The sequence below is a fragment of the Microbulbifer echini genome (assembly GCF_041447225.1).
Lineage (GTDB): Bacteria > Pseudomonadota > Gammaproteobacteria > Pseudomonadales > Cellvibrionaceae > Microbulbifer > Microbulbifer echini.
In genome coordinates, this window is sequence record NZ_JBGMEL010000005.1 from 115,344 (window position 1) to 172,637 (window position 57,294).

Consider the following 57,294-nt stretch of genomic DNA (forward strand, 5'->3'; position numbering starts at 1 on the left):
CTGGTCGGTCGCCACGATAAAGCGTTTCTCGGGGCGGGTCTTGGCCGCATTAATAATCTGTGAGGTAGAACCCACCACATCGGCCAGAGCCACAACGGCAGCGGGAGACTCCGGATGCACCAGCACCACGGCATCCGGGTAGAGGGCCTTCAGATCCTCAACCCCTTTTGCCTTGAACTCCTCATGTACGATACAGGAGCCATCCCACAGCAGGACGTCCGCACCGGTTTCACGCTGCACATAGCCCCCCAGGTGTTTATCTGGAGCCCAAAGGATTTTTTCACCCTGGGCATCCAGGTGATCCACCACGTCCAGAGCGATACTCGAAGTTACCACCCAATCGGCACGGGCCTTCACCGCCGCTGAGGTGTTTGCATAGACAACCACCGTGCGATCGGAATGCTGGTCGCAAAACTCGGAAAATTCATCCGGGGGGCACCCCAGGTCCAGAGAGCAAGTCGCCTCCAGGGTTGGCATCAAAACACGCTTGTTCGGCGTTAGAATCTTGGCGGTTTCGCCCATAAACTTCACCCCGGCCACCACCAGGGTATCGGCGCTGTGCTCAGCGCCGAAGCGGGCCATTTCCAGCGAGTCAGAAACACAGCCACCAGTCTCTTCGGCCAGCGCCTGAATCAATGGATCAGTGTAATAGTGAGCCACTAGCACGGCATTCTGCTCGTTTAGCAGGCGCTTGATTCGATCGCGCCAGGCCTGCAGCTCCTCTTCACTGTACTGGGGCACAACCGGCTCCGCAAAGTGCGCCTGCACCAAAGAGCGGGAATCAACCGTTTCTGCAACAATGGACTTTTGGGTCATGGCTAACTACCACTAGCGAAAAAACGCGCAGTATAACGCATTGTTGCGCCATATCAGCGCACCTGAAATATCAACCACTACCTGTTTGACCCCGTCACTGGATGAGTCGCTCAGCAAACCCCACTCCGGCAAACCAGTACACTTAAAGAGTCTCTTTCTTGCAGCCGAATGGCCCCTCTATGGAAATGGTAGAGAGTATTGTAATTGGCGCCGGAGCTATCGGTCTCGCCAGCGCCTATGCCCTGGCCACCAGAGGCCATCGAGTGCTGGTTTTAGAGCAACACACTGCCATAGGCACCGAAATCAGCGCCCGCAGCAGCGAGGTAATCCACGCTGGCATCTATTACCCGACCAACAGCCTAAAAGCCCGGGCTTGTGTTGCGGGAAAAGCCAGCCTGTACCGCTTCTGCCGTGAACACGGTGTGCCACACAAACCCATCGGCAAACTGATCCTGGCCACCGATAAAGCCCAGTTACCCCAACTAAAAGCCCTAAAGGCACAGGGCGATGCTAATGGCGCGGGCAGCCTAATGCTACTGAACGGACAAGAAGCCAGGGCGATGGAACCAGAGCTGCAATGTCACGGTGCCATTTATTCACCAAGCACAGGCATTTTCGACAGCCATTCCCTACTACTGGCGCTGCAGGGCGCTCTTGAGGCCCTGGGCGGCCAGGTTGTACCAAACACAAAAGTAATCGCATTATTGCGGGGTAGTGACAACTACCAGCTGACCATGGAGGATGGATACTCCCTCGGTACGCCGCACTTAGTGGTAGCTGCCGGGCTCCACAGCCATGGATTGCTCAGCAATATCAACGACGTGAGCATACGCAAGGCAGTTCCGACTCAATACCTGGCAAAGGGCAATTACTTCTCCCTCGACCACAAACCGCCCTTCTCACACTTAATTTACCCACTTCCGGAGCCGGGTGGCCTGGGCATTCATCTCACGCTGGATCTGCAGGGGTATGCCCGTTTCGGGCCCGACGTGGAGTGGGTAAACGCGATTGATTACAGGGTGGATAGCCGTCGCAGGCATAAATTCTACCGCAGTATTCAACGTTACTGGCCCGCCCTTCCAGAGAGATCTCTGCGTACAGATTATGCCGGTATTCGCCCAAAGCTCGCTCCCATGGGGGCCCCACCACAGGACTTTAAGCTATTCCGAAGCGGCGGTGACGGGAAACCACAGTTAGTCGCTTTTTTTGGGATTGAATCCCCCGGCCTGACCAGCTGCCTTTCCCTGGGGGAAATAGCGGCGAATTTCATTAGCGGCCAATCCCACACTTAAGCCAACCTGAAGAAATCCAGACATTGCTCTAGGAGAAACGCATTAAATATAAGAGACCGCTCACACGAAGAAGCGACAAGAAATAAGAGTGGGAAATTAAGAAGAAGTGGTGGGTCGTGCTGGATTCGAACCAGCGACCAATTGGTTAAAAGCCAACTGCTCTACCAACTGAGCTAACGACCCTATGGTGACTGGGAAAACTTGGTATGTCCCAGCTTAGGATGCCTTCACCCTCACGCAGAGGTGTAAAAGCTGTGGGTTTGCTGTGAGCATTCCCGGTGGAAAATGGTGGGTCGTGCTGGATTCGAACCAGCGACCAATTGGTTAAAAGCCAACTGCTCTACCAACTGAGCTAACGACCCTTTTCCGTGCCTCGATGTGAGGAGCTGCGTATCTTACGGATCTATTATGAAAAAACAATACCTAACTCGAAAAAAAATCTAACGAATTTAAGGAGTTAGGTATTTCCCTCAAAATTGACGCCAACTGACAATCACCTGGCATAAACCGTTGGGTCCGCAAGGCCTGCATCGGCGAATCCCGCAGCGCGCAGTCTACAGCTATCGCAGCGACCGCAGGCCGCACCATCTGGGCGCGCCTGATAACAGGATACCGTCAAGCTGTAATCAACCCCAAGGCGCGTCCCTTCAATCACGATATCGGCCTTGCTCATTTGCATCAACGGTGCCCGCACGGAGAGCTTGTGGCCCTCAACTCCGGCGCGAGTAGCCAGATTGGCCATTGTCTCATAGGCCTCGACATATTCCGGCCGGCAATCCGGGTAGCCGGAATAGTCCACCGCATTGACACCGACAAAAATATCCTGTGCTCCGAGGACCTCGGCCCATCCCAGGGCAATGGAGAGAAAAACCGTGTTGCGTGCCGGTACATAAGTCACCGGGATACCGCTGGTTTCCTCTTCCGGAACCTCAATCGTGTCATCGGTCAGGGCCGAACCGCCGATAGAGCGCAGGTCGAGCTTCACCACCTTGTGCTCTACCGCCCCAAGATCACTCGCCACACGTTTCGCCGCCAACAGTTCCGCTTCGTGACGCTGGCCATAATCGAAACCCAGAGCGTAACACTCGTACCCGTCTGCACGCGCCATGGCGAGCACTGTGGCCGAGTCGAGGCCACCGGACAGCAAAATTACCGCTTTCTTTGCAGTCATCTCTTCCTCAATTCATCAATACACAATCACCGGGCCAATCAGACACCCGGGATATCTCCCCACAGCAATTTATGCAGCTGCATCTGCATGCGGACCGGCAGACCATCCTGCAAGATCCACTCCGCCAGTTGCCGCGCCGGCAACTGCTCATAGCTGGGCGAGAAAAGCACCTCTCCCACTCGCTCCGGCAAGCGGTACTGGTCCAAGGTAAATCTGGCCCAGTCGTAATCACTGCGATCACAAATTACGAACTTGATCTGGTCCCGGCGAGTCAGCACCTGCATATTTTCCATGCGATTGCGGTGCTGCTCCCCGGAAGCCGGCGTCTTCAGGTCGACAACCCGTGAGACACGCGGATCCACATTTTCCACCGGCATGGCACCGCTGGTCTCCAGGGATACTGAATAGCCCGCATTGCACAGAGCCTCCAACAGCGGCAGACAATTGGGCTGGGCCAATGGCTCACCACCGGTCACACAGACATGGCGCGCCGGATGACTTTGCACCTGCTGCAATATCTGCTCCAGGGTCATGCGCTCGCCGCCATAAAAAGCGTACTCCGAGTCGCAATAAGTACAGCGCAGCGGGCACCCCGTTAGGCGCACGAACACCGTTGGTAGGCCGCATTCCCGCGCCTCCCCTTGGAGAGAGTAGAAAATTTCACTAATTCTGAGCGATTCTTTAGACAGACTGGTCATAAACACCCGACACAAAAACGCCCGGATGGCACATGCCATTCGGGCGCGGGATCATAGGCTTTTTCTGGTTAAAAAACCAGCGACGCAACTGGCTCAGCAGCGCCTATACGCGACTAGAAGTTATCCTGGAGATACTTCTTAGCCAGGTTGGATGCCCTGGCATCACTGCTCGCCACCTGCTCTAACAGGTTGCGAGCTTTCTGCTGGTCGCCCAGCTGGTGGTAAACGGTTCCCAGCTTGTAGCGGCCATCCCAAACCTTATTGGAGTTGGGGTAGCCATCGAGTAGCGCCACAAACCACCCTCGAGCCTCTTCAAGATTTCCTTGAACCAGGGCTATCTCTCCCAGCCAGTAGTTGGCATTGGGAGCATACTGGCCGTTGGGAAAGTCTTGCAGCAGACTCTTAAACTGAGCACTGGCACCGCCGTAATCACCGTTGCGAGCCAAGCCAAAACTGGCCTGGTAACGATCGCGCTCGCTCTTGCCGTCTTTCGGCCCCTGCGGCTTGGGTGGCATCGCAGATCCGCTCTGGACAGCGGCACCGCCTCCCCCTTTAACCGGCGGCTGGGCGGAGGGTTGTGCCGAGGGCTCAGTGCCGCTTAGGCGGGCAATCCGCCGATCCAGATCCATATAATCCTCAGTGCGCTGCTGCTTGAGACGCTTGATCTCGTGGCGCAGCTCTTCAACCGATCCACGCAATTCGCGCACTTCCTGCTGCAGCACCTGCATCTGGTAGTAGGCTTCGGCCTGGGGGTTGGTCTGAGCTCTGGGGCTGCGACTTGCGGCGCGGGCGAGGTGAATTTCCTCGACACCACGGCCACTCGTGGGGAGCGACTGCTCCTGACTGCTGGCAGACAGGTCGACAATCGGGGCCTGGGAGAATACGGGCGATGCCGCAGCCATCATTGCTGCAGCGATCGCCAGTTTTCTAATCGTAAAAGCCATTGGCATCCATTTTGACGATTAGTTAATAACAACGCGACGGTTCATCGCACGGGCAGCTTCGTTAGAGCCCATCTGAGCCGGACGCTCTTCACCGTAGCTGATCACTTCCAGATTAGCTGCGTCTACGCCTTGCAGTACCAAAAAGTCGCGTACGGCATTTGCGCGGCGCTCACCCAGAGCCAGGTTGTACTCGCGAGTGCCCAGCTCATCGGCGTGACCTTCGAGGCGAACAGCAGAGGCTGCACCGCGCATGCGATCGGCGTGACGGATCAGCAGCTCACGGGTTTCCGGGTTCAGCAGGGACTGGTCGAAGTCGAAGTACACTACGTTTTCCAGAGGAGCCAGGGTTTCACTCTCCTCTACAACGCTGGTTTCAACCTGGGTATCCACCTCAGGCTGAGTGTATTCCTCACCGCTGGTATTGTCGCTGCTGGTGTTGCTACAACCGGCCATTACTGCCAAAACACAGGCCAGGCCCAGTCCCGTTTTTACTGATTTCAACATAAGCTACTCCGCTTTTAGTGTTATCGAAAATCCTGAAAGATTTTTTTTAAATTGGTCTTATAAATACCCTACGCTTCTGAGCGTTGGGCCCCGCCTCAATCAAAGTATGGCGACCATGCCGGTTCACGGACATCGCCCCTCTGTGAGGGCAGGTTGTACTTCACCCCAGCATCTAGCGATACCGCAGCCAGAATGCCCTTGTCTCCGCGCTTGGTTGCGTACATCAGCATGGCCCCATTCGGCGCAATGCTGGGGGATTCGTCCAGGGTGGTCTCCGTGAGGACACGCATTCTGCCCGAATTAATATCCATCGTAGCGATGGTAAAAGTTCCCCGGTTGCGATGTACCATGACCAGCGTCTTCCCGTCAGGAGAAACACGCGGCCGCGCATTGTAGTCGCCATCGAAGGTTAAGCGGTCGACTTGACCAGTGGCAAGAGTCAATTGATAAATTTGTGGCTTCCCTCCCCTATCTGAGGTGAAAACCAGCGATTTACCATCCGGCATCCAGTTCGGCTCGGTATCAATAGAGAAGTGTCTGGTCATACGAGTGAACTTGCCGCTCGCTAAATCCAGGACATAGATCTCCGGGTTGCCGTCCTTGGAGAGCACCATAGCCAACTTGGTTCCATCGGGAGACCAGGTCGGTGAGCTGTTGATGCCCTTGAAGTTAGTCAGCTGCTTGCGCTCGCCGCTGCGCAGATTCTCGCGGAAAATCGCCGGGCGCCCGGTCTCAAAGGAAACGTAGGCCAGCTCCTGACCATTCGGCGACCACATAGGTGACATTACCGGCGCACTGAAGCGGCGCACCTGCTTAGCGCGCGCACCGTCGATATCCGAGCGCATCAACACATAGCTGGGTTTACCTGCGCGTTTTTCCTCTTGCACATACACCATCTCGGTGGAGAAGGCGCCGCGTATACCGGTGATGGACTGGAAGATTTCGTCGGCGGCGCGGTGGGCGATATCCCGCAGCTGGGTCTGGCCACCTCGCACCTGCTTGGTAAACATCTTGTGCTGGCCGAAAACATTGACCAGATCAAAGGTCAGCAGATAACCGGGGGCTTGGGGCTCAATACGACCAGTCACTATGTACTCGGTACCGAGGATACGCCAATCGCGGAAAACCACGTCTTCTGGGGTCTTGGGGAAGGACAGCATGTCCTCCTTAGGCACTGGCGAAAACAGGCCGCTGCGGCGCAAGTCCGCGGAGATAATCCCGGAAACATCTTCCGCTAGCACCCCACCACCAGACCAACTGAATGGAGATACAGCAATCGGCGTAGGGTCATCAATACCGCTGGTGATATCCACCACCAGTTGGGCACGTACCCCTAAACTCACCGAGGTAATTGCAATAATGACGACGGTCTTCAGTAAACTTTTGATCATTGGCGCAAATCTTCGACTATAAAGTTCAAAATGGTTGTGCGGACTTCCCGCTCGAATATCGTCGGCTCTTCCCTCGCCAGCTCGGCCACTTCGGGGAAGACTTCCACCCGGCGAATCGCGGTGAGTACCGAACGATCGAGTGCTGTGTTGCCACTGCCCTCGACGATATTAGTTGCCACCACCCGGCCAGTGGGGACAAAGTTAATTTTCACCTTGATGGTCATACCATTGCGGGCGCTGGGCGGACGACTCCAGACCGCTTCAATTTGCTGTCGAATCGCCTGGCCTACTGAGGCCATCGCCTGCTGCGCCTCATTGGCATCCAGCAAATCCTCTTCGTCTTCTAGTGCCTCGTCAAAGGAGCTCTGCCGCTCTTTCTCCAACTGCTCCTGAAGCTCTTTTTTCTTGCGTTCTTTCTCTTTTCGCTCGTTCTCGCGCTGCGCTTTCGCCTCCCGCGCCTTGCGCTCGGCCTCGACTTTGGCCTTGCGCTTTTTTTCGGCTTCGAGCTTTTTCTTGCGTTCCAGGGCGGCTCGACGCTTGCGCTCAACTTCCGCCTGGCGCTTTTGCTCGGCTTCGCGCTGGGCACGCTGTTGTACTTTATCCACCTTCTTGGGCAGTTTCTTTTGAGGAGTCGCAGCCTCAATGGTCACCAGTTTGGCCTGCACAAACTTCGGCATCGGTTTGCGCTCGGGCATGCTGCTGGCTTCCCAACCATAGGTAATAGCGGTGATCAGCGCTCCGTGCAACAGGAGGCTGACTACAATTGCCAGTGCGTAAAAGCCTTTATTCACCGGCGCCCTACCCCTGTGGAGGCTCTGTCACCAGGCCGACACTCGGTGCCCCCGCCTGCTGCAGTTCGGTCATGGCATTAACGATCAGGCCGTAGCGGGCCTCAGTATCGCCCCAGACCAGCACCGGGGTTTTCGGCTTCTGCCGCAATACCTTGGCCACCGTCTCCTTGATCTCAGCAAGGGACTTAGCCACCTGCTCATCGGTGCCCAGGTTCAGGTAATAAGTGCCGTCGGCACGCACCGAGATGATTAGCGGCTCCTCGTCGGTATCCTCCATCGGCGCCGAGGGCGCGTTTGGCAGGTCGACTTTGACCCCTTGCATCAATAATGGTGCCGTGACCATAAAGACAATTAGCAGCACCAGCATCACATCGATGTAGGGCACCACATTGATCTCGGAAACCAGCTTCTTTTTGTTTCCCTTGCGAAACACACTCATAGGGTTCGCCTACTCACTACTCAGCCGGAATGCACTTTGCGGTGCAAAATAGAGGAAAACTCCTCGGCGAAAGTCTCGTAACTGGATAGCAGCGACTCCGCCTTGGCCGAGTAGCGGTTGTAGGCCATCACCGCGGGAATTGCCGCGAACAGCCCCATCGCGGTAGCTACCAGCGCCTCACTAATACCGGGAGCCACCGTGGCGATCGTAGCCTGGTGCATGGTGGCGAGACCGCGGAAGGAATTCATAATGCCCCAGACCGTACCGAAGAGGCCTATATATGGACTCACAGAGCCAACCGTTGCCAGGAATGGCAGGTTCATTTCCACCTTTTCCTGCTCCCGCGACATAGCGACACGCATCGCGCGCTCGGTGCCCTCCATAACCGCTTCGGGGCCACTGCTACCCTGCTGACGCAGGCGGGTAAATTCGGTAAAGCCGGCGCGAAACAGGGATTCAACGCCATCGGTCTTACCTTTCTCGGCGCGCTCATTGCCCTCGCGGAACAGCTTATTGAGGTCCGCCCCGGACCAGAAACGGCGCTCGAAATTATTGAGGGAGCGCTTGGCCTGGGACAGGTAAAGCCCGCGCTGAATAATCATGACCCAGGAGACCACCGAGGCCAATAGCAGCAACAGCATAACCAGCTGTACCAGCAGGCTGGCGTTCTGGATTAGCCCCCAAAGAGAAAGTTGTTCACCGGCGTTCATCTTATTAAGTAACTGCCTTTAATGCTGAATGAATGGGTTCCGGCAGGGCACAGGGCCTGCGACTGTCGTCAGCGACGCAGGCCACTTTGACCACGCCTTCGCAAATTAGCTCATTGCCGCGCCAAATTTTTTGTTCAAAGGTCACCGCGGCCCGCCCCAGTTTGCCAACCACCGCAGTAGCGCGCAATGCGTCATCGAGCCAGGCGGAACGGCGGTACTGGACGTCGGCGGAATGCACCACCAGCAGTATCCCTTTCTGCGGCATCGCCGGCTTATCATACCCGAGGGAGCGCAACAGTTCTGTGCGCGCCCGCTCCATATACTTCAAATAATTCACGTAATACACGATGCCGGCTGCATCGGTATCCTCGATATAGACCCGCACAGGGATACCGAACTCTTCCCTCATCTATTCTCCCTCGTATCCACAGTTACACAGACCCGGCAGTGCCGGGCAAAAGGTTCTCAGCCAGTTCTATCCGGCTTGGCTAGGCCGAAGTGTTCGTAAGCGAGCCCAGTGGCCACCCGCCCGCGGGGCGTTCGGGCAATATAGCCCTGCTGGATGAGGTAGGGCTCCAGCACATCCTCCAGGGTGTCGCGCTCTTCGCTCACCGCGGCGGCGAGGCTATCTATCCCCACGGGACCGCCATCAAACTTCTCTATCATCGCCAGCAACATACGCCGATCGAGGGAATCAAACCCTTTTTCATCCACATTAAGCATATTCAGGGCGGCATCGGCGATAACCGGATCTACTGTGCCATCGCCTTTAACCTCCGCGTAATCACGCACACGGCGCAACAGACGATTGGCGATTCGGGGCGTACCACGGGCACGACGCGCCACTTGCAGAGCGCCGCCCTCATCCATTTCCACCCCCATCAAACCGGCTGAGCGGCACACGATACTGGTCAGGTCTTTTACGCTGTAGAACTCCAGGCGCTGCACAATGCCAAAGCGATCGCGCAGGGGGGAAGTCAGCAGCCCAGCCCTGGTTGTGGCACCGACCAAGGTAAAAGGCGGTAAGTCCAACTTGATCGAGCGCGCCGCCGGCCCTTCGCCGATCATGATATCCAGCTGGTAGTCCTCCATGGCCGGATACAGGACCTCCTCCACATGGGGGCTGAGGCGATGAATTTCATCGATAAACAGCACATCCCCCGGTTCCAGGTTGGTCATCAATGCAGCCAGATCACCGGCCTTCTCCAGCACAGGCCCCGAGGTGGTCTTAATCGCCACCCCCATCTCCGCGGCAATAATATTTGCCAGAGTGGTTTTGCCCAAGCCTGGTGGGCCGAATACCAGGGTATGGTCCAGGGCCTCTTTGCGCAGTTTGGCGGCCTGGATAAAGATTTCCATCTGCTCGCGCACCACCGGCTGGCCCACATAATCAGCCAGACTTTTGGGGCGCACGGCGCGGTCGTACTGCTCTTCCTGCCCAGAGGGCCCGGCGGGTTCTGGGGCCACCAAACGATCGGCTTCAATCATCACAACTACTCCAGGGCACTCGATTTAGGCGGGTGCCATGCCTTTCAGGGCCAGGCGAATCAGGGTTGCACTATCGGCATCAGCCTGCTCCTTGCCGGCGCGGGCCACCATTTTACTGGCCTCGGTAGGCTTATAGCCCAGAGCCACCAAGGCGCTCTCCGCCTCACCGGTATGGTCCACCTTGGGTACCGCGGCCGCGGCCATCAGCGGGATATCGTTGACGTCGCCAAAATCCGGGGTCAACTTATCGCGCAACTCGACAATCAGACGCTCTGCGGTTTTCTTGCCGACACCGGGTACTTTTACCAGGGCCGCCACATTATCCTCGGCCACGCAACGCGCCAAAGCGGCGCCGTCGAGGCCGGATAAAATAGCTAGCGCCATTTTTGGCCCCACACCACTAACTTTGATCAAGGTGCGAAACAGTTTGCGGTCAGAGTCGCGAACAAAGCCATAGAGCTGCTGGGCGGTTTCGGAAACCGCCAGGTGCGTGTGCAGCTGCACAGGCTGGCCCAGGGCGGGCAACTCAAAAATCGTGGTCATGGGCGCGAGTACTTCGTAGCCTACCCCCTGCACATCTATCAGCAATAAAGGGGGCTGTACCGCAGCCAAAGTGCCACTCAGTCTTCCAATCATGTGTTGTTCCAGGTTTGTCTATCGCTGCCCGTGTGAGGGGCTAACTTTTTAAGCGTGCGCTATACGCTGAGGCGGCCACGGCGGAAGCGACTGCGCGCACCGCCCGCGGTAAAGACCAGGGTCTGCTCCGTGTGCATATGGCACAGCGCCACAGCGAGGGCATCGGCAGCATCCTCCTGAGGTGTGCCCGGCAGAGACAGCAAGGTCTTGACCATATGCTGTACCTGTAGTTTGTCGGCAGCGCCGCTGCCCACCACCGCCTGTTTGACCTTGCGGGCCTCGTACTCAGCTACAGCGAGGCCACTATTGGCCCCGGCCACAATGGCCGCACCGCGCGCCTGTCCCAACTTCAAGGCGGAGCCCGCACTCTTCGACATAAATACGTTTTCAATTGCCATCTGCGCCGGCTGGTATTGCTGGGCAATCTGGCTTACCGCATCGAAAATCAATTTCAGGCGCTCCGGTAGGGGCCCCTCGGGGATACGAATCACACCACTGGCCACATAGCGCGCTTTACCCCGCTCTACATCAATAATTCCATAGCCCGTCTTGCGCGAGCCGGGGTCAATCCCCAGGATGCGGGTCAAGTGGCAACTCTCCAAATATCTGTATGTTTATATAGTGGCGGGAGTGTCCCAAGGTGGAAGCAGGGCGTCAAGGGAGAGGGTAAGCAGGATGCTCAAAGATTGCTGGCCGACAGTTTAATTAAAGCTATCCGTCTTCCCCTCCGTCACGGCCCTCGCCTTGTTAGCAGAGAAGCTTTTCGCGGCCAGTGCTCTGGCCCCCAGGCGATAAACCTCTTCGCATCCGGTTACCTCGCCAAACTCCGCCCTCACTGTCATACCTTCCAAGAAGGTCAAAATAACTTCTGTCTTAGCCTCTACCCCCGGCTCACCCGGCTCGAAAATTGAGTGCAGCAGCGACTTCAGCCAAGCCTTATGCACCATCGCCTGTTGTACCAGGATTTCATCGTGCCCCCGAAATTCAGCCAGGGCATGCATGAACATACAGCCTTTGAAGTCGGCGGCCCTAAACCAGGAAAAATGCCAATCCAGTATTGCCTCCAGCCGTTTATCCGGGTTTGCTGCTGCCGATATCACAGCGGTTAACTCCGCCTCTAAACATTGGTGCCGCCGGATCAGTACCGCCTCAATTAACTTATTTTTCGAGCCAAAATGTCGATACATCGATGTCTTGGAAACTTTCGCCTTATCCCGGATCAGGTCGACCCCCACGGCGGTGTAGCCAAGCGTATTAAATAGTGCTTCCGCCGTATCCAGAATCTGTTCTTTCTTATTCATCACGAATTTTTCTCAGCGAGCCTCTATAGCGATAGGAGATTGTGCCCATGTGTACAGATCTGTATCATAGCACCAAGCAGTATGTACAGATTTGTACACACTGCTTGGTGCGACTACTCATAAATACGCCTGGCGACCCGAAGGAAGTGACCGATGAAGAAGTTACGTGGCGGCGGTGCACTGCCACCCAAACCAAAACTTATCCAAATGATAAGAGGCTTTATCGGCGGTTTTACCAGTATTTTATTACTTGGCGCTTTGGGCCATCTCACCGGGACCCCCTGGCTGATGGCACCCTTCGGTGCGACATGTGTACTCTTATTTGCCGCCCCGGCCTCACCTCTGGCACAACCGCGCAATGTCATTGCTGGTCACCTCATCACTTCAACGGTGGGTCTGGTTGCGCTCTACGGCTTCGGTGATTCAATCCTGGTGATGTCACTGGCAGTCGGTGTATCCATCATGCAAATGCAGTACTTCCGCGCGGTACATCCACCCGCCGGAGCCAACCCATTAGTCATCATTCTTGCCGGCCAGGATGTTGTGGGGTTCGACTACCTGCTGGCACCGGTGCTGATCGGAAGTATCGCGTTAGTTGCGGTCGCCTCATTGATCAACAACTGTGGTGAAGAAACTAAATGGCCCGTGTACTGGCACGGTTTCAGCCGCCGGAAAGCGAAATAAGAATGGCGAAATTGGTTTTGATCTCTGTGCGCCATGACTGGATGAAATTATCAGATGGCTGACCACCGGGGGAAACCGGGCAGGATAATTCCTGCCCGCAAACAAACAGACCTCAGCCCAGCTCTTCCATAACCTCGGCGGGAATATCCGCATTGGTGAAGACATTTTGCACATCATCGAGATCTTCCAGCATCTCGACCAGGGCCAGGACTTTTTCCGCGCCCTCTCTATCCAATGGGATAGTGGTCGAGGGGATCATGGCAATTTCAGCATTATCCGGGGTGAAACCGGCTGCAACCAGGGCATCTTTCACCGTGAGGTAGTCTTGGAACTCGGTGGTAACCTCAACGCTGCCGTCGTCATTGGACTCGATATCTTCAGCACCCGCCTCCAGGGCCGCTTCCATCAATGCCTCTTCGTCTACACCCACTTCGTAGAACATCTGACCTTTGCGCGTAAACAGATAGCTCACGGAACCATCGGTACCCAGATTGCCACCGCGCTTGGAAAAAGCATGGCGCACTTCGGCTACCGTGCGGTTGCGATTGTCTGTGAGGCACTCCACCAGTACCGCCACACCACCGACACCGTACCCCTCGTAAACCACCGCCTCATAGCTGTCTCCATCGGCATTACCTGCCCCGCGGGCGATGGCCTTATCAATGGTGTCACGCTTCATGTTCGCGCCCAGAGCCTTGTCGATAGTGGTGCGCAGCGTCGGGTTATCGTCCGGGTTGGCCCCCCCCTTGGCGGCCACGGTCAACTCGCGAATAATTTTGGTGAAAATCTTGCCCCGCTTGGCATCCTGAGCCGCTTTGCGGTGCTTGATATTGGCCCATTTACTATGTCCGGCCATAGTCCGTCTCTCTTCAGTCAGTGCGAGGGATGGGCCCGTTAGCGAAGCGAATTGCCCATCTCCACGATTTGATGGGCTCGCTTCGCTCGACCCATCGGGGAAAAGTCAGCTGATTTTTTCTTCTTTTTGGCGCAGACGAATACTCAGCTCACGCAACTGCTTGGCGTCCACTGCGCCCGGTGCATCGGTCATCACACAGGCGGCACTCTGGGTTTTGGGGAAGGCGATAACATCGCGAATCGAATCGCTGCCGGTCATCAGCATCACCAAACGGTCCAGGCCGAAGGCCAGGCCGCCGTGGGGCGGAGCGCCGTATTTGAGGGCGTCCAGAAGGAAGCCAAATTTCTCCCGCTGCTCCTCTTCAGAGATGCCGAGGATACGGAAAACCGCCTGCTGCATAACCTGGTCGTGAATACGCACAGAACCACCGCCCAATTCGGTACCGTTCAGCACCATATCGTAAGCGCGGGACAGGGCTTCGAGTGGGTTTTGCTCCAGCGCCTCCGGGCTGCAGGATGGCGCGGTGAATGGGTGGTGCAGCGCGGTGAGGCTGCCGTCATCATTTTCCTCAAACATGGGGAAGGCCACCACCCACAGCGGTGCCCACTCACTGGTGTACAGGTTGAGATCTTCGCCCAGCTTGCAGCGCAGGGCGCCCAGGGCCTCGGAGACTACCTTGGCCGTATCCGCACCGAAGAAAATAATATCGCCAGTCTCCGCCTCCAGGCGATCGAGGATGGCCGCGCGGGTTTCGATGGGCAGGAACTTCACGATGGGCGACTGCAGACCATTCTCCAGGTCGGAGCGGTCGTTGACCTTCACATAGGCCAGGCCCTTGGCCCCATAGATACCGACAAACTTGCCATAATCGTCGATCTGCTTGCGGGTCAGCTTGCTGCATCCCCCGGTAACCTTGATCGCAGCCACGCGGCCCTTGGGATCATTGGCAGGACCGGAGAACACCTTGAAGTCCACCTCGGCCATCAGGTCTTTAATTTCTACCATTTCCAGAGGAATACGCAGGTCCGGCTTGTCGGAACCGTAACGCAACATGGCCTGGTAGTGGGTCATGCGCGGGAACTCACCCAGTTCAATTCCCTTCAACTCCTTGAACAACTTGCGCACCATGCCCTCAGTGATCGCCATAATCTCTTCCTCGTCGAGGAAAGAGGTTTCAATATCGATCTGGGTAAATTCCGGCTGGCGGTCGGCGCGTAGGTCTTCATCGCGGAAGCACTTGGCAATCTGGTAATAGCGGTCGAAACCGGACACCATCAGCAACTGTTTAAACAGCTGTGGGGACTGCGGCAGGGCGAAGAATTTGCCTTCGTGGGTACGGCTCGGCACCAGATAATCGCGCGCACCTTCCGGGGTGGCGCGCGTCAGAATTGGGGTCTCGATATCGAGAAAGCCGTGCTCATCCAAATAATTGCGGATCGCCGTGGTGAGCTTGGAACGGAAATACAGGTTGTTCTGCATTTCGTTACGGCGCAGATCAAGATAGCGATACTTAAGGCGCACATCCTCACCCACTGCCGTATGCTCGTCCAATTGGAAGGGCACTGTTTCAGCGGTATTGAGAATTTCCAACTCGGTGCCGTAGACCTCAACTTCACCGGTCACCATATTCGGATTGAGGGCCTCCGGGGCTCGGGCGCGTACACGGCCAGTCACCTTGAGTACATATTCGCTGCGCACGCGATCGGCCATCTCAAAATGCTCGGCGGCATCCGGATCGAAGACCACCTGCACGATACCCTCGCGGTCACGCAGGTCAATGAAGATCACTCCGCCGTGATCGCGGCGGCGATCGACCCAGCCACAGAGGGTTACTACACGGTCTATATCCGCGGAACGAAGGACGCCACAGTAGTCGCTGCGCATGGATGAAAATTCCCGTTATCGATAGGTAAAAAGGTTAAATAGAGAGTACACCGCACAAGCGGCTCCGCACAGCGGATTCAGGCCGTCTTCGCCGCCGCCTTTGCCGGCTGGCCACTCTTGGCCTTGACACCATTCGCGGCATCGCCGGCCAGATTTTTCTTACTGCCGGTTTTGAAGTCTGTTTCGTACCAGCCGCCTCCCTTAAGGCGGAACCCCACTGCAGAAATCTTCTTGTGCAACTCGGCCTCATCACAAGCCGGGCAGTCTTTAAGGGGATCATCGCTCATGCGCTGCAGGGCCTCCATCTCGTGGCCGCAGGCATTGCACTGGTATTCATAGATCGGCATTACTCAGTACCTGATGCTGGAAAAAGGGGAACAGAGTATACATGAGCCCCCCAGATGGAAGAAGCAACCCCTCCCTTTTGACCTTTGTGGAAGGGGTTTGGGGTCTCAAATTAAGTAGGAAATAGGGAAAAAGCACTGTTTTTCTAGTATTTCCCCGTGCGACCAAACAAAAACTATATATACTTCCCCCCATCACCCGCTGAGGCGTCGTTTTGTGAATGCAGCGCAGCGGGAGACCGAACACACTTTTACCGGATACACACCGAACAACAAAGAAGGAAGTAAGCCATGGCTATCGCCAAAAAAGCTGCCAGCAAAACCGCTGCCGCCAAGAAGGCCCCAGCAAAGAAAGCCGCTCCAGTTAAGAAAGTAAAAGCAATCAAAGAGAAGTTCACCAAGACCCAGATGTTGAACCAGATTGCGGAAAGTACTGAACTGTCCCGCAAGCAGGTTCAATCTGTTCTGGACGAGCTGAGCGATATTATCGAAGGTCACATCAAGAAGCGCGCCGTCGGTGAGTTTTCCCTGCCGGGCCTGATGAAAATCACCACCGTGAAGAAGCCGGCCAAGAAAGCCCGCAAAGGTATCAACCCCTTCACCGGTGAAGAAACTGTATTCAAAGCCAAGCCGGCCAGCATTCAGGTGAAAGTTCGCCCACTGAAAAAGCTGAAGGAAATGGCGGAGTCCTAAGACTTCCCAGCCTTCATGCAAAAAACCCCGCACTCGCGGGGTTTTTTATTGGCCCTGAATACTCATCAACGCTTACCATCGCCCCACGCTGTCATCGCTCCTCTCCGGCTCCGGTAAACTGCGGCAAGCGGTTTTCCGAAGAAGGCAACCAAGTCTTACCCGGCGAAGTTATTCCGCAATATTTATTAGCCGGTGAATAGCGTAAAATATCCAGCTTACCGATAATTGAACCCAGTTTATTCCTATGCGCGCATCCCGTTATCTCATCGCCACCCAGAAAGAAACCCCTAACGACGCGGTAGTAATCAGCCATCAGCTGATGCTGCGCGCGGGTATGATCCGCCGCCTCTCCTCCGGCCTCTACACCTGGCTGCCCACCGGTCTGCGTGTACTGCGCAAGGTGGAGCGTATTGTGCGTGAAGAGATGGACTGCGCCGGCTCCCTGGAAATGTTGATGCCGGTAGTGCAGCCTGCTGAACTGTGGGAAGAGTCCGGTCGCTGGCAGCAGTACGGCCCCGAATTACTGCGTATTAGTGATCGCCACAATAACGATTTCTGCCTGGGCCCCACTCACGAGGAGGTCATCACTGACCTGATCCGCAATGAAATCAAAAGCTACAAACAGCTGCCGGCCAATTTTTACCAGGTGCAGACCAAATTCCGCGATGAAATCCGCCCGCGTTTCGGGGTGATGCGCGCGCGCGAATTCACGATGAAAGACGCCTACTCCTTCCATGTGGACGCAGACTCCCTACAGGAAACCTACGACATCATGCACGGCGCCTACTGCCGTATTTTTGAGCGTATCGGCCTGGATTATCGCCCGGTACTAGCGGACACCGGTTCTATCGGTGGTTCCAGTTCCCACGAGTTCCACGTGCTCGCGCAAAGTGGCGAAGACGATATCGCTTTTTCCAGCAAATCCCGCTACGCCGCCAACGTAGAACTGGCCGAGGCGGTGGCCCCGACCGGCGAGCGCGCCGCACCCAGCCAGGAAATGCAGGAGGTCCACACACCAAACCAGAAAACCATCGCTGCAGTGAGTGAATTCCTGCAGAGCGATCCCGCCCACTCAGTAAAAACCCTGATTGTGCTGGGTGAATGTGAAGAGGGTGAAAGCGCACCACTGGTGGCACTGGTACTGCGTGGCGACCACGAGCTGAATGAACTGAAAGCGGAAAAGCTCAGCGGTATTGCCAGCCCGCTGCAATTCGCCCCGGAGCAACGTATCGCCGAAGCGCTGGGTTGCCATATCGGGTCTCTAGGCCCGGTGGGTATGAAGGTCGAAACGATTGTGGATAGATCTGCAGCACACCTGGCAGACTTTATCTGCGGTGCCAACCGCGACGACTACCACTACACCGGCGTCAACTGGGGTCGCGATGTGGCACTCAGCCGCATAGAAGACCTGCGCAATGTAGTCGCCGGCGATATCAGCCCGGATGGCCAGGGCACCCTGGAAATCAAACGCGGTATCGAAGTTGGCCATATTTTCCAGCTGGGTGAAAAGTACAGCCGCGCCATGAATGCGACGGTACTCGACGAGAACGGCAAAGAGCAGGTCATACCTATGGGCTGTTACGGCATCGGCGTATCGCGCATTGTCGCCGCCGCTATCGAACAAAATTACGACGACTCCGGCATTATCTGGCCCGACGCCATTGCACCTTTCCAGCTCGCCATTGTGCCCATCAACATGCACAAGAGCGATTTGGTTCGCGAAAAATGCGAACACCTGTACGAATCCCTACGCGCTAAAGGTGTCGATGTACTGCTGATGGATGAGCCCAAAGCCCGCCTCGGTGCCATGCTCGCGGATGTCGAGCTGATCGGTATCCCCCACCGTATCGTGATCGGCGACCGCGGACTGGAAAAAGGCGTGGTGGAATATAAAGGACGCGCCGATGCCGAGAGCCAGGAGTTCGCCGTCTCCCAACTGGAAGACGTATTGCTGGAGAAGTTTGGCCATAATTAACCCGCCCAGCCGGCAGATGAGTTTTCCTCTGCCGGCTTCTCGCCCGTGAAATACCGGCATAGAGAGCAAATTTGCGGATATTTCACTCGCTGGCGCCGGTCCACCAGCGGCAGCAGCACACTTGCACTCCCTCGCCGCCCCAACTTCTTAGTGAATTTTGCGTAAAAGGTCCATAAAAGGCGCTACCCAATCGCCCTAGATCTCGTAAAATTCCCGGCATGATAAGAAAAGCCATTACCACACTGGGGTTCGGTCTGATTTGCTGCAGCGCCATCGCCCAGAACAGCGCAAAAGAAGTGGATCCTGAGCTGCGCCTCGCCCTGCGTGAAGCCATTACTCAGGCGGATAGTTTTGCCGATCGCTTCGATGCGGAAGTGTGGTTGATGTCCAAGTCCCAGCCGCTATCCCGCTATATCAAAGACCCCAAAAGACGCATGCACGTACTCAAGGCGGTGCACCGCGAAGCGATCCGAGCGGAGCTGCGCCCGGAAATTGTCCTGGCGGTAATCCAGATCGAGAGTGCCTTCAACCCCTACGCGGTATCCCGTGTGGGCGCCCAGGGAATGATGCAAGTGATGCCATTTTGGAAAAAAGAAATCGGCCGTCCCGATGACAACCTAATTGATATGGATACCAACCTGCGCTACGGCTGTACCATCCTCAAACACTACATCAAAAAGGCCAAGGGAAACCTCGCCAACGCGCTCGCCTACTACAACGGCAGCTACGGTCGCCACACTTATAGCAGCAAAGTCCTCGATGCCTGGGCCAGCCGCTGGAGATAGGCCATGACTTCCGGCTATTTGTTTTTTTCCGGCGGTGCCTGCGCACTGCTATTACTGGCCGCCACCAAAGTTTCCGTGCATCACCGGCAACTCGCTGCCGGGCGCTGGCTGATATTGGTGCTGCTTGGTGTTATTTGTTATCTGCTACTGCCCACGCTGCCGCCGTTTAGCGGCCTTGGCGGATTACTCCTTCACCTGCCGATCATCCTGGTACCCGCCGCTTTCTGGCTGTTTACCCACCTGCTCTGTCGCGAGGAGGAACCGTTCCCCCCCTGGGGCTGGCTTCCCATCGGTCTCTCTATTGTCTTTAGCCTCGCCGCGAACCACGCACCAATCCCCCTGGGCAACAAAACAGAAGCAGCCTTTTTTAACTTGTCCCAATTTACCCGCCTGGGCCTGATCGGCCTGGGAATGTTCACTCTATTGGGTCAGTTTCACTCGGACTTGGTTGAAGAACGCCGCCGTTTGCGCGCCATTCTGCTAATTGCGGTGGGCACCTATATGTTGATTGTGATCGGCGCCGAGTCCCTATTTGCCTACAGGCCAGTTCCCGATGGTGTGCCAACCTTGCATGCACTACTCGCCAGCCTACTGTCCCTGGCTGCCTGTCTGTGGTTGCTGGCGCTCTCCCCCAGCGCGATAGGGGAATCCCTGTCACAACCTCTGGCAGAGGTTCCCTTAATAGAGGAAGTGCTACCTCCGCCCCCCCTGCCAAGCCTGGATGAACCGCAACAGGCGCAACTACTAAAGCTTCAGGAGCATATGGAAAATGGCGGCTACCGATACACAGGGCTGACCATACGGGAACTGGCTGACCAGCTGGGCACCCGCGAACACTTACTGCGTACTCTGATCAACCGCCACCTGGGATATCGCAATTTCAACGAATACTTGAATCACTTCCGAATTGACGAGGCCAGTGCCCGCCTGGCGGATCCAGGCCAGGCACACCTGCCAGTACTCTCGATCGCCCTGGATATCGGTTATCGATCCCTCAGCCCCTTCAATGCCGCCTTTAAGCGCCGCCACAACCAGACGCCCACGGAGTACCGCCGCGACAAGCTGCCCGCCTGAATGCAGAACCATTCGGAATTCGTCAGCATTTTTTCATTTTCCGCAAGCCACCCGCAGGAAACCTCCCCAGACTGAAGCCATCACGACAAGTGCTACCTGTGCAGCCAGAACCTCTGGGTGGCCGGGGACGCCGACCGCTCCACTAAGGCTGCGGCAAAGACTATGGATGGTGAGACTATGGATTTCCTCGCAGATGTGGCTCACTACGGAGCCATCCACTTCAAACTGACCCTATTTCGCTATGTGCTGGCGGCCTCGGTTATGAGTATCTGCGCGGGCTGGCTGTTTCGCGCCTGGATGAACCGGCGCCGTATTCAGAAACGCCGAGCAAGCTGGGGGGATATTCGAAGGGAGGTCAGCTACTCCATGCTCACCGTCTGCATTTTCACCCTGTTTGGTATCACCATTAACCTGTTGCAGGATATGGGTATCGCTAAACTCTACTGGAACTGGAGTGACTACCCTTTGTGGTGGGGCATTCTGAGCCTGCCGGTGGTACTTCTTCTCCATGATGCCTATTTCTACTGGACCCACCGGGCCATGCATCATCCGAAGGTGTTTAAGCACTTCCACCGCCTGCACCATATATCGCGAACCCCCACTCCCTGGACAGCCTACAGCTTTTCCGTGGGAGAAATTTTTATCAACGGTCTCTTCTCACCACTTATTGCACTAACCATCCCTCTGCACCCAAGTATCTGGCTCAGCTTTCTATTTATCATGATTTTCCGCAACGCCATGCTGCATACCGGGCGCGAGTTCCACCCGCGTGGCTGGGTCGATGGCGCACTGGATAATATGACCACCACAACCCACCACGATCTGCACCACCAGCGCTTTCAGGGCAATTACGGCTTTTACTTCACCTGGTGGGACCGATTAATGGGCACGGAATTTAAGGATTACAAAGAGGTATTCCGCCAGGCTGTGGATGGCAAATTACACGGGGAACAGCAGCCGCAGGAGGGGACGCTAGCCGGAGCGACTGCCGATTCCGAGCCGGGAAAGATAACCGCTTAATCAAGAGGCTCCTCGCCTGAAGGCCTCTCATCGCGAAAGAACAGGGCTAGTGTCCGTGCTGCAGGGGCAGCCAGCGGGATTCTCGATAGCAATAGAGCCCCCAAAGTACCATGACCACTTCCAGGGCAAAAAACAGTAGGTTGCGCTCATCAAAACTACTACTGGCAAACATGCCGAAAAGGCGACCGGCGGCAAAACCAATATACGCAATGGATAAAGAAGCATAGGCGGCGCGACGATGGGGCCGCATGGCTAGCGCCACCAGTAGAATGACCGCGATGGCCAACATAAAGCCCGCATAAGTTGCCAGGAACTCGGGTACTGCAGTGGGAGCCGTAAAGGTAAACCCAATAGCCGCGGCAAAGGCCTCTGGATTAAATAAAGCTCCAAGGCCAATAGACGCAAACACCAATAGATTGAGAGTCAGGTAGACCCGTCCTAAATATTTCAACTGCCACTCCCCTGCACTGGCGGTAATTACCAGCCCCTGGCGAGCAGTTTCCCCAACCGCTATCGCCGCACAGAAGCCTGACTAAAGTATATATGAGGTTGCAACCGCCACTCTTCTAATTAGATCACTAACCTTGCATCAATTGTCAGGAAATAGAGGATTGCTCTCTTCGTATTGATACCGCGCAAGCAGGCTGTTCAACTCAACAGTGAACTGAGCCAGTTTGGCCTTGCACAAAACGCAACCGATACCAATGGCAGTATCAGCCAGAACAGCCCACACAACATTTGGCGAGCGATGCCAAGCCTCAAACTTAACACGCTTGTACAAGAACACGGGGTATACCGCAATGCAATTGTCATATTCAAAGCGCAGATTGAGCACCTTTTCGCAATCTTTACACTATTGAAAGACTCCGGCATAAAGCGCGCAGCTTTAAAGCCATGCGATCGGGTATTGAGTAACGGACAGGGAATCTCGAGATGGGGCCGACAGGGCCAATGAAACCGCTGCCACACAGAGACCGCTACCGCATAGGCGGCTTGAAGCAGCAGCGGGCAGAGAAACAAGCTCACTGCCCACTGCCCACTGCCCACTGCCCACTGGAGCTTCTAATCCTGGAATAAAAGCGCCAGGGGGTAGCCGGTAAAAGGCTTGGTTTTTTCGATAACCAAATGCGAAGTCATACGGGAGATAGCCGCCTCCTCATTCGCCAGCAGCTGCTCGGAGACTTTATTGAAGTCCGCCGCATCCGGACAGATAAAGCGCAACATGTAATCAAATTCACCGGACATCTTTACACAGGAAACGATCTGCGGGATATCGCTGATAATCCGGCGGAAGTTCTCGCTGGTGCGCGCATCCTGACGTTTCAGGGCCACATTCACATAGAACTCTGCATGTCGCACCTTATCCAGGTTGATCTCGGCGAGGAACTCACGGATATAGCGCTCGCTGGTGAGGCGTTTCACCCTGGCCAGGCAAGCACTCTCCGACAGTCCAATTTGTTCACTCAAATTCAGGTTGCTAATACGGGCGTTGGTTTGCAGAGCCTGCAAAATACGCAAATTATGCCGGTCAATTTTCACGGAGCTGATTTCTTTTGAATCTGAAAGGGGGCAAGGATAGCGGTATTCGCCTGAGGCTGAAACATTACAGCCTCAGGCAATAACAAAGCCAGTACCTCAGCAAGGGAGGACTGTGCACTGGTGACCGCCGCTTGGGTTAACTAGCCTGGCGATTTGCACAGGTAACAAAGCGCTCAATCCGATCCAAAGCGCGTGATAACTCGGCCTCATCCGCCGCGAGGGTCAGGCGTACGTGATTCACCGCGCTCTCACCAAAGGGGGTTCCCGGCAGTACCGATACCCGCTCGGCCTCGAGCAGGGCCTCGGCAAACACCTGCCCAGAGCTGGCCACCTCGGACACATTCACCATCACGAACATACCGGCTTCCGGACTGTAACAGCTGAGCCCTGGAATTCTGCCAATACGCTCCACAATCAGATTGCGGCGACGCTCATAGGCTTCGCGCATCTGCTTGACGAAGTAGGAATCGAACTCTAAAGCAAAAGCCGCCGCTTCCTGAATAAACTGCGGACAACCAAAGATAGTAGCGCCGGCAAACGCCACCAGGCGGTCCACTAAGGGCCCGCGCGCCACGGCCCAGCCAAGGCGCCAACCGCTCATGGCGTGGGACTTGGAGAGGCCATCAATCACCACAATATTGTCCAGCGACTCGGCTGCGGTGCGCAGGGAGGTATGGCGGCGGGCAAAAGTGATCATGGAGTACATCTCATCGCACACTAGCCAGATATTGCGCTCACGGCAAAAAGCCGCCAGCTCACGCAGCTGCTCCGGGCTGGCCATAGCACCGGTAGGGTTAACCGGAGTGTTGATCATTACCACCCGGGTCTCATCACTTACTGCAGCCTTAATTGACTCTATGTCGAAAGCAAAATCCCGCTCCGCCGGGCAGGCCACCCGCTTTACTGAAAGCCTGAGGCTATCGCAAATGGGAACATAACCGATATACATCGGCTCGGGGATCACAATCTCCTCACCAGGGTTCAGCAGGCATGAAAGCACCCCGTAAATCGCATTGGTACCGCCGGGAAACACGACAACATCATCGGGATTGCAAGGGTGTGGTGACACCCTACTCTCTATATCGGCAATGGCACGGCGCAACACCGGCTCACCGGCAGCGGGTGAGTAGTGGGTGCGCCCCACGCCCAAACGCGCGCGGGCAAAGTCCAGTATTGGCTCGGGGGTATCGAAGTTCGGGTCTCCCACACAGAGGAAAATGACATCCTCTCCCTTGCTGGCAAGATGGTGGGCCCGGTCGCTGACGGCCCATACATTGGAATCCTCACAGTTCAGGGCCTCGCTCTGCAGGCTGAATCGGGGAGTAAAATCTGTCACGTTTTTCACTATTTATCTGCCATTTATGTCCGCTAAGGTAGCAACCATCAAAGTAATCTATGGCGCTATATCGGCGTATATTTCGCATTACCCAGAAGATTCCAAAGGGATTACCGCAGAAAATTCTGTGGACATTTGCCTTCAGTGAGTCTTCCTGTAGAGGGTCAAGAAAGGCGTGAGGAGGAACCTCATAAGGGTTTCGAAGGGATTTCGAAAGCGGCAAATCAAAACTCGCCTCTTCGTTACTAGAGCATGACTATTAAGTCAGTCTATTTTTGGAGACTCTGCCATCCAATAGGCCTATAAAGAGACATGCTAGGAGAGCGCCAACGCTATAGCCCCGATAACTTAAAACAACCACCTAAGGCTTTAGCCCAAGCATTAAGAGACTAATAAAAAAAAGCTTAACAAACATGAAAAAATACTTGGCCATTCTCCCCCTGCTTATGTCAAGCCTCAGCTTCTCAACAACTTTTTCAGCAGAGCAAAAAAGACTCTGATTGATACCGTTGAGCGTGAGATTTCCAGACAATATATACTCCAGGAAAACATTCCCGCAATACGTAAAAGCTTACAGAAAGCCTCACAATTCGAGGCCGTGGAGCAGGCAGAAACCCCCGAACTGGCTGCCAAAGTACTTTCAAAAGTACACGAGAAACATTTTGGTGTGCGGTGGTCTGCCCCAAATGCCTCTCACAACCAACCAAAACACGAAAACTGGTTCACCAAACTGACCCGAAAAAATTCTGGATTTACCCGTATTGAAACCCTTGAAGGTAATGTTGGCTATATTAATTTTTGGGGTTTCGATCAGGTTAATGATGCATCAAGAAAACGCGTTGAAGCCGCTATGGCTCTAATTGAAAACACTAATGCCAGCATTTTCGACCTAAGCAGTAATGGTGGCGGTGATGGTAATATGGGTCGCCTGATGAGTAGCTATCTCTTTGAGGAGCCAACCCATTTAAACAGCATTTACTGGAAAGCTACAGACAGCACTACTGAATTCTGGACTTTCGAAAAAATCAATGGCAAAAGAATGGCCGACACTCCAGTATGTATTTTAACCAGCGAAGATACCTTCTCCGCTGCTGAATCGTTTGCCTATTACTTAAAACATCTCAAGCGAGCCACCATTATTGGTGAAACAACCAAAGGAGGCGCGAACACCTGGCAACTTTTCCAGTTAGACAACACATTCGGAGTGGTAATTCCAATTGCCAAGGCAATAAACCCTATAACCAAAAGTCACTGGGAAGGCACAGGGGTTCAATCCGATATAAAAAGTCGCAGGGAGTCGCGTTTAATAAGACTTATCGATTATCACTTCAACAAATACAATTATCTGCGGTCAATACTCAAAAAATCAAGGAAGTCAAAGAGTAATTAAAACTGCTGGAGCCCAACTAAGCTTCATAACGATGAAAGTTAATTCAATAAAAGAAAATTCAGCATCTCAGATGCATGTCAGTCGTAGTCACCGAAGAAAGGCATACAAGGACGTCTTTAAGACCCATCTTATAGCGAAGGCATTCTTAATTTTTCAGATGAATAGTGGAGTGAATAAGTGAAGGATCCTAAACAGATAAAACATATCGGTATTGTTGGCTGCTCTGCCGAGGGAGCAGCCCTTTGCTACAAAACGATTTGTACAGAGAGTGGCAAGTATCTCGGTGAACATGCCCATCCCGAGATATCCATGCACACCCACTCCCTCGCTCGCTATGTGGAATATTTGGATTCCAGTGATTTTCAAGGTATTAGCGACTTAATGCTCTCATCCGCGGATAAGCTCAAATCCCAGGGCGCCGATTTTTTGATCTGTCCAGACAACACTATCCACCAGGCATACGAATATGTCGTAGAAAGATCACCCCTGCCATGGCTACATATTTCCGATGGTGTAATTGCTGCAGCAATCTCTAAGGGTTACAAAAAGCTGGGATTACTTGGTACCCACTGGCTGGTAGAGAGTGATGTCTATCCGGCAAAACTTTCAGACGCACACCTCAGCTGGTTGCGCCCACCACAGGAAACCATTACCAGGATTGGTTACCTGATTATGAATGAGCTCGTCAATGGCATTTATAGAGTGGAGAGTGTGAAATATTTTCAGGATACAATAAGAAGTTTGAAAGAAGCAGGGTGCGATGCTGTAATTCTTGGCTGTACAGAGATACCACTCATTATCAACGATAGCAATTCAGCACTCCCAACGCTAAACTCCACCCACCTATTAGCTCAAGCGGCGATATTTAAAGCAATATCCACGCTTAAATAATTCGCCTACAAGATGAACAAGTGTACCAAATCTTATTATTAAAGAGAGTTTCGAGCAGTGACCACTTATCTGTCGGCCATAGCAGCCCTTTTCCTATCACTAACCTCGTTCACTGCCATAGCCAATATCTATAAGTGGACAGATAAAAATGGCCAGGTACATTTTAGCGATCAGAAAATAGACAGTGTTCAACAGGAAGTCATAAAGCCCAAAAGCCATACGTCCTATTGGTCACGCCATGACATTTCTGTAGAGGCTGTCGACACCAATCTCAGCAAACAAGAGCTAAATAAGATTGTTGAAGATGTAAATCTTGTTTATGAATTTTATGATCGTGTTCTATTTTTTGATTTCTACAAGACAGTACCAGTAAAAGTTCTCGTTCTCAAAGATAAAAAAGCCTACTACGAACATTTAAGGGAAAGAATGGGGAAAGAGCCATCAAGCTCATATGGAGTTTATTTTCCTCAAGATAACCAGATCATAGTTTACATGCAAAAAGAAAGGGCAAGGACCTTTCGCACCATCAAGCATGAAGTTAGCCACGCGATCACTGATACGGTAACCCCCTACTCACCATCCTGGCTCAATGAAGGATTGGCCGAGCAGATGGAAACTCTCTCAAGGTCAGGTGAACAGCTGCGTATCACCCGCCATATGGAAAATTACAGGTGGATTAACCCTCCCGAGTACAGGGAGCAACTTATGGATATAGCCACCTTCCTGAGCCTGCCCAGCAAAAACTGGAGGCACCAATTGAGAAGTGGTAAAGCAAGATTACAGCCACAAACCGGTCAATTTCTATACTTTCTGCTTTCAGCACCGACAGGCAAAAGCTTTGTCATTCGGCTAATACATAAATTCGAACGTGGAGATCGCACCCTATCCTATTACCATGTAGACAAGGACTATATCGGCGGAATAAAAAGCCTTGAGATCAACTGGAGAAACTGGCTAAGTGGAGAAACCGAAAAACATATCAATTTTTAAAGTCTACATATAAAAATTCTTATTACGAACTCAATTTACCCGGTATTTAGAGGCACCCACCATCGAACTGTTTCCTAAAGGGATACCAATAATTTTATAACTTTCAGCGACGAGGATAATTCTTCCTGAAAAATCCACGAGTAAAATTCGAAAAATGCAATAATTCAACAGCTCAGATCGAAAAGCTTTCCCCTTAGAAAATTTCGATCTGGCATCATGTTTTTAGAAAGCTGATTAACATCAGCTCACTTGAGACTCCTGACTAGGAGCGGAAGATAAATAGCTTACAGTCCGCTGACCTTCTTCGTTATTAGTAAGTATTTCTCTTGTTGTGAAAATATAGATAAAAGTAAGAAAATGGAAATTCGAGAATATAGAGACAGCGATTGGAAAGATGTTTGGGAGATACTCAAATCGGTATTCCAGGCAGGAGATACTTTCCCCAATAGCCCAGAAACCAACGAACAGGAGGCTTGGGATTATTGGATTAAAAAACCAAAATATACATTTGTTGCTATTACTGATAAAAAGGTAGTTGGCAGCTACCACCTTAAGGATAATCAATCCGGCTTAGGCTCTCATGTCGGAAACGCAGGCTATGTTGTAAGCCCGACACATAGAGGTTTTGGTATAGGTCATAGCCTTGCTCAGCACTCTATAGACTTTGCGGTTGAGGCTGGCTACTTAGCGTTACAGTTCAATTTGGTTGTAGCCACAAACAAAGCTTCAATAGCACTTTGGAAGAAATTGGGCTTCCAAAAAATAGGCACATTACCCAAGGCATTCAATCATAAGAAAATAGGATTTGTAGATGCTTATGTTATGTTCAAGCCGCTAATTTAACACATGAATGAACACTACAACACTCACCATAACCTATGGCGCTCAATTTCATGCAAATATCAACTATTGAATACTGGATATCCCAAGGAGCAATAAGAACAATGGCGGTTTACATTTTCGAACACATCACAAATCATACGATTTTGAAATCACAAGCAATGAAAACCGCAGTTGCTTCACCCATAGATACCATTTGCGGCCTCAGATCACACACCGGCAATGACTAATGGCCATACTTAATAATTCACTAAGCACAGTAAAGCTGTGATCCATTGACTTCGCAACGAAACCAAGCGTTGGCAAGCCAAACATTTAATCGACAGCTGCGTATTCACCCTCTGTATTTTTCATTACACCATCAGTTTTTTGTAAATAACTTCGTCGAACCAAAAACCCTTCGACACACTCGATAGAGGAGCTTTCTACTTTTACAAAAAACAACCACTTTAGAATCAACTTTACGATAGATTAAAAGTCACCTGCATTAACTGACGCGCAGCAGCATATAACTTAAAACCATATAACGTAATAGCTTTCCCGCGGTCACCAAAATCAAAAACCACAACAAACGAATCCTTAAGACCCCTGCCATTACTGTTAATGGATCACCCACTAACGGCATCCAGGAAAAACATAATGATAATACCCCATACTTTGTAAAACGCCGCTCTGCCTGTACAAATTCACTTTCAGACATTCTCAGCCACTTTTTTATGACACTCAAGCTAGCCCAATACCCCAAAGCATAGTTAACCAGTGAACCTGCTACGTTACCAATGGTGGCAACTATCACTAATGTGGCTGGCGACAAGCCATTTAATAGTAAAGTGGTTAATACAACCTCTGAACTTAAAGGTAGAATCGTTGCCGCCAAGAACGCAGAAATAAAAAGACCAACTATCCCCCACTCGACAAAACTATCCATTAAAGAAACTTCCCCCAGCTAAGAATAGTCCTGTCAACCGTACTCATTAACACTAACACCTTATTAAAATTACACATATCAGGGGAATCATAGACCTCTTGTAACTCTTACTAAGCCTTAGAAAAACTTACATTGACTCAGCGGCCTAATGTCAAACCATCAAAAGAAAGCCAAGCTTTTCGTAGACTACCTAGCCCTAAAGCCATCTAGCTTACTGGCACACTCTTTGCAGGCACAGGGTAGAGTAATGGATATTAGGTATTTTTTAAATGGTTTACACATTCCAGTGTCAATACAACCAATGGGTAAAAAAAACCCATAACAAGCTAATAGCCATTGCTATTTTCACAATCACTTTTTGTCTCTCGCCTGTGTTGTCAAGCGCTCAGGAAGAGCAGCACAACAAAAATGCTACGACGGCAAGCACCGGCCAAACTGCTAGTGCAGCCAATCTTGATACACCGGCAAACGACACACCTCATACGCAACAGATAGATCAGCTCATTCAGCTTTTACAGAACCCTAACCACAGGTCAGCGCTCATCAGCAGTTTGGAGGAGTTACGACAAACGACTAAGGATAATACGGATCTACTCAAAATAAGCGATGTTTTAGTAGTGGATGAAATAGCTACCGAAGTGGTTGATGAATATACCGACCTGCTTAATGCATATGGATTAACAGCAAACCAGGCAGGATCATTATTACTTTTTGGTATTTCGATACTACTGATTTTAGTGGCTGTATTATCTAACAACCTTTTTGCACGCTTTATAGATAAAAAAATGTCGATTTTACGGAGTAAACTTGACCTGCACGGCAATCGATTTGCTCCCCTATTTCGCCTACAACGATGGCTTGGTTATCTCCTTGCCGCTCTTTTGGTGATTTATACCGCCTCCGAGCTTTTTCCGTCCACCGTTGGGCTTTTCCTCTCACAAGATACGTTGATAAATTTTGCAGAAATCGTAGTGGTAACCTTCGCAGTACTGGCTATTTTTATCGGTATCTGGGAGCTGGTAAACGCAATCACAGAACATTACTTTAATGGGCACAGAGTCACCAGCAATGCGCGAATGCGTACACTCGTGCCCCTGGCCAAGAATATATTATTGTTTCTTCTCTCTGTAATGGCTGCACTCGTGTTGCTATCCGAGCTGGATATTAATGTAATCCCCTTGCTGGCAGGTGCCGGGGTATTTGGTATTGCTATTGGTTTTGGTGCCCAGGCACTGGTTAAAGATTTTTTAAACGGATTTACTGTGCTTTTAGAGGATCTTTTGCAAATTGGCGACATCGTAAAAGTTGGAGGTCGAACGGGTGAAGTGACCAATATTACCTTGCGCAAGGTAGAGCTGCGGGCATTGAACGGTACCGTCTATACAGTACCATTCAGCGATATTTCCGTGGTGGACAACCTGACAAAGCACTTCAGTTATTACATGTTTGAAATCGGTATTGCCTACCGCGAGAACACCGACGACGTTATTCACCACCTGCAAGAAGTGGATAAAGAAATGCGCGCAAGTGAAGAGTTTGGCCCTCTCATCTTGGAGCCCCTCGAGGTTCTGGGTGTAGATGCTTTTGCTGACAGCTCCGTCATCATTAAGGCCCGCACAAAAACCAAGGCGCATGAAAAATGGTATGTTGGCAGGGAATTTAACAGGCGCATTAAATTTTTATTTGATCAAAAAGGTATTGAGATACCTTTCCCCCACCAAACTATTTACTTTGGGGAAGACAAAAAAGGGAAAGCGCCCGCTGCCCGGGTAGAGGTTAAAGAAAAAGATACCGTCGATAAGGTATCCGGTGAACTGGCCTACGAAAACAGCTGTGCTGACGATGACTAGTATTTCCATACCAACCTAAACCATTCTATTGGGCGGGGAGCCGTGACTCTCCGGATAGGTGAATTAAGCTTATCCGGTGTCGCGGCCTTACTTGTCAGACAAATCCTGTTATCAACCACTGGAATAGATAATACTTCTACAATGGGGGACAGAACGAAAGCTCTTTAGCAATCACGAGCAATATGGGTTTTACCAAGAAAACAGAGACCAGGCAATAATGCGCCTCCTATCAAACGATCAAGCTCTGCGGCTAGAACCCTTACTCAAAACACAGCAGCAGGATGCACAGAAATCCTTTTTTGAGAGACTCCTTCCCGATTCCTTTTCTATAGCTACCCAGACTGTCATTTCTTCCGTCGAGCGTATCTGGAGTAGTTTCCTGGGTCATACCCCATATATCATCGCCAGTGTAATGGTATTGTTCATCACCTGGTTCGTCGCCCGTATGGTGCGACATTTCGGCGGGCGCCTATTCCGCCATACTACTTCCAGGGCATCGTTAAAGAATCTATTTGTCCGATTACTAACCAGCGCTACCTGGCTCGTTGGTCTGCTTTTCGCAGCGATGGTGCTTTTCCCTGGCCTGACCCCCACAAAGGCCCTAGGTGCAGTTGGGCTCCTCTCTGTCGCTATTGGTCTGGCTTTTAAGGATATCTTTGAGAATTTTTTCGCTGGAATACTGATATTGTGGCGATTCCCCATCGAGCAAGGCGACTTTATTGAGTGTCAGGGTATTTGCGGACGGGTGGAGGTTGTTGAGGTGCGTAATACCAATATTCGCAAGGTTAGCGGTGAGCTCGTCGTAGTCCCTAATCTATTTCTATTCAAAAACCCCTGTGAAGTTATCACCAGTCGAGTCAAGCGCAGGGCGACAATTATGGTCGGTGTGGCCTATCACGAAAAGATTCCGAAAGCGGTATCCATTCTTGAGTCAGCTGTAGCTTCTTGCCAGACGGTGCGTGATGAAGATCCTATTCAGATATTCCCAAAATCTTTTGGGGAGAGCAGTATTGATATCGAGGTTAGCTGGTGGACAGGATCAACGCCACTGCAAATTCGCCAATCCCGTGCAGAGGTAGTCACCGCTGTGAAAAGTGCTCTCGACCAAGCCGGCATAGAAATTCCCTTTCCCTATCGCACACTTACATTTAAGGAGCCTCTAAAACTCGACTAACCACTATTTAAAAGTCAAACTCCGCATTAATACTTGTTGCAATTAACAGAATGAATAGCTTGTACAAAGAACAAAATAAAAAAGGTTGGAGAGGCTAGACAGCGGTGCACCAGGTCATTGAAGAATCCATTCTCTGCCCCTACTGTGGGGAATCTTTTAGCGCGTTAATCGATGGGTCTGTGCTGCCACAGGAATATACAGAAGACTGCCAAGTCTGTTGCCAACCTATCGTATTTCAGGTTTGTTCAGACCTATATGGTGATATCTCCATCAGAGTGTATAGAGAGGATGAGACATTCTAAGTGTCTGTGAGTACTGGGAAAATAGTTCGAGAGCGATTAATTAAATATGGGCGCCCCTCTCTCAAGTTACTTTCCAAACACGTCTATAGTCCCCCAGTCACGTTCTTCCATTTCAAAGTTCCGGGTATCATGCTCTTTCACCTTTGAGGCCTATTTCTAAATTCATTTATTTCAAATTGGAAAATACCTCTATCGCCCGCTTGCGCCCAGCGCCCACATCACAAATTACCGAGGGATAATTAGCCATACTCGGGGGATCATGAATTTCCTTGTTATTGAGGGAGTCCAGCTCCGGCACATACCTGCGGATAAAATCCCCATTGGGATCAAATCTCTGCGACTGGCTGTAGGGGTTAAACACGCGAAAATAAGGTGCGGCATCAGTGCCCGTCGAGGCCGTCCACTGCCAACCGCCATTGTTAGACGCAAAGTCACCATCAATCAGGTGCTGCATAAAATAGCGCTCACCCCAACGCCAATCGATCAACAGGTTCTTACTAAGGAACGACGCTACGACCATGCGTAAGCGATTATGCATCCAGGCAATTTCATTTAACTGGCGCATAGCGGCGTCGACAATAGGCACTCCTGTTTCACCGCGACTCCAACGACAAAACAGATCCTTATCATAGCGCCATGGAATTTGATCCGTTTCCGCCTTAAACGGCTGGCCCTTACTGAGATGGGGGAAATCCACAAGTAGATGTGTATAAAAATCTCTCCAGATCAGCTCGCTAATCCAACAACTAATCCCCGCATTGCCGCTCTGCCAATGACCCTGGTTCAGGTTCAGGGCCATTTGCATACATTGACGAATAGAAATAGCCCCACAATTTAAATAGGGAGAGAGATGCGAGGTACTATCCAGTGCGGGGAAATCCCGCTCTGCCTGATAGCCTGAGATTCTTTCACTAAATAACTTCAGACGTTTTTGTGCCGCCTTTTCCCCACTTTTCCACCCCTTTACAATTCCAGATTTCGCAGTATCAATCGCAAAATGCGGGAGGTGTTCAGGTATTTTCTGGGTGAGTTTTTTGTTTTCCTCAAGTTCCAGTGCAAGCCACTTTGGCCAGTGTGCGCCCTCCTTAGGCAGGGGTTTCTTCCTCGGAACAGGCAGAGGCTTGATCTCACTCTCTGCGCACAACTGAATCAACGCCCGTTTGAAAGGCGTAAAAACCTTGTAGGGTTCACCCGCCCCTGTTCTTACGGCTCCAGGCGGTAACAGCGTGCGATCACTGTGGTATTCAGCCGCAACACCATTTTCTCTCAATCTATCTCGCACCGCATGGTCTCGGCGCTGTTCATTCAAGGGGTACTCGGCATTGGCAAACACTGTTTCGATTTTTAGGCGCCGGGTAATTTGCTCAAGTGCCTGGGGTACCTGGGAGAACGTAGAAAGCTGGAGGAAATACAAGGGAATATTGCGAGTTTGCAGCTGGGTTTGCAGCTCATGCAGGCAGGCCATGCGAAATGCGACCAATGCATCGCCTTCATTATGGCTTTGCCAGCTGTCGGGACAAGCGATAAAAACTGCGGCCAATTGTTCGCAGCGCTTACCGGCGTGATACAGCGCCGAATTATCCTGAATACGCAGATCGTTGCGAAACCAGACTAGGCCGCGGCCCAAGGAGGTCGATCGGCTTCTCATTTCAGCTGCTCCCGAAGTTGTGTGATCACACAGCTTGTAGTGCCCTGGAGTATTGAAGAAGTTGGCTGTTTTTTCAGGTTATCCAAATCGGCATGCTGCATTTCTACACAATCTCCCGCCAGCCAGAGAGGCTTGCCAAGCCCTCGAGCCAAGCCTGGTAACTCCCTTGAAAGAAAAGGCTTTGGCAGTGCCCGGTGGCTATAGCAGAGCACCCCGCGTACTTCGAGCTTTTCTACAATATCTTCCAATCCCGCCGTGGCGGCGCGATAATCCAGAACCACAATGCCAATGCCCGCGGCCAAAAGTGCTGCCCCAAACAACTGAGTAAATGCCCGCTGGTCATCACCGGAAAAGCCCAGCAGTAGCAAACGGCCAGCACCCGACAGCTGGTCTTTGCGCAGGTTTTTGCGCGCAATACCATTTGCGAATAACAACTGTTCGTTTAATACCTGCCAAAAAAAACTCTGTGCGACTCCCTTTTCTGACTGGCGTGGCCGCGCCAGTTTGGCCTGCAGGGGCTTTAACCAGTGCTCCAGCAACAGCGGTGCTGGAAACGCAGCGATCCACTGATCCAGGCGTTGACGCAATTGTGGCTCGGCGAAGCTCTGCAGCAACACACAGGTTTCATCCAGCATCTCACCCCAATTGTTTTCAGTATCCGTAGCATTCTCTTTTCGTAGTGGAGAATCCGGGGCACGCTCCAGCAGTTCGCGCACCTGACCGATAGCTACGCCACGGGCAAGGCAATCAAGTACCTCCTCAATGCGTAACACTTCCTCCTCGGTATAGAGGCGATGGCCTTTATGGGTCCTGGCTGGAGTCAAGAGGCCGTATCGGCGCTCCCAGGCCCGCAACGTCACCGGGTGAACACCGGTGCGGCGCGCCACTTCGCGAATAGGCAGGTGGGCTTCTAGGGGGGATTCAATTTCAATCATGGCAGCGATCAGCGAAATTCACACAGTCCGAGCTCAGCGGGCTCTGCAGCGAGCAGTACCTGACTGTGAATAAAGTGGTGGGGACTGCGTGGCAAATAGTGACGCAGCATGGTAAGCACCGCCGAGAGGGGCTTATTACCCTGGCGATACTCATCAATCAAGCGAGCCAGTTCAGCCCGCTCTTCCTTGTTTAAATAACCTTTAAGATGTCCCTGGCTGTGCATCAGAGCATTGGTACGATCCTTCCGGCTGGCTTGATGATTGAGAATTTCCATCATTTTGCCCCGCACGCCATAGGCGAAGTCTTCCACCGACATTGTTCGGGAGTTGGAAACAAACTGGCCGAGGGCGCGAGTCAGCGGCTGGCTGTGGGCCAGTAAAAGGTATTTATAGGCGGTGTAAAACTCAATCACCCTGCCCGGGCGCAGATCGGTGGCCACATAGCGATGCCAGGCATCGTAGGCGAAAACACGGGTGAGAAAATTTTCACGGATATCGCTGGCATTCAGACGCCCCACCTCCTCCACCGGCAGATGTGGAAAGTGGTGACGCAGGCGCGCGGTAAACAGCCCTGAATCATGCGCCAGTACGCCTGTTCCATCCTCCTTGTAATGGGGTGTAGTGCGTATCCCGCAACTGGGTGATTTCTGCATCAGGATAAAACCGCGTAAATGTTCCACTTCAGGCACAACCTGATCCGCATACGCCTCTAATGCATCGGTGACATCCATTGTGGGATCTTCACGCCCGACCGCTCGCAGGCGATCGCTCACAATCAGATGAATCGGTGGTCTTGGAACCCCCATGCCAATGGCAACCTCAGGGCAGTAAGAATGCAGCTCAAAGCAATTGCCCAGTAGTTGGGTACAGACTTTACTGTGCTTGTGGCTCGCGTTGTACCGCACAGGGTCACCCACCGCACAGCGGCTGATTCCCACCGGAATTTTTTGAGGCAAAAGTTGGATATGCATAGTTTTGCAGCACAGGGTAGCTTCGTGTTTCCTTTTTATAGCCTCCCTCGGCTAGTTGTACAAGAGCTTCTCTTGTACAACTTTTTACTTTCAACCACCCTTCTTCAGCGGCTTGCGCCCATTCGCACCACGGCTACAATGCAGGGCCGCATTTTTACCGCGCGGCAGTGCTGCGATACTGTATCTCACCACCTACCCCGGCATTTTGCGGTCCCCACCTCCCCGAAAGTACGGATTAGCTCATGATTCCAGCATTGCGCGAAGTCGACGAGGTTCAGGCGCTCTATTTGCAGTTTTTGCAGGAACTGGCGGACGCGGGTTTCCGCGGCGAGACCACGCCCAGTTACGCCAGCCGCACCGTTTTGGCAACGGACAACTCTATTTACCAGGTGCTGCCCCAGGCAGTGGTGTACCCCCGCAACAACCGCGACCTGCAGCTGCTGGCGGAACTGGCCCAGCGGGAGGAATTCCGCTCCGTAGTGCTCTCGCCCAGAGGCGGGGGTACCGGCACCAACGGTCAGTCCCTCACCGACGGCTTGGTGGTGGATATCTCCCGCCATATGAACCAGATTCTGGAGATCAACGCAGCAGAGCGGTGGGTGCGCGTACAGGCTGGCGTGGTCAAGGATCAGCTAAATGCCGCACTCAAACCCCACGGCCTGTTTTTTGCCCCGGAATTGTCCACCAGTAACCGCGCCACCATCGGCGGCATGATCAATACCGATGCCTCCGGTCAGGGCTCCTGCGTCTACGGCAAAACCCGCGACCATGTTCTGGAGCTCAACACCGTACTCCTGGGTGGCAAGCTGTGGCGCTCCTCTGCGATAGAGGAGACACAACTGCAGGATATCTGCACGGGAGACAGCCGTGTCGCCGAGGTACATAAAACCTGCGACCTTGTCGCGCGGGAAAAAGCCGAATTAATCGAACAGAAATTTCCCAAGCTGAATCGTTGCCTCACCGGTTACGATCTAGCCCATATTCGCCAGGGCGAGCACTTTAACCTCAATAGCGTACTGTGCGGCTCCGAGGGCACCCTGGGGTTTATTGCAGAAGCCAAACTCAGCCTGTTGCCCATTCCCAAATGCGTGGCCCTGATCAACCTGAAGTACGACCACTTCCAGGATGCACTGCGCGATGCCAAAGATTTAATGCTGGCGGGCCCCATGTCCATCGAAACGGTGGACAGCAAGGTCTTACAGCTGGCCATGGAAGATATCGTGTGGCATAGCGTCAGCGAGTTTTTCCCCGCGGAAGACCGACCGGTAAAAGGCATCAATCTGGTGGAGTACGCCGCTGACTCCGCAGAGGAATTGGAGTGCGCGTTAGAAAAATTTATCGCACATATCGAGGCCACCATCGGCCAACCGGGTAAGAGCTTCGGCTACTCCATCGCCCGCGGCCACGCCGAAGTCAATCGGATTTGGGCCATGCGCAAGCGCGCAGTCGGCCTTCTGGGCAATGCCCTAGGGGAAAAGCGCCCGATCCCCTTTGTGGAAGATACCGCCGTACCGCCGGAAAACCTGGCGGACTTTATTGCCGAGTTCCGCGCAGTGCTGGATGAGGCCAATCTCGACTATGGTATGTTCGGCCATGTGGATGCCGGCGTGTTACATGTACGCCCAGCCATCGACATGAAAGATCCCCAGCAGGCGGCGCAAATACGCCCCATTACCGACCGGGTTGTGGCTCTCACACAGAAATATAACGGGCTACTCTGGGGTGAGCACGGCAAAGGGGTCCGGTCTGAATACGCTCCGGAGTTTTTCGGGGAACTCTACCCTGAGCTGCAAAAGATCAAAGCCGCCTTCGATCCATATAACCAGTTAAATCCCGGTAAAATTGCCACTCCCAGCGATAACGTCAGCCTGCTAAAAATTGACGCGGTGACCACCCGCGGTGAACACGACCGGCAGATTCCCGCGCAGGTATGGGAGGGGTATGAGGAGGGAGTGCACTGTAACGGTAACGGTGCCTGCTTTAACTGGAACCCCGACGATGCCATGTGTCCCTCCTACAAGGCCACCCGCAACCGGATTCACTCGCCCAAGGGGCGTGCTTCACTGATGCGCGAGTGGCTGCGACTATTGAGCAAGCACGAGGTAGATGCGGTCGCCAGCGCACAAAAATACCGCGAGCGCTCCTTTTTTGTCGGCCTGCCCAAGCGCCTCGTCAATACCCTGGCGAAAACACGCGGCGAGTACGATTTTAACCATGAAGTGAACGAAGCCATGCAGGGCTGCCTGGCGTGTAAATCCTGTGTGGGACAATGTCCCATCCGGGTCGATGTGCCGGAATTTCGCAGCAAATTCTTCGAACTCTATTACAGTCGCTATCTGCGCCCGCTAAAAGATTATGCCGTGGGCGGGTTGGAATTTTTGATGCCGCATCTGGCAAAACTGCCGCAGCTCTACAATTGGCCGCTCAAGCTGAAGCCCGTTTCTTTTCTGATGGAGCGTATCTTCGGCATGGTAGACAGCCCCCTATTGTCACGCAAAACGTTGCAAGCCAGTGTGCGCGAACTGGGAGTACCCACCGCCAGTCAAGCCTGTCTAGAGACCCTCGGACCCTCTCAGCGCAGCCGAGCGGTGATCATCGTCCAGGATGCCTTTACTAGCTATTTTGATGCCGAAGTGGTCGCAGATATTTTACGCCTGCTCAAACAATTAGATTTTGTGCCGATTCTCGCCCCCTACCGCGCCAATGGAAAACCTCTGCACGTACATGGGTTTTTACGCCAGTTCCAGCGGGTTGCCGAAGGCAACAGCGAGATGCTGAACACTCTGGCCGACAGCGGTATTCCCCTTGTCGGTATCGACCCATCCATGACCCTAACCTACCGCTCCGAATACAAGAAACTTCTGGGCGAGCGCGCACCAAAGGTGCAGCTGTTACAGGAATGGCTGGCACAGCAACAGGAACACTTGCAGCAGCAACGCGCGCGGGTACGCCCTGGCAGCTTCCAGTTGTTACCGCATTGCAGCGAACAAACGAATGCAACGGCCTCTTTGAAAGACTGGCAAAAGGTGTTCTCCGCATTGGGCCTGGAACTTCAAAATGAGAGCCTGGGTTGTTGCGGTATGGCTGGCACCTATGGCCACGAAGCGGCCCACAAAGAGACCTCCAGGGTGATTTTCCAACAATCCTGGGCGCCCAAACTCAATGGCAGCGAGCACAACCAATTCGCCACCGGTTACTCCTGCCGCTGTCAGGCCAACCGATTTGCAGGTGTGAATCTGCGTCACCCGCTACAGGGACTGCTGGCACAACTCGACAACTAGGGATTTACTGACGTAAGGGGCCCATCGCTGCGGCCCCTTACAGTCCCCCGGGCCGAGCGCGGAAATTCCCTATGCCAAAACAACTGCCGAATTTACAAACCCTGTTTTATCTAATCCTCAGCCTAACTCTGCTGCTATCGGCTCTATTGATCACTTCGGTTAATCGACAAAACAACACACAGCCCCATAGCGCCAGCGCCCATGATGATGATACTCAGGGCGCCATCGACTGGGTCAGTGAGGCAGAGGCTCTCGCCCGCAGAGGGGACTTTGGCGCTGCACTGCCCCTCTACGAAAAAGCCATTTCCGCCCTCGTATCCTATCCATCCCAACAGCACGCCCTGCGCTATCGCTACGGCATAGTCCTCAACGCGCTGGGGGCCAAATCAAGACCAGATCTCTACCCCCTGGCTCGGGCACAGTTCGAATCTGTTCTCCGCTACCTGGATTCCGGTGCCAAGCTTCCACACTCAAGCGCTAGGGTTCGCTCTGCCCTGGCACACACCTATCACCGCCAAGCCGCCAGCGAAGAGACGGCCACGCAACGCAAGCAACTGCTAAATACCGCCTACCTTCTCTATAAAAGCGCCGTGGAGGGACTGCTAAACCAGCGGGAGTGGCACAACTTGGCGATCACTTACTTCAACCTGGGCCAGGTCTGTGAATGGCAGGGAAACCTTGAGGAAGCCATTAACTGGCTGGAAAAAGCGGTACAACTGGACTTACAACACAAACTGCCCGACCTGGAAGAAGATAGTGACTATTTGGCCGCTCTTCGCCAACAGGTGGAGCCCGTCCAACAAAACCGGGAAACCACACTTTAGAGCGAGGATTTAACCCTTCTTTTTTCTCAAAAAGAGCAGTGACGAAGAAGTTTTCCCGACTTAAAGCGCTGTTTTTTGCAGAATCTGACAGTTTTGGAGCTTCAGTCACAAATAGTTTTAGGGAAATTTTTTACTTTTTTTCTCCAGTATTAGAAAGCCAGTCCGCGTTGATTTGAGCCAGATGTAGAATGACATCGTTGTCAGTCCAATTTTTATCTGAAAAATGAATTGCTGATAAAGTCAGCTTATTAAGAAATTTTTTGCCAATAATTATTTTTTATAAAACTAAAAAACTGATTTTTTAGGCATTTTAGGGCTATTGATTTTCCCAACACACAATACCCGGCCATTGCCTGAGGGTACTTGTCGCCAAATAAGAAAAAGTTGCCTCCCCCTAATTCCCCAGTAATATAGCCAGCGTTGATTAAATATTGATCAGCTATTTCCAAAAACACTTGGAGATTTCACAAGCGCCTTTTGGCTTGTGACAATTTGATTCCTGGAGGTAATGGGACATCATGAAACAGACTCTGCGTAACACTGCTTTTTTCATCGCCGCCCTGCTCGCTATTGGTGTGAGTGTCAATGCATCAGCGGCACTTAAGAAAACCATGGTCGTCGACGCCACGGCCTACAACTCGGTACCTGGCCAGACGGATAGCGATCCCTGGGTAGCTGCCTGGAACAACCGCCTGCGCCCAGGTGACAAAATTATCGCCGTTTCCCGTGACTTGGAAAAACACGGTCTGACCAACGGTGCCAAAGTAAGAATTGAAGGTCTGCCCGGTACTTACACTGTGCGTGACCGTATGAATAAACGTTTCACAAACCGTATTGACGTGTGGATGGAAAAAGATATCCGTAAAGCTCGCGCTTGGGGCAAGAAAAAACTGAAAATAGTTTTTGAGCCGGTAAAGTAAAGCAGAACTGATTTCAACGACCCTTTTGGCCCCGCCCTCCAGCGGGGTTTTTTTATTGTTACAGGGGATAGGGAGCGGCCGGAAAAGCGAAGTCAGTGAATCACCACATCTAGACATAACCAATTTTATCTTCGCGATAGCCAGACGTTATTGAAAAACTCCTATTAGGGCTCCATTTCCGCAAAAATACCCGGCAACTCCTCACACTGGGCACGCTGCAGGTGAGCCAAACTCGGCTGCTGCCCCTCTACAAAGCGGTGCTTCAGCCCCCCGTCACCGAGCAAAACTAAGTATTCAGATTTAACCCACTTATCACCTGAGCGGTACTCGGTCAGCCATAGCAGTGAAGGCTGTCCCTCGTAGCAGTAGCCGTAAAACATCCGGGTTTTTTCCACCAGTTTCTTCGTCATATAGTCCACGTATTTACCCGGGTAGGTATAGCGATCGGAATCCCCCCTCTGCGGCGCACTGCCAGTGCTTTCCCCCGGACGAGCGATCCGCCGGATATATATCGCCAGATTTTCATCACAATCGGTGCAGTGCCGCCCCGCGATTATTGCGAAACCATGCAGTTCGGCGACAAGGCGAACCTCTTTGAGGTTTGTAGAGATAACCTGCCGACCGGATGTGGTTAAGGCGTCAGCGAAGAGCGAGGCGGGGGAGGTCTGTAGACAGACCAGGATAAGAACACAGCGCAGTTTCATGGCGAAGGCAACCGCTGGTATAGATAGCACCGTCGGAGACAAAAGCTCCGCTGTTACCTCGCGACGGCGCTGTGATTGGGGTGTGCTGTCACACAGTCGCGATTCCCTTCACCATAACCATAGCAGTTACAATTGGGGCGGAAGGAGAGAAAACCCCCTCAATTGGGGATACCGAATAAGACGGCTCACTACACGCTGACCAACGAGATACCAGCGTTATTGGACCAAGGGAGCAGGGTACTATTCAGTCTGCCTATTGAGACATGGGCCAAGACAGGGTATTTCAAGCTGTCGCTTAAGCCGGGTAGCGGCCGCTGCCGCCCGCTCCCAACCTGGGGACTGCGGACTTACCAGCTGCCACCGGTTTCCTGAACAGGGCCAACGAAGGTGGAAATACCCTCTTCGCGCAGTGCGTCCAACGCTTCCTCGAGAGCTTCCTTTTCGGTCTCAAAGGTGTCTTCCCACACTGTGGAATTATTGTGCTGATCGACGATCTCGAGCAGCCAGCCGCCCTCGTCATCTTCGAAAATATCGATTTGCACAGACACATCGCCTTCGCGGTAGATCTGGCTCAATTCCGACTCTTTTGGTGCAAATTCTTCGCCCATGGGGTTCACCTCGTTATGACCCTGAAATTTCCGCCAGAACTTTGACAAGTTGCGGCCCCCCGGTCAACCAATATCGTGTGCCGAGGCAGCGCCGGGAGCGCTTGCTAAATGTACGACAAGCTGTTTTTTTTGCGATAAAATGCGCGGCGATTTTTTCTGCCCCGGATTTACGCTCCGGCCTGCATTTGAGGAAGTACCATGGATCCATATATTGTCTGCGCACTCTACAAGTTCGTCACCCTGGAGGACTTTGAGTCTCTGCGCACGCCCCTACTTGACGTTATGCTGGAAAATCAGGTGCGTGGCACCCTGTTACTGGCCCGCGAGGGCATTAACGGCACCGTTGCGGGCTCCCGCAACGGGATAGACGCGCTCCTGGCCCACTTAAAGTCCGATGAGCGCCTCACCACCCTGGACTACAAAGAATCCTTTACCAGCGAAGCGCCCTTCCTGCGCAGCAAGGTCAAGCTGAAGAAAGAAATTGTCACCATGGGTGTAGAGGGCATTGATCCCCGCCGAGTAGTGGGCACCTACGTCAAACCCAAAGATTGGAACGCCCTGATCAGCGATCCGGAAGTGGTTGTGGTGGATACCCGTAACGACTATGAATTCCAAGTGGGTACCTTCAAAGATTCCATCAACCCTAACACCGAAACCTTCCGTGAATTCCCCCAGTACGCCAAAGAGAACCTGGACCCGACCAAGCACAAAAAGGTCGCCATGTTCTGCACCGGCGGTATTCGCTGCGAAAAGTCCACGGCCTACATGAAGGAACAGGGCTTTGATGAGGTTTACCACTTGCATGGCGGCATCCTCAAATACCTGGAAGAAGTGCCCAAAGAGGAATCTCTGTGGGAGGGCGAGTGCTTTGTCTTCGATGAGCGCGTAACCGTCAACCACGACCTGGAACGGGGCCAGTACGATCAGTGCAACGCCTGTCGCATGCCCATCACCGAAGAGGACCAACAGTCGAAACAATTCGAGCAGGGCGTTAGCTGCCCCCACTGTCACGACAAGGTGAGTGATGCGGATCGCCGCCGTTTCCGCGAGCGGGAAAAGCAGATCCAGCTGGCGACAAAACGCGGTGAAAAGCACATGGGCCAGGACGCTCGCGATATGACCGCCGCCAAACGACGGCAGAAAAAAGAAGAGCGCCGACGCCAAGCAGAGGCCGAGCAGGCCAAAGCTCAGCAGGCATAAGCCCTTCAGACCAGTACAGGCCTGGAGGTGCTCTTAATCTGAGTGAGCCAGGCCTCCGCCTCAGCTTCGGCTACAAACTCCCGCGAACTGTGCCGGCACAGGCAGGTGCCATCGGTCGCCAACGGCGATGTGCAGCGGCCTCGAGGGTGTAAGACGGCAATATAGGCACGCCGCAGTACCGGATGCTCCGCAATAAAACTGGTGAACTGTCTCTGCTCCTCCAGGGTCACCCTGGAGCGCGCATAGCGCATGTCAAACAGCACCCGAAGGGGTACACGGTGGCGGTATTTTTCTACTAAACGGGCGGCGGCTTCCATTTTTTCGGCAAACCCGATGGGTCCGTAAAATAATACCCGCGCTATGCCCCCTATCGGTCGATAGCTGATATGAAAATTCATGAATGAAAGCACTCGCGCTTTTGTCATTGTTATTTTTATCGACTACAGCTACTGCAATGCCTGTTGTGTTCCCCGCTGGGCCTAGCAGTAAAACTCGCTTTGGGAACGTTTGCACACTCCTGATTTTTACCACTCAGCGCAGAGAGTCTGTGCCGGACTACTGCACCTAATTCACGGATAACCGGAATGCCCCGGTGATTCCATTGGATGGCCACCACTGTTTTGAGTATTCGCACTGCATTATGCAAAAAATCAAAACCACAAAATTTAGGAAGCTTTGAATAAAAAAAGCTAATTTCCGCACGACTCAAGCCCCACTTATCGTAGAGCTTGCGAGAGAGCACGGAGTGATTCAAGGTATCCTTAAGTTAACGATCACCAAGGAAAATACAGCATAAATACTTAATTTTTCTTGCAACAATGGCAGAATCTGAACGGCCATGCAGGAAACTGCCATTAACGTTTGCACCGTGTTGGCGACCTGCAAAACAATACTAAAAAACTAACGATTAATTTAGCACTGACTTAATAAAGACTATCAGGCACACCACCTCGAGCGAAGGCGCTGCAGATACGAAAATGCAATAAATAAAATATTTTTAAAGCCGTTTTACTGGCCACTGGGAAAAACACAATGGCCGGCGCTAAGCCCGACTTCTTGATGATAAGCACCCCTTGCAGAAAAGAAAATCCGCAAGGGGCGCCAAGAGAGGCCCAATATAGGGAGTTTTCACCCAGCAAAAAACTGTAAAAAATAAAAATTTAATGCTTTGTGATCGGTATCGCGATTGGGTTCAACTAATTTCGATTTCCGGTAACTCCTCATCGCTGCTGGCATTGAGCCAGACCTGGGCAGCGGCTTTGCGAGCAATATCCCGGTAGAAACCGGCAATCTCACCCTCCGGATCAGAGGCCACACTGGGATGACCGCTATCGATATCGGAGCGGATTTTTTGTGTCAGTGGCAACTCGCCAAGCAAGTGGGTGTTGTATTCCGTGGCAATACGCTCCCCGCCCCCCGAGCCAAAGATCGGCTCACTGTGGCCACATTTAGAGCAGGTGTGTAGAGCCATATTCTCAACAATACCGAGTACGGGCACCGATACTTTGCGGAACATTTCCACCCCTTTGATGGCATCCTTTAGCGCCAGGTCCTGGGGGGTAGTGACAATCACCGCTCCCGCCAACGTGGTTTTTTGCGCTAGAGTCAACTGGATATCTCCAGTGCCTGGGGGCATGTCCACAATCAGATAATCCAGCTCTTCCTTCGCATCGCACCAGAGTGTCTGTGTGAGGATTTGGTTGAGGGCGCCACTGGCCATCGGCCCGCGCCAGACCGCCGGCGTCTCCTCTGTCATCAGATATCCCAGGGACATGGTCTCAATGCCCAGGGCGTCTACCGGCACAAAGAATTTCTGCTCTTTGACGTGTGGCCTTACGCCTTCAGTACCGAGCATGGTCGGTAAGCTGGGACCGTAAATATCAGCATCTAACAGCCCCACACGAGCGCCTTCCGCCGCCAGGGCCAAGGCCAGGTTCACCGCAGTGGTAGACTTACCCACACCGCCCTTGCCTGAGGCCACAGCGACAATATTCTTCACCCCGCGCAGCGGCTCCGGAGCATTGGTCGAAGAGGTCGCAGGGATATCGCAGAAGAGTTCAAATTGCAGACCACTGCCATCCAGGGGGCCGCTCCTCAACAGAGGTTCACAGGCCTCTGTGACCCATTTGCGCCACAGTGCCTCCTGGCTCGCACAGGGATAGCCGAGGGTAATACCCACATAAACGGTTGCCTCCTCGTAGCCCACTTCTATATCTGCATCCAGTTCATCCAGCGGCAGACCACTGGCCGGGTCCTGCAACTGACCAAGGCTCTCTGCCAGACGCTCCAATTCGGTCTGTACTTCCTTTGATAGCTCTTCATGATCGTGGTGATGATCGCTCACGGTATCTCCCTCTCGGCGCTTCTTATCAGAAATGCATTGTGTCGGATGAAACGGCCCAGCGCCAGCGGCTGGATTAATCCAGCCGCTTTCTGTGCAGCTTGTTCCACACCTCCCCGGCATAGCACAAATCTGCTATATTTCGCCGTCTTTTGACGATCTCCGGCCACTCCAGCGGAGCCCCCGGCCGCAACCCACAGCGATGGAATAACCGATGCCCGATACGCGCAAAATCCTAGTCACCAGCGCACTCCCCTACGCCAATGGCTCCCTGCACCTGGGCCACATACTCGAATATATCCAGACCGACATCTGGGCGCGCTTTCAGCGCACCCGCGGTAACGACTGTCTGTATATCTGCGCCGACGATGCGCACGGCACTGCGATCATGCTCAAGGCCGAACAACTGGGCCTGACTCCGGAGCAGCATATCGCCAATATGCAGGCGGAACACGAGCGGGATTTCACCGACTTCCTCATCGGCGTGGACAACTATCACTCCACTCATTCCGAGGAGAACCGCGAGCTGTCGGCCATGATTTATCGCCGACTCAGCGATAATGGGCATATCGCTTCGCGCACCATCACCCAAGCTTTCGACCCGGAGAAACAACTGTTCCTGGCGGACCGCTATATCAAAGGCACCTGCCCGCGCTGTAGTACCCCGGACCAGTACGGCGACAACTGCGAGGCCTGTGGCGCCACTTATAGCCCCACAGAACTGATCGACCCGGTTTCCGCGATTTCCGGCGCGACTCCGGAAGAAAAAGACTCCGAACACTTTTTCTTCACCCTGCCCGCCTTTACCGAGTTCCTGCGCAATTGGACCCGCTCCGGCACCCTGCAGGATGAAGTGGCGAACAAGCTGGCCGAGTGGCTGGAAGAGGGTCTACAGGAGTGGGATATTTCCCGCGACGCACCCTACTTTGGCTTTGAAATCCCCGATGCACCGGGCAAGTATTTCTACGTATGGCTGGACGCGCCCATCGGCTATATGGCCAGCCTGAAAAACTACTGCGATAAAAACGGTAGCGACTGGCTCGACTACTGGAAAAAAGACAGTGACGCCGAGGTCTACCACTTTATCGGCAAAGATATCGTCAATTTTCATGCCCTTTTCTGGCCGGCGATGCTCGACTCTGCAGACTTCCGCACCCCCAACAAGGTGTGCGTACACGGCTTCCTCACCGTAAACGGCAAAAAGATGTCCAAGTCCCGCGGCACCTTTATCAATGCCCGCAACTACCTGGATCACCTGAACCCGGAGTATTTACGCTATTACTTTGCCGCCAAGCTCACCGCCGGTGTGGACGATCTGGACCTAAACCTCGACGACTTTATCGCCAAGGTCAATTCCGACCTAGTCGGCAAAGTGGTCAACATCGCCTCGCGCACCGCCAAGTTTGTCGGCAAGTCCGGCGGCGTACTGGCTGCAGAACTGGCCGACGAGTCCCTGTGGAATCAGTTTGTCGAAGCCGCCCCGCGTATCGCCGATGGCTTTGAGCGGCGCGAATACGCCCGCGCCATGCGCGACATTATGGCCCTGGCCGATGCCGCCAATGCCTGGATTGCCGATAAGGCACCCTGGTCCCTGGCTAAACAGGCAGGCAGCGAGGCAGAGGTCCTCGCGATCTGCTCCCAGGGCGTGAATATGTTCCGCGCGCTGATGACCTGGCTGTCTCCGGTACTTCCCAACACCGCAGCAAAAGCCGCCGAATTTCTCAACAGCGCGCTGGACTGGAACAGCGCCACCATTCCGCTCGCAAGCCACGAGATCAAAAAGTTCAAGCCCCTACTGCAACGAGTGGAAAAAACACAGGTAGATGCCGTTATGGAAGCGGCCCAGGAATCCCTGGCCCAGCTGCAGGCCGAGACCAAAGCGGCCACCGGCCCACTGGCCGACGATCCCATCGCCGAGCAGATTCAATTCGACGATTTTGCCAAGGTGGATCTGCGTATCGCGCTCATTGCCAAAGCCGAGCATGTCGAGGGCGCCGGCAAGCTGCTGCGTCTGACCCTCGATCTGGGCGGCGAGACCCGCCAGGTATTTGCCGGCATCAAAAGCGCCTATGCGCCGGAAGACCTGGAGGGCAAACACACCGTGATGGTCGCCAACCTGGCACCGCGCAAAATGCGTTTTGGCGTGAGTGAAGGAATGGTGCTGGCTGCCGGTCCCGGCGGCAAAGATCTGTGGATTCTGGAGCCCCACGAGGGTGCTAAACCTGGTATGCGCGTAATGTAATTGCCCGCCCTAGCGCAGGGATACCGCAATCAATCCGGCACACACCAGCCCCATCCCCAGTAATTGGGGCCTGTGTGCCGGCTCATTCAGCAGCCAGATCGCAAACCCCACCCCCAACGGGATACTGAGCTGGCGCAGGGCCACCACATAGCTCACATTGTCCGTCATAGTTATCGCCAAGAGCACCAGGCCATAGGTTGCCCCCATCATCAAGCCGGTCACAACCCCCAGCTTCAAATCCCCCAGGCTCTGCACCAACTGCGCGCGGCCTACTCGCCCCATACAACTGCATAGTAACCAGACCCCGCAGGCAAAAAACTGCAGCCCCAAATAGCCGTACGCCATAACCGGGGGGGCCACTGCTCCATCCAGCGCCACTTCCAAATAAAGCAACGCACCCTTGTCCGCCAGCGAATATCCCACGGTACCGAGAGCCGCCACCAGAGCCCAGGCGCAATCCGCTCTCCAATAAACCCGCCAGTGCCACTGACGGAAATACACCAACGGCACCAATAAGCAACCGATAGTCACCAATAGCATCCCCATCCAAGCAACCCAGGGTAAAACCTGCCCCAGCAACACCGTCGCCAACGCGACCAGAAGAACCGGCAGGGCCCGCGCGATGGGATACACCAGACCGATATCGGCGCGCTGGTAAGCCAGAGCCAGGCCACCCATATACACCATCTGGGAAAAACCACTGCCCAGTAGCAACAGCCAGAAATTACCCGGTAGTGAATCCGCCTGAGACAGTACCCACAGGCAAAGAGGAAGCAGTAGCAAGCCCACACTGAGGGAGGCGATACAAAAAAAAGCTGGAGAGGGAGCGCGGGATTTTCCCAGTAAATTCCAACCCGCGTGAAGAAATGCTGAAATAAGAACCAGTGATGCTGCGGTTAACGATATTCCCATTAGGGCCCTCTTCATATGCGACAGAAAGGCCCGTCATCAAACCGTAGCCAACCATGCGTGACCTGCCGCCAGCCCCAGGAAAGCCATTGCATTCGACACTCTCTGCCGTAGCATGCCGCTATCTCACACAGGAAATTAAGGAGATTCCATGCGCGGCGTATTTCTGGACGCAATGACAATGAAACTGGGGGAGTTGGACACACAGGCCCTGATAAACAGTCTAGACCACTGGGATTTCTACGAAACGACTTCCGCTGCGCAGACCGCCGAACGCATCGCCGGTGCGGACGTGGTCATTACCAATAAAGTCGTTTTAAATCGCGCTCACATGGAGCGCGCCGGCTCACTAAAATTGATTTGTGTGTGCGCCACTGGCACCAATAATATTGACCTCGAAGCCGCACGGAACCTCAATATTTCCGTGCGAAATGTGCAGGGATACGCCGGTGCCTCGGTTCCGCAGCACACCCTGGCATTAATCCTCGCCCTCGCCTCCCGCTGGCACCAATACCATCAGGATGTGATGGCAGGCCGCTGGAGTCAGTCGGAAATTTTCTGTTTGCTAGACTACCCCGTGGTGGAGCTGGCCGGTAAAACACTCGGTATTATCGGCTATGGCGCGCTGGGGCAAAGGGTCGCCAAACTGGGGGAAGCCCTCGATATGCGAGTGCTGGTGGCAGAGTCTTTGCGTGGCATTAAGCGTGAAGACCGAAAGTGTGAAGGCAGGGTTCCACTGGCACAATTAAAAACGGAATCCGATGTTATCAGCCTGCACTGCCCTCTCAGCCCGCAGACCGAAAAATTTATTAACCGCGCTTTTCTCGACGCTATGAAGCCCGGCGCGCTGTTGGTAAATACCGCCCGCGGCGGCCTGGTTGACGAAGAGGCTGTGGCCGACGCGCTGCGCAACGGAAAGCTCGGCGGTGCCGCACTGGATGTTCTGAGTGAAGAGCCACCACCGGCGAGCCACCCGCTGTTGAGTCGTGACATTCCCAACCTGATTATCACCCCCCACAATGCCTGGATCAGCCGTGAAAGCCGCCAGCGCCTGCTGAATGGTGTGGCGAACAATATAAAAAACTGGAAGCGGGAACTCCGCGTATAAAGTGCAAGATCACGCCATTAGTTAAGTCTGAAAACAGAGATATAACTAAAGCCAACAAAGAGTGCTCAGGTTAGTTTTAATTGCCCTAAAAATAGGGCAATTGCCTCTGGGATTTGATCGCCGCGACTATAGAATTCTGCGGCAATCAACCCCTGAAAAGGAGCAACTCGATGGCAACTGCAAGATCTCCACACAACTCCAGCAGGGAAAAGCTGCAACAGGCCTATAATCTCGCAGGAGAGGCCGCTTCGGATGCTGCGGAAAATATCAGGCAGAAGGCTAAATCTTCTGTACAGCAACAGAGACAGCGCGCTACGGATGTAATGGAAAAGGCGGAGTCTTCTTTGCGGGAAAGACCGATCTTAGCGGTCGGCTGTGCTTTTGTGGTCGGCTGGGCAATCGCGAAGCTTTTCAAGTAAGACGTTTCCCGTTTTAACCGGTAAGGAAACCGCAGATGGGCAATGGAAAGAAAAGCCATGGACCCAGTGAGAATTCCGATCCGGCCGCGCAACAGCGCGGTCGGGACGGTTCCTCTGAGCCCCCCGAAGACCCCGGCGCAAGTGGCGGCCTGGAGGAAACCCTGGCGCGTGCCGAGGCCACTCTAACCTTACTGAGCGCATGGCTGAGAAATATTCAGCAGCTTTTTCAGCTGGAGTTAGAGAGAACCCTAGCCGCGGGCAAGCGGCTGATTTTCCTGCAGCTGATGCTGGTACCTCTGGGCACCGCTCTGCTCGTTAGCTTTTGCGGCGGCCTGGGGTTACTTATCTACTATTTCACCCAATCCGTATATATAGGTTTTGCCACCTTCCTGCTCATACAGATCAGTATTTTTATCAGTATATTATTTTACCAGCGCAAACTACGCGCACTGCTGGGCTTTGAAGAGACCAAACGACAGGTGAGAGAGGCTCTAAACGATGTCGCTGAGACAATTAAATAAGCAAATTGCACAGTGCCGACACGATGCCGAAAAACAGCGACGCAGCGCATTAATGCTGTTTGGCCAGCAACAGCGGCAAGTAAATCAACACCTAGGAAACGTGCCTCTGCCGGTCATCCTAGGCCTGGCCTTTGCCGCCGGCTTTATCCTCGAGAAAATCTGGCAGCTGCCGCGCACCTCACAGATGATTCAGTTGGCGCTCTCCCTGCGCACATTCTAGGGAGAGCAAATCGACCATCCGCTGATTCGCGTACCGGTATCAGATTTTCATTGCCGGACTACTCATCGCCCTGCCCCGTAATTTTATCCTGGGTTTTCTCTTCAAAATCACCAGCCTCGTGACGTTCGTGCAGCTGTTCACTGGGATCTCCCCAGGTGCGGTTGACCATTCGCCCACGCTGTACTGCCGGACGCTGCGCAATTTCATCAGACCAGCGCACCAAGTTTTTATAGCTCTCGACCTGGAGAAATTCACCGGCATCGTAGGCTTCATTGCGTACCAGTGCTCCGTACCAGGGCCAGATGGCGATATCCGCAATAGTGAATTCCCGCCCGGCAATAAAAGAGTGCTTGGCCAGCTGTCGATCCAATACATCCATCTGCCGCTTAACCTCCATGGTGAAGCGGTTGATTGGATACTCGAGCTTCTCTGGCGCGTAGGCATAAAAATGCCCAAAGCCACCCCCGAGGTAGGGCCCCGACCCCATTTGCCAAAACAGCCAGTTGAGGGTTTCCGTGCGCTGCTCCGGAGTATGTGGCAGGAAAGCTCCAAATTTTTCCCCCAAATAGAGAAGAATAGAGCCACTCTCAAATACCCGGATTGGCGGTGAGGTACTGTGGTCCACCAGGACCGGGATTTTTGAATTAGGATTGATCTCCACAAAGCCACTGGAAAATTGCTCGCCCTCAGTGATACGAATCAGGTGTGCATCGTACTCCGCGCCCTCAAACCCCAGTGCCAACAGCTCTTCCAGCATAATCGTGACCTTGACGCCATTGGGGGTCCCCAGCGAATACAGCTGCATCGGATGCTTGCCCTGTGGCAATACCTTTTCGTGAGTAGGGCCTGCTATCGGGCGATTAATCTTGGCGAAGTTCCCTCCACTTTCCGCCTCCCATTTCCAAACCTTCGGCGGGGTATAGGGTGAATCCGGCATTACAAAGCTCCAACGGGTGTTATGGGTTTATCCAATAGAGATAAGGCCATCGCTCTCGGGAGTAAAGGGCTGCGCCAAAAAATCTGTGTAAACCACCAACGGCTGCGTGAAAGTAACCGCGCCCCCGAAGCCATGCGCCAACTATTCTCAAATCCATAGCCCAAGCCGGCTGGGAACGCGCCACCCCGTCGCCATGGCTGTGGCGACGGGGTGCACTGAGGTCTTGGCTGCCAGAAGATATGTCGCCGAGTTGAAGGCCCCCAGCGACTCACCCATAATACCGGCCCTGCGCGACATTCGACGGAGCCCCAGGCCCAAAGCCCCTCACCGGGATACCAAGACTCCGCCTGGGTGCTCGCACTGTTTTGCCCAAGGGCTTCAACCGGACCTGTTATGACCGAATTTGCAGTCATCCTGCTCAGCACCATCCTGGTCAACAACTATGTGTTGGTGCAATTTCTCGGGCTGTGCCCGTTTATGGGCGTCTCCAACAAACTGGAGACCGCCGTAGGTATGGCCGGCGCCACGACCTTTGTGCTCACGCTGGCCTCGATCTGCTCCTATTTAGTGAATACCTATCTGCTTGAACCGTTTGGTATCGAGTACCTGCGCACCATTTCCTTTATTTTGGTGATTGCGGTCGTCGTGCAATTCGCCCGCATGTTTATTCAGAAAACCAGTCCATTGATGTACAAGGTGCTGGGCGTTTTCCTACCGCTGATCACCACCAACTGCGCGGTACTCGGTGTGGCCCTGCAAAACACCATGAAGGCCCACACCTTTATGCAATCCACCCTGTACGGCTTTGGCGCCGCCGTGGGTTTCTCGCTGGTATTGATTCTTTTTTCCTCCATGCGCGAACGCCTGTTTGCCGCAGATGTGCCCCTGCCTTTTCGCGGCGCGGCCATCGGTATGGTCACCGCCGGGCTGATGTCCCTGGCATTTATGGGCTTTAGTGGTCTGGTATAGGGTTGCACAATGCTGGACTGGATTTCTGAAATTTCTTACCCCCTGCTGGTACTCGGCGGCATGGCTCTGGTATTTGGCGCCCTGTTGGGCTATGCCGCCATCCGTTTTAAAGTGGAGGGCGACCCCCTGGTAGAGCAGGTCGACGCCCTATTGCCGCAAACCCAGTGCGGTCAGTGCGGCTACCCCGGCTGTCGCCCATACGCTGAAGCCATTGTCCATGGCGATGCCATCAATAAATGTCCGCCCGGCGGCCAGGCCACCATCAACGAATTGGCCAACCTGCTGGATATGGAGCCCACGCCCCTGGACGCAGAACACGGTGTCGAAGATGTAAAAAGAGTGGCCTTTATCCGCGAGGCCGAGTGTATTGGTTGCACCAAGTGCATCCAGGCCTGCCCGGTAGATGCGATCGCCGGCGCGGCCAAATATATGCACACCGTAATATCCGATGAGTGCACCGGCTGTGACCTCTGTGTAGAGCCCTGCCCGGTGGATTGTATCGATATGGTGCCGGTGGAAATGCCTCTGCAGGGCTGGCACCCACACAAGCCCGAAGATGGTATCCAACTGATTGCCACCGATCGTCGCACCGCTCAAGCAGACAACCGGGGAGGTACCGTTTGAACCCCGAGAAAGAGACTTTGACCTCACAGCAGGAAAAAATCCGCCAGCGTGAGGCTGTAGAGGAGCGTCGCGCCGCCCGCGAAGCGCAATTAATCGCCAGCGAAAAGGCGCGTGAATTGCGCCCCAACGATTTTCACGGCGGCGTTCACCCACCGGAAAACAAAAAACAAAGTACCAGCGAACCCATCGGCACTATCCCCTTAGCCGAGGACCTGATCGTGCCCCTGCTGCAACACAGCGGCGCCACGGCCCTACCTCTGGTCAAACTCGGCGACGATGTGCTGAAAGGCCAGAAAATTGCCGAAGCAGACGGACTGATCAGCTGTCCGGTACACGCCCCCAGCTCCGGAAAAGTCGTAGCCATTGAGCCCTGCGCCGTTCCCCACCCCTCGGGACTCGCCGAGGACTGCATTGTTATTCGCACCGATGGAGAGGAACGCTGGTGTGAGCTGGAGCCCTGTGATGACTATACCCAGCTCAACCGGGTAGAGTTGCTGGAAAAAATCCGCGACTGCGGCATCGCCGGGATGGGTGGGGCGGGTTTCCCCACAGCAGTAAAACTCGACCCCCACGGCGGCGCTGAAATCGACACATTGATTATCAATGGCACCGAGTGTGAACCCTACATTACCGCCGACGATATGCTAATGCGCGAGCGCGCCGAGGAGATTATCGCCGGGGTCACTATCCTCGCCTACATCCTCGACGAACCGGAACGGGTATTAATCGGAATCGAAGACAACAAGCCCCTAGCGATTACGGCTATGCGCGAGGCTGCCAAGGCCACACGTTTCAACATTGTGGTATTCCCCACTAAGTATCCCTCCGGTGGCGAAAAGCAACTGATCCAGATTCTTACCGGGCGCGAAGTACCCAACCAAGGCCTACCGGCCAATGTCGGTATTGTCTGCCAGAACGTGGGTACCGCCAGGGCTGTTTATCGCGCCGTACGATTCGGAGAGCCATTGATCAGCCGGGTCACCACCGTAGTCGGACAGGCTCTGCAGCGGCAACGCAACATCGAGGTGCCCATTGGTACCCCCATCCGCCATATCCTCCAACACCACGGCATTCACCGCGGGCTGATGCAGAAGGTAGTTATCGGCGGCCCCATGATGGGTTATACGATCGACGATGAAAGCGCACCGGTGGTTAAAACCACCAACTGCCTGTTGGTACCCACCAATAAAGAGCTACCACCGGCGCCAGTTGCCAACGCCTGCATTCGCTGCGGCTACTGCGCCGAAGCTTGCCCGGCTTCACTGTTACCCCAACAGTTGTACTGGTATGCGCGCGCCGATGAGCGCGAAAAGCTACAAGCTTATAACCTATTCGACTGTATCGAATGTGGCGCCTGTTCCTACGTCTGTCCCAGCACGATTCCCCTGGTGCAGTATTACCGCGCTGCCAAAGGGGCCATACGCCTGGCGGAAGAAGAAAAAGAGAGATCCGATCGCGCTCGCGACCGCTTCGAGTTTCGCAAACTTCGCCTGGAGAGGGCGGAGAAGGAAAAAGAAGCCAAGCGTGAAGCCCGCCGCAAAGCCGCTGAATTGGCGCGCCAACAGCGCGAGCAGAGTCCCGAATCGGAAGCGGCCAAAGAGAGCAAACAGCAGGCGGATATCGTCAGCGCCGCCCTGGCGCGAGTCAAATCCCGCCAGGAAGATCCTCAGCAGTTGCTCGCCCGCGCCCAGCGCACCTTTTCCAGTGCCGAGAGCCGCGTCGAGCGCTTGAGCAGCAAGCTGGAAGGCGCCGACGAAAGTCAGCGCGCCCAACTGGAGGCCCAGCTCAAAGCTGCGCAATTGAAACGGCAGGAGGCCGAACACAAGCTCACTCTGGCCAAGCGGCGCGCCGACCGCGACCCCACTCGGGAGCCCCATAAAGGGGAAACCAGTGCCGCAGTGCGCGCCATCACCAAGGCGCGGGCCTCAGCCGAAGCCCGCGCACAACTGAGCGATGCGGATAAACTCGCCGCGGACATCGAGGCACTGCGCAAGCGGCTCGGCAAAGCTGAGGCACGCCTGCAAAAAGCCAGAGATGAAAATGATGCTAATTTGGCGGCCTTCGAAACCGCTTTGGAAAAGTTGCAGAAAAAATTGGAAGATAAGATGCGCGAGCAACAAGCCGCACAGGGTGGTCGTCACTAATGTCTCTGATGCGAGCCTCCTCCCCCCACGCCCTCTCCGGTGACCACACCGCCAAGGTCATGCTGCAGGTGGCCGCCGCCACCGCACCCGGCGTATTGGCCATGGTGATTTATTTTGGCATCGGCGTGCTTATCAACATTGCGCTCGCCATTATTACCGCCCTGCTGTGTGAAGCCGCTGTCATGAAGCTGCGCAACCGGCCGGTAGCTTTTTATCTGCGGGATTACAGCGCACTGGTCACGGCTCTGCTACTGGGTATCGCACTGCCCCCTTACTGCGCCTGGTGGCTGCCGGTGGTGGGTAGTGCGGTGGCCATCGTTTTGGCCAAACACCTGTATGGCGGTATGGGCTACAACCCGTTCAACCCGGCCATGGTGGGTTATGTCGTACTGCTGATCAGCTTTCCGGTGGATATGACCCGCTGGGTGGGTGCGGCGGATATAATCGGCGGCGCGCCGGATATCGGCGAGGCATTCTCTCTGGTTTTTGGTAGCTATAACGTCGATGGCTTTACCCGCGCCACTCCCCTGGAGATCGTGCGCCTCAACGAGTCGGTCCTACTCTCACAACTGTATGAAATGGAGCCGGTATTCAATAAAGGCACCTTCGCCGGAGTCGGCTGGGAAACGATCAGTTTCGGATTCCTGCTAGGCGGGCTCTTCCTCTTATTTCGCGGCATCATCACCTGGCATGCGCCGGTGGCCATGCTCGTCATGCTAACCGTGATATCCCTGTTTTTCTATGACAGTGGCAGCTCCCTTTCCGAGGGCTCGCCCCTGCTGCATCTCTTTTCCGGCGCCACCCTATTTGGGGCCTTTTTTATCATCACCGACCCAGTCAGTGGCTGTACCAGTAACAAAGGACGCTTGATCTTTGGCGCCGGCGTGGGGCTGTTCACCTATATTATTCGCGCCTGGGGCAGTTACCCGGATGCCATCGCTTTCGCCGTGCTTTTGATGAATTTTGCCGCACCCACGATCGACAATTACACCCTGCCACGCACCTATGGCCATAAGCGGGCACGTCGCGCCAC

At 53.6% G+C, this 57,294-nt stretch carries 58 protein-coding genes and 2 tRNA genes (2 of these 60 running past the window's edge); 27 read left to right on the forward strand and 33 right to left on the reverse strand.

The window, feature by feature from the left end:
• Window positions 1-816 carry the 5' portion of a quinolinate synthase NadA gene (nadA, locus tag ACCI51_RS06730; RefSeq protein ID WP_371843053.1) on the reverse strand. 237 nt of this gene lie to the left of the window's left edge, so only the first 816 of its 1,053 coding nucleotides appear in the window; it begins with the start codon at window positions 814-816; its stop codon lies beyond the left edge, outside the window.
• Between the two features lie 158 nt (window positions 817-974).
• On the opposite strand from nadA, the gene ACCI51_RS06735 reads away from it, so the two are divergent.
• Window positions 975-2,108 carry an NAD(P)/FAD-dependent oxidoreductase gene (locus ACCI51_RS06735; protein ID WP_371843054.1) on the forward strand — a complete coding sequence of 378 codons (1,134 nt, stop codon included), beginning with the start codon at window positions 975-977 and terminating at the stop codon, window positions 2,106-2,108.
• Between the two features lie 107 nt (window positions 2,109-2,215).
• Here ACCI51_RS06735 and ACCI51_RS06740 read toward each other — a convergent pair.
• The 15 genes from ACCI51_RS06740 to ACCI51_RS06810 all read right to left on the reverse strand — a co-directional run bounded on the left by ACCI51_RS06740 (window position 2,216) and on the right by ACCI51_RS06810 (window position 12,181).
• A tRNA-Lys gene (locus tag ACCI51_RS06740) sits at window positions 2,216-2,291 on the reverse strand.
• Between the two features lie 103 nt (window positions 2,292-2,394).
• Window positions 2,395-2,470 (reverse strand) — tRNA-Lys (locus tag ACCI51_RS06745).
• Window positions 2,471-2,601: 131 nt separating this feature from the next.
• Window positions 2,602-3,279, reverse strand: coding sequence for a 7-cyano-7-deazaguanine synthase QueC (gene queC / locus ACCI51_RS06750; RefSeq protein ID WP_371843055.1), 678 nt, complete (start codon window positions 3,277-3,279; stop codon window positions 2,602-2,604).
• 38 nt (window positions 3,280-3,317) lie between these two features.
• Window positions 3,318-3,977 (reverse strand): 7-carboxy-7-deazaguanine synthase QueE, encoded by a 660-nt coding sequence (gene queE, locus ACCI51_RS06755; RefSeq protein WP_371843056.1) that lies wholly within the window; start codon window positions 3,975-3,977, stop codon window positions 3,318-3,320.
• Between the two features lie 113 nt (window positions 3,978-4,090).
• Window positions 4,091-4,921: a YbgF trimerization domain-containing protein gene (locus ACCI51_RS06760; protein WP_371843057.1), complete on the reverse strand. Its 831-nt coding sequence runs from the start codon at window positions 4,919-4,921 to the stop codon at window positions 4,091-4,093.
• 18 nt (window positions 4,922-4,939) lie between these two features.
• Complete coding sequence (locus ACCI51_RS06765; RefSeq protein ID WP_299580005.1) at window positions 4,940-5,425, reverse strand: OmpA family protein; 486 nt, start codon at window positions 5,423-5,425, stop codon at window positions 4,940-4,942.
• 95 nt (window positions 5,426-5,520) lie between these two features.
• The gene (tolB, locus tag ACCI51_RS06770; protein WP_371843059.1) at window positions 5,521-6,816 is read right to left on the reverse strand and encodes a Tol-Pal system beta propeller repeat protein TolB; all 1,296 of its coding nucleotides are present in this window, start codon (window positions 6,814-6,816) and stop codon (window positions 5,521-5,523) included.
• The gene (tolA, locus tag ACCI51_RS06775; RefSeq protein ID WP_371843060.1) at window positions 6,813-7,607 is read right to left on the reverse strand and encodes a cell envelope integrity protein TolA; all 795 of its coding nucleotides are present in this window, start codon (window positions 7,605-7,607) and stop codon (window positions 6,813-6,815) included. The genes tolB and tolA overlap by 4 nt, the downstream gene beginning before the upstream one ends.
• A gap of 7 nt (window positions 7,608-7,614) precedes the next feature.
• Window positions 7,615-8,046, reverse strand: a complete 432-nt coding sequence (tolR, locus tag ACCI51_RS06780; RefSeq protein ID WP_371843062.1) for a protein TolR — start codon at window positions 8,044-8,046, stop codon at window positions 7,615-7,617.
• A 20-nt stretch (window positions 8,047-8,066) separates the two neighbouring features.
• Window positions 8,067-8,756 carry a protein TolQ gene (gene tolQ / locus ACCI51_RS06785; protein WP_299580018.1) on the reverse strand — a complete coding sequence of 230 codons (690 nt, stop codon included), beginning with the start codon at window positions 8,754-8,756 and terminating at the stop codon, window positions 8,067-8,069.
• A gap of 4 nt (window positions 8,757-8,760) precedes the next feature.
• A complete protein-coding gene (gene ybgC, locus ACCI51_RS06790) occupies window positions 8,761-9,165 on the reverse strand; it encodes a tol-pal system-associated acyl-CoA thioesterase (RefSeq protein WP_299580021.1) in 405 nt (134 codons plus the stop codon).
• Window positions 9,166-9,221: 56 nt separating this feature from the next.
• Window positions 9,222-10,244 (reverse strand): Holliday junction branch migration DNA helicase RuvB, encoded by a 1,023-nt coding sequence (gene ruvB / locus ACCI51_RS06795; protein ID WP_299580024.1) that lies wholly within the window; start codon window positions 10,242-10,244, stop codon window positions 9,222-9,224.
• Window positions 10,245-10,268: 24 nt separating this feature from the next.
• A complete protein-coding gene (gene ruvA / locus ACCI51_RS06800; protein WP_299580027.1) occupies window positions 10,269-10,880 on the reverse strand; it encodes a Holliday junction branch migration protein RuvA in 612 nt (203 codons plus the stop codon).
• Between the two features lie 59 nt (window positions 10,881-10,939).
• Window positions 10,940-11,467 (reverse strand): crossover junction endodeoxyribonuclease RuvC, encoded by a 528-nt coding sequence (gene ruvC, locus ACCI51_RS06805; protein WP_299580030.1) that lies wholly within the window; start codon window positions 11,465-11,467, stop codon window positions 10,940-10,942.
• 114 nt (window positions 11,468-11,581) lie between these two features.
• Complete coding sequence (locus ACCI51_RS06810; protein WP_299580032.1) at window positions 11,582-12,181, reverse strand: TetR/AcrR family transcriptional regulator; 600 nt, start codon at window positions 12,179-12,181, stop codon at window positions 11,582-11,584.
• A 153-nt stretch (window positions 12,182-12,334) separates the two neighbouring features.
• Here ACCI51_RS06810 and ACCI51_RS06815 point away from each other — a divergent pair, with 153 nt between their 5' ends.
• Window positions 12,335-12,865, forward strand: coding sequence for an HPP family protein (locus ACCI51_RS06815; protein WP_371843063.1), 531 nt, complete (start codon window positions 12,335-12,337; stop codon window positions 12,863-12,865).
• A gap of 112 nt (window positions 12,866-12,977) precedes the next feature.
• On the opposite strand, the gene ACCI51_RS06820 is transcribed toward ACCI51_RS06815, so the two are convergent.
• The 3 genes from ACCI51_RS06820 to ACCI51_RS06830 all read right to left on the reverse strand — a co-directional run bounded on the left by ACCI51_RS06820 (window position 12,978) and on the right by ACCI51_RS06830 (window position 15,952).
• A complete protein-coding gene (locus tag ACCI51_RS06820) occupies window positions 12,978-13,721 on the reverse strand; it encodes a YebC/PmpR family DNA-binding transcriptional regulator (protein WP_371843064.1) in 744 nt (247 codons plus the stop codon).
• Between the two features lie 105 nt (window positions 13,722-13,826).
• Window positions 13,827-15,605, reverse strand: a complete 1,779-nt coding sequence (aspS, locus tag ACCI51_RS06825; protein WP_299580040.1) for an aspartate--tRNA ligase — start codon at window positions 15,603-15,605, stop codon at window positions 13,827-13,829.
• Window positions 15,606-15,682: 77 nt separating this feature from the next.
• The gene (locus ACCI51_RS06830) at window positions 15,683-15,952 is read right to left on the reverse strand and encodes an FmdB family zinc ribbon protein (protein ID WP_371843065.1); all 270 of its coding nucleotides are present in this window, start codon (window positions 15,950-15,952) and stop codon (window positions 15,683-15,685) included.
• 288 nt (window positions 15,953-16,240) lie between these two features.
• Here ACCI51_RS06830 and ACCI51_RS06835 point away from each other — a divergent pair, with 288 nt between their 5' ends.
• The 5 genes from ACCI51_RS06835 to ACCI51_RS06855 all read left to right on the forward strand — a co-directional run bounded on the left by ACCI51_RS06835 (window position 16,241) and on the right by ACCI51_RS06855 (window position 21,496).
• Window positions 16,241-16,642, forward strand: a complete 402-nt coding sequence (locus tag ACCI51_RS06835; RefSeq protein ID WP_299580046.1) for an HU family DNA-binding protein — start codon at window positions 16,241-16,243, stop codon at window positions 16,640-16,642.
• 244 nt (window positions 16,643-16,886) lie between these two features.
• Window positions 16,887-18,617, forward strand: coding sequence for a proline--tRNA ligase (locus ACCI51_RS06840; protein ID WP_371843067.1), 1,731 nt, complete (start codon window positions 16,887-16,889; stop codon window positions 18,615-18,617).
• 218 nt (window positions 18,618-18,835) lie between these two features.
• The gene (locus ACCI51_RS06845; protein WP_371843068.1) at window positions 18,836-19,402 is read left to right on the forward strand and encodes a lytic transglycosylase domain-containing protein; all 567 of its coding nucleotides are present in this window, start codon (window positions 18,836-18,838) and stop codon (window positions 19,400-19,402) included.
• 3 nt (window positions 19,403-19,405) lie between these two features.
• Window positions 19,406-20,476, forward strand: a complete 1,071-nt coding sequence (locus ACCI51_RS06850; RefSeq protein WP_371843069.1) for a helix-turn-helix transcriptional regulator — start codon at window positions 19,406-19,408, stop codon at window positions 20,474-20,476.
• A 117-nt stretch (window positions 20,477-20,593) separates the two neighbouring features.
• A complete protein-coding gene (locus ACCI51_RS06855) occupies window positions 20,594-21,496 on the forward strand; it encodes a sterol desaturase family protein (protein WP_371843070.1) in 903 nt (300 codons plus the stop codon).
• A gap of 46 nt (window positions 21,497-21,542) precedes the next feature.
• On the opposite strand, the gene ACCI51_RS06860 is transcribed toward ACCI51_RS06855, so the two are convergent.
• The 4 genes from ACCI51_RS06860 to ACCI51_RS06875 form a co-directional block, all read right to left on the reverse strand.
• Window positions 21,543-21,947, reverse strand: coding sequence for a DUF4345 family protein (locus tag ACCI51_RS06860; RefSeq protein WP_299580062.1), 405 nt, complete (start codon window positions 21,945-21,947; stop codon window positions 21,543-21,545).
• A gap of 138 nt (window positions 21,948-22,085) precedes the next feature.
• Entirely contained in the window at window positions 22,086-22,331 is a 246-nt protein-coding gene (locus tag ACCI51_RS06865) for a hypothetical protein (RefSeq protein WP_371843071.1), read from the reverse strand.
• Window positions 22,332-22,558: 227 nt separating this feature from the next.
• Entirely contained in the window at window positions 22,559-23,035 is a 477-nt protein-coding gene (locus tag ACCI51_RS06870; protein WP_299580065.1) for an Lrp/AsnC family transcriptional regulator, read from the reverse strand.
• 136 nt (window positions 23,036-23,171) lie between these two features.
• The gene (locus tag ACCI51_RS06875; RefSeq protein WP_371843072.1) at window positions 23,172-24,380 is read right to left on the reverse strand and encodes a pyridoxal phosphate-dependent aminotransferase; all 1,209 of its coding nucleotides are present in this window, start codon (window positions 24,378-24,380) and stop codon (window positions 23,172-23,174) included.
• 589 nt (window positions 24,381-24,969) lie between these two features.
• On the opposite strand from ACCI51_RS06875, the gene ACCI51_RS06880 reads away from it, so the two are divergent.
• The 4 genes from ACCI51_RS06880 (at window position 24,970) to ACCI51_RS06895 (ending at window position 28,485) form a co-directional block, all read left to right on the forward strand.
• Window positions 24,970-25,761 (forward strand): S41 family peptidase, encoded by a 792-nt coding sequence (locus ACCI51_RS06880; protein WP_371843073.1) that lies wholly within the window; start codon window positions 24,970-24,972, stop codon window positions 25,759-25,761.
• 177 nt (window positions 25,762-25,938) lie between these two features.
• Entirely contained in the window at window positions 25,939-26,652 is a 714-nt protein-coding gene (locus ACCI51_RS06885) for an aspartate/glutamate racemase family protein (protein WP_299580074.1), read from the forward strand.
• 57 nt (window positions 26,653-26,709) lie between these two features.
• Window positions 26,710-27,642, forward strand: a complete 933-nt coding sequence (locus ACCI51_RS06890; protein ID WP_371843074.1) for a DUF4124 domain-containing protein — start codon at window positions 26,710-26,712, stop codon at window positions 27,640-27,642.
• 357 nt (window positions 27,643-27,999) lie between these two features.
• Complete coding sequence (locus ACCI51_RS06895) at window positions 28,000-28,485, forward strand: GNAT family N-acetyltransferase (RefSeq protein WP_299580080.1); 486 nt, start codon at window positions 28,000-28,002, stop codon at window positions 28,483-28,485.
• A gap of 484 nt (window positions 28,486-28,969) precedes the next feature.
• On the opposite strand, the gene ACCI51_RS06900 is transcribed toward ACCI51_RS06895, so the two are convergent.
• On the reverse strand, window positions 28,970-29,410 hold the full coding sequence (locus ACCI51_RS06900; protein ID WP_299580083.1) for a YqaA family protein: 441 nt from the start codon (window positions 29,408-29,410) through the stop codon (window positions 28,970-28,972).
• Between the two features lie 269 nt (window positions 29,411-29,679).
• On the opposite strand from ACCI51_RS06900, the gene ACCI51_RS06905 reads away from it, so the two are divergent.
• The 3 genes from ACCI51_RS06905 (at window position 29,680) to ACCI51_RS06915 (ending at window position 32,736) form a co-directional block, all read left to right on the forward strand.
• Complete coding sequence (locus ACCI51_RS06905; protein WP_371843075.1) at window positions 29,680-31,260, forward strand: mechanosensitive ion channel family protein; 1,581 nt, start codon at window positions 29,680-29,682, stop codon at window positions 31,258-31,260.
• Between the two features lie 217 nt (window positions 31,261-31,477).
• Window positions 31,478-32,434 (forward strand): mechanosensitive ion channel family protein, encoded by a 957-nt coding sequence (locus ACCI51_RS06910; RefSeq protein WP_371843076.1) that lies wholly within the window; start codon window positions 31,478-31,480, stop codon window positions 32,432-32,434.
• 104 nt (window positions 32,435-32,538) lie between these two features.
• Complete coding sequence (locus ACCI51_RS06915) at window positions 32,539-32,736, forward strand: CPXCG motif-containing cysteine-rich protein (protein WP_299580092.1); 198 nt, start codon at window positions 32,539-32,541, stop codon at window positions 32,734-32,736.
• 166 nt (window positions 32,737-32,902) lie between these two features.
• Here the strand turns inward: ACCI51_RS06915 and ACCI51_RS06920 are convergent, their stop codons facing one another.
• The 3 genes from ACCI51_RS06920 to ACCI51_RS06930 are packed head-to-tail and all read right to left on the reverse strand — an operon-like array spanning window position 32,903 to window position 36,290.
• A complete protein-coding gene (locus ACCI51_RS06920) occupies window positions 32,903-34,384 on the reverse strand; it encodes a cryptochrome/photolyase family protein (protein ID WP_371843077.1) in 1,482 nt (493 codons plus the stop codon).
• On the reverse strand, window positions 34,381-35,319 hold the full coding sequence (locus ACCI51_RS06925) for a MerR family transcriptional regulator (RefSeq protein WP_371843078.1): 939 nt from the start codon (window positions 35,317-35,319) through the stop codon (window positions 34,381-34,383). Before ACCI51_RS06925 ends, ACCI51_RS06920 begins: the two co-directional genes overlap by 4 nt.
• Window positions 35,320-35,327: 8 nt before the next feature.
• Window positions 35,328-36,290 (reverse strand): YbgA family protein, encoded by a 963-nt coding sequence (locus tag ACCI51_RS06930; protein WP_299580101.1) that lies wholly within the window; start codon window positions 36,288-36,290, stop codon window positions 35,328-35,330.
• Between the two features lie 242 nt (window positions 36,291-36,532).
• Between ACCI51_RS06930 and ydiJ the strand changes: the two genes are divergently transcribed.
• The 3 genes from ydiJ to ACCI51_RS06945 all read left to right on the forward strand — a co-directional run bounded on the left by ydiJ (window position 36,533) and on the right by ACCI51_RS06945 (window position 41,315).
• Window positions 36,533-39,571 (forward strand): D-2-hydroxyglutarate dehydrogenase YdiJ, encoded by a 3,039-nt coding sequence (ydiJ, locus tag ACCI51_RS06935; protein ID WP_371843079.1) that lies wholly within the window; start codon window positions 36,533-36,535, stop codon window positions 39,569-39,571.
• A 71-nt stretch (window positions 39,572-39,642) separates the two neighbouring features.
• Window positions 39,643-40,395, forward strand: coding sequence for a tetratricopeptide repeat protein (locus ACCI51_RS06940; RefSeq protein WP_371843080.1), 753 nt, complete (start codon window positions 39,643-39,645; stop codon window positions 40,393-40,395).
• 518 nt (window positions 40,396-40,913) lie between these two features.
• On the forward strand, window positions 40,914-41,315 hold the full coding sequence (locus ACCI51_RS06945) for a 3D domain-containing protein (RefSeq protein WP_299580110.1): 402 nt from the start codon (window positions 40,914-40,916) through the stop codon (window positions 41,313-41,315).
• A gap of 164 nt (window positions 41,316-41,479) precedes the next feature.
• Here the strand turns inward: ACCI51_RS06945 and ACCI51_RS06950 are convergent, their stop codons facing one another.
• Together ACCI51_RS06950 and ACCI51_RS06955 are read right to left on the reverse strand one after the other, a co-directional pair.
• Window positions 41,480-42,019, reverse strand: coding sequence for a hypothetical protein (locus tag ACCI51_RS06950; protein ID WP_371843081.1), 540 nt, complete (start codon window positions 42,017-42,019; stop codon window positions 41,480-41,482).
• 347 nt (window positions 42,020-42,366) lie between these two features.
• On the reverse strand, window positions 42,367-42,675 hold the full coding sequence (locus ACCI51_RS06955) for a baseplate wedge protein 53 (protein WP_299580116.1): 309 nt from the start codon (window positions 42,673-42,675) through the stop codon (window positions 42,367-42,369).
• A gap of 150 nt (window positions 42,676-42,825) precedes the next feature.
• On the opposite strand from ACCI51_RS06955, the gene trhO reads away from it, so the two are divergent.
• Window positions 42,826-43,827, forward strand: coding sequence for an oxygen-dependent tRNA uridine(34) hydroxylase TrhO (gene trhO, locus ACCI51_RS06960; RefSeq protein WP_371843082.1), 1,002 nt, complete (start codon window positions 42,826-42,828; stop codon window positions 43,825-43,827).
• A gap of 5 nt (window positions 43,828-43,832) precedes the next feature.
• On the opposite strand, the gene ACCI51_RS06965 is transcribed toward trhO, so the two are convergent.
• Window positions 43,833-44,225 carry a hypothetical protein gene (locus tag ACCI51_RS06965; protein WP_299580122.1) on the reverse strand — a complete coding sequence of 131 codons (393 nt, stop codon included), beginning with the start codon at window positions 44,223-44,225 and terminating at the stop codon, window positions 43,833-43,835.
• A 794-nt stretch (window positions 44,226-45,019) separates the two neighbouring features.
• Entirely contained in the window at window positions 45,020-46,171 is a 1,152-nt protein-coding gene (apbC, locus tag ACCI51_RS06970) for an iron-sulfur cluster carrier protein ApbC (RefSeq protein WP_299580125.1), read from the reverse strand.
• Window positions 46,172-46,382: 211 nt separating this feature from the next.
• Between apbC and metG the strand changes: the two genes are divergently transcribed.
• Window positions 46,383-48,410, forward strand: coding sequence for a methionine--tRNA ligase (gene metG, locus ACCI51_RS06975; RefSeq protein ID WP_371843083.1), 2,028 nt, complete (start codon window positions 46,383-46,385; stop codon window positions 48,408-48,410).
• 9 nt (window positions 48,411-48,419) lie between these two features.
• Here metG and ACCI51_RS06980 read toward each other — a convergent pair whose 3' ends face one another.
• Window positions 48,420-49,322: an EamA family transporter gene (locus ACCI51_RS06980; protein WP_299580131.1), complete on the reverse strand. Its 903-nt coding sequence runs from the start codon at window positions 49,320-49,322 to the stop codon at window positions 48,420-48,422.
• A 148-nt stretch (window positions 49,323-49,470) separates the two neighbouring features.
• Here ACCI51_RS06980 and ACCI51_RS06985 point away from each other — a divergent pair, with 148 nt between their 5' ends.
• The 4 genes from ACCI51_RS06985 to ACCI51_RS07000 all read left to right on the forward strand — a co-directional run bounded on the left by ACCI51_RS06985 (window position 49,471) and on the right by ACCI51_RS07000 (window position 51,587).
• The gene (locus tag ACCI51_RS06985) at window positions 49,471-50,427 is read left to right on the forward strand and encodes a D-2-hydroxyacid dehydrogenase (protein ID WP_371843084.1); all 957 of its coding nucleotides are present in this window, start codon (window positions 49,471-49,473) and stop codon (window positions 50,425-50,427) included.
• A 170-nt stretch (window positions 50,428-50,597) separates the two neighbouring features.
• Window positions 50,598-50,846, forward strand: a complete 249-nt coding sequence (locus tag ACCI51_RS06990) for a hypothetical protein (RefSeq protein ID WP_299580137.1) — start codon at window positions 50,598-50,600, stop codon at window positions 50,844-50,846.
• A 35-nt stretch (window positions 50,847-50,881) separates the two neighbouring features.
• On the forward strand, window positions 50,882-51,367 hold the full coding sequence (locus tag ACCI51_RS06995; protein ID WP_299580140.1) for a hypothetical protein: 486 nt from the start codon (window positions 50,882-50,884) through the stop codon (window positions 51,365-51,367).
• Entirely contained in the window at window positions 51,345-51,587 is a 243-nt protein-coding gene (locus ACCI51_RS07000) for a hypothetical protein (RefSeq protein WP_371843086.1), read from the forward strand. The genes ACCI51_RS06995 and ACCI51_RS07000 overlap by 23 nt, the downstream gene beginning before the upstream one ends.
• 58 nt (window positions 51,588-51,645) lie before the next feature.
• Here ACCI51_RS07000 and yghU read toward each other — a convergent pair whose 3' ends face one another.
• The gene (gene yghU / locus ACCI51_RS07005; RefSeq protein ID WP_371843087.1) at window positions 51,646-52,524 is read right to left on the reverse strand and encodes a glutathione-dependent disulfide-bond oxidoreductase; all 879 of its coding nucleotides are present in this window, start codon (window positions 52,522-52,524) and stop codon (window positions 51,646-51,648) included.
• 393 nt (window positions 52,525-52,917) lie between these two features.
• Here yghU and rsxA point away from each other — a divergent pair, with 393 nt between their 5' ends.
• The 4 genes from rsxA to rsxD all read left to right on the forward strand — a co-directional run.
• A complete protein-coding gene (rsxA, locus tag ACCI51_RS07010) occupies window positions 52,918-53,493 on the forward strand; it encodes an electron transport complex subunit RsxA (RefSeq protein ID WP_299580149.1) in 576 nt (191 codons plus the stop codon).
• A 9-nt stretch (window positions 53,494-53,502) separates the two neighbouring features.
• A complete protein-coding gene (rsxB, locus tag ACCI51_RS07015) occupies window positions 53,503-54,117 on the forward strand; it encodes an electron transport complex subunit RsxB (protein WP_371843088.1) in 615 nt (204 codons plus the stop codon).
• A 116-nt stretch (window positions 54,118-54,233) separates the two neighbouring features.
• Entirely contained in the window at window positions 54,234-56,261 is a 2,028-nt protein-coding gene (gene rsxC, locus ACCI51_RS07020; RefSeq protein WP_455363773.1) for an electron transport complex subunit RsxC, read from the forward strand.
• Window positions 56,261-57,294, forward strand: the 5' portion of a protein-coding gene (rsxD, locus tag ACCI51_RS07025; protein ID WP_371843090.1) for an electron transport complex subunit RsxD. 19 nt of this gene lie beyond the right edge of the window; only the first 1,034 of its 1,053 coding nucleotides appear in the window; the start codon lies at window positions 56,261-56,263; the stop codon falls past the right edge of the window. The genes rsxC and rsxD overlap by 1 nt, the downstream gene beginning before the upstream one ends.

Bases quoted from the DNA above. Each gene is read 5' to 3' on its own strand.
- queC (WP_371843055.1), bottom strand. From the start codon at position 3,279: ATGACTGCAAAGAAAGCGGTAATTTTGCTGTCCGGTGGCCTCGACTCG.
- queE (WP_371843056.1), bottom strand. From the start codon at position 3,977: ATGACCAGTCTGTCTAAAGAATCGCTCAGAATTAGTGAAATTTTCTAC.
- ACCI51_RS06760 (WP_371843057.1), bottom strand. From the start codon at position 4,921: ATGGCTTTTACGATTAGAAAACTGGCGATCGCTGCAGCAATGATGGCT.
- ACCI51_RS06765 (WP_299580005.1), bottom strand. From the start codon at position 5,425: ATGTTGAAATCAGTAAAAACGGGACTGGGCCTGGCCTGTGTTTTGGCA.
- tolB (WP_371843059.1), bottom strand. From the start codon at position 6,816: ATGATCAAAAGTTTACTGAAGACCGTCGTCATTATTGCAATTACCTCG.
- tolR (WP_371843062.1), bottom strand. From the start codon at position 8,046: ATGAGTGTGTTTCGCAAGGGAAACAAAAAGAAGCTGGTTTCCGAGATC.
- tolQ (WP_299580018.1), bottom strand. From the start codon at position 8,756: ATGAACGCCGGTGAACAACTTTCTCTTTGGGGGCTAATCCAGAACGCC.
- ybgC (WP_299580021.1), bottom strand. From the start codon at position 9,165: ATGAGGGAAGAGTTCGGTATCCCTGTGCGGGTCTATATCGAGGATACC.
- ruvB (WP_299580024.1), bottom strand. From the start codon at position 10,244: ATGATTGAAGCCGATCGTTTGGTGGCCCCAGAACCCGCCGGGCCCTCT.
- ruvA (WP_299580027.1), bottom strand. From the start codon at position 10,880: ATGATTGGAAGACTGAGTGGCACTTTGGCTGCGGTACAGCCCCCTTTA.
- ACCI51_RS06810 (WP_299580032.1), bottom strand. From the start codon at position 12,181: ATGAATAAGAAAGAACAGATTCTGGATACGGCGGAAGCACTATTTAAT.
- ACCI51_RS06815 (WP_371843063.1), top strand. From the start codon at position 12,335: ATGAAGAAGTTACGTGGCGGCGGTGCACTGCCACCCAAACCAAAACTT.
- ACCI51_RS06820 (WP_371843064.1), bottom strand. From the start codon at position 13,721: ATGGCCGGACATAGTAAATGGGCCAATATCAAGCACCGCAAAGCGGCT.
- aspS (WP_299580040.1), bottom strand. From the start codon at position 15,605: ATGCGCAGCGACTACTGTGGCGTCCTTCGTTCCGCGGATATAGACCGT.
- ACCI51_RS06830 (WP_371843065.1), bottom strand. From the start codon at position 15,952: ATGCCGATCTATGAATACCAGTGCAATGCCTGCGGCCACGAGATGGAG.
- ACCI51_RS06835 (WP_299580046.1), top strand. From the start codon at position 16,241: ATGGCTATCGCCAAAAAAGCTGCCAGCAAAACCGCTGCCGCCAAGAAG.
- ACCI51_RS06840 (WP_371843067.1), top strand. From the start codon at position 16,887: ATGCGCGCATCCCGTTATCTCATCGCCACCCAGAAAGAAACCCCTAAC.
- ACCI51_RS06845 (WP_371843068.1), top strand. From the start codon at position 18,836: ATGATAAGAAAAGCCATTACCACACTGGGGTTCGGTCTGATTTGCTGC.
- ACCI51_RS06850 (WP_371843069.1), top strand. From the start codon at position 19,406: ATGACTTCCGGCTATTTGTTTTTTTCCGGCGGTGCCTGCGCACTGCTA.
- ACCI51_RS06895 (WP_299580080.1), top strand. From the start codon at position 28,000: ATGGAAATTCGAGAATATAGAGACAGCGATTGGAAAGATGTTTGGGAG.
- ACCI51_RS06900 (WP_299580083.1), bottom strand. From the start codon at position 29,410: ATGGATAGTTTTGTCGAGTGGGGGATAGTTGGTCTTTTTATTTCTGCG.
- ACCI51_RS06905 (WP_371843075.1), top strand. From the start codon at position 29,680: ATGGTTTACACATTCCAGTGTCAATACAACCAATGGGTAAAAAAAACC.
- ACCI51_RS06910 (WP_371843076.1), top strand. From the start codon at position 31,478: ATGCGCCTCCTATCAAACGATCAAGCTCTGCGGCTAGAACCCTTACTC.
- ACCI51_RS06920 (WP_371843077.1), bottom strand. From the start codon at position 34,384: ATGAGAAGCCGATCGACCTCCTTGGGCCGCGGCCTAGTCTGGTTTCGC.
- ACCI51_RS06925 (WP_371843078.1), bottom strand. From the start codon at position 35,319: ATGATTGAAATTGAATCCCCCCTAGAAGCCCACCTGCCTATTCGCGAA.
- ACCI51_RS06930 (WP_299580101.1), bottom strand. From the start codon at position 36,290: ATGCATATCCAACTTTTGCCTCAAAAAATTCCGGTGGGAATCAGCCGC.
- ydiJ (WP_371843079.1), top strand. From the start codon at position 36,533: ATGATTCCAGCATTGCGCGAAGTCGACGAGGTTCAGGCGCTCTATTTG.
- ACCI51_RS06940 (WP_371843080.1), top strand. From the start codon at position 39,643: ATGCCAAAACAACTGCCGAATTTACAAACCCTGTTTTATCTAATCCTC.
- ACCI51_RS06945 (WP_299580110.1), top strand. From the start codon at position 40,914: ATGAAACAGACTCTGCGTAACACTGCTTTTTTCATCGCCGCCCTGCTC.
- ACCI51_RS06950 (WP_371843081.1), bottom strand. From the start codon at position 42,019: ATGAAACTGCGCTGTGTTCTTATCCTGGTCTGTCTACAGACCTCCCCC.
- trhO (WP_371843082.1), top strand. From the start codon at position 42,826: ATGGATCCATATATTGTCTGCGCACTCTACAAGTTCGTCACCCTGGAG.
- ACCI51_RS06965 (WP_299580122.1), bottom strand. From the start codon at position 44,225: ATGAATTTTCATATCAGCTATCGACCGATAGGGGGCATAGCGCGGGTA.
- metG (WP_371843083.1), top strand. From the start codon at position 46,383: ATGCCCGATACGCGCAAAATCCTAGTCACCAGCGCACTCCCCTACGCC.
- ACCI51_RS06980 (WP_299580131.1), bottom strand. From the start codon at position 49,322: ATGGGAATATCGTTAACCGCAGCATCACTGGTTCTTATTTCAGCATTT.
- ACCI51_RS06985 (WP_371843084.1), top strand. From the start codon at position 49,471: ATGCGCGGCGTATTTCTGGACGCAATGACAATGAAACTGGGGGAGTTG.
- ACCI51_RS06990 (WP_299580137.1), top strand. From the start codon at position 50,598: ATGGCAACTGCAAGATCTCCACACAACTCCAGCAGGGAAAAGCTGCAA.
- ACCI51_RS06995 (WP_299580140.1), top strand. From the start codon at position 50,882: ATGGGCAATGGAAAGAAAAGCCATGGACCCAGTGAGAATTCCGATCCG.
- ACCI51_RS07000 (WP_371843086.1), top strand. From the start codon at position 51,345: ATGTCGCTGAGACAATTAAATAAGCAAATTGCACAGTGCCGACACGAT.
- yghU (WP_371843087.1), bottom strand. From the start codon at position 52,524: ATGCCGGATTCACCCTATACCCCGCCGAAGGTTTGGAAATGGGAGGCG.
- rsxA (WP_299580149.1), top strand. From the start codon at position 52,918: ATGACCGAATTTGCAGTCATCCTGCTCAGCACCATCCTGGTCAACAAC.
- rsxB (WP_371843088.1), top strand. From the start codon at position 53,503: ATGCTGGACTGGATTTCTGAAATTTCTTACCCCCTGCTGGTACTCGGC.